Source organism: Herbaspirillum sp. BH-1 (genome assembly GCF_002870055.1).
GTDB lineage: Bacteria > Pseudomonadota > Gammaproteobacteria > Burkholderiales > Burkholderiaceae_D > Herbaspirillum > Herbaspirillum frisingense.
The window spans coordinates 1-56,733 of the sequence record NZ_PKOI01000004.1; the positions used below are offsets into that span (position 1 = coordinate 1).

The following is a 56,733-nucleotide window of genomic DNA, read 5'->3' on the forward strand; positions in this document are numbered from 1 at the left end:
CAACCAGTGTGAAAGTAGGTCATCGTCAGGCTTGTTACTCCCAAGAACCCTCGTTACGTAAGTAGCGAGGGTTTTTGCTTTGGGGCGGCAAAAACACGCACCCATCCCATCCGGCTGCATGCAATTCAACAGGCCCGCGCTGATTAGCATCGCCCTCCTGCTCTCAATAGGCTGACCTCAACTTGGGTTCAAGTGTCGCTTAAGTCTGTTGCCCACAGGATCGGCCCGGACAAAGCTCCCAGCCGATATACCCCCTTCAATTGGATATCTTGTCCACAGCCTGTCGCGCCCACAGACCGACGCATCGATTGCACGACATCAAGTTGAAAACTTAGTATTTGAGGAACAAGCAAGGCCCAAAGGAGCGTCCAGTACGGCCTCGATAATTCGTTAACTTAGTTTATGCACAGGGCAGCCTTCAAGTTTGTGCAGGACTTATCTTATCCACAGCGCCAAAACACTCCCTCGACGTCCATGGCTGATAGCTTGATCGAGCAACATCCGGCCGAGCTCCGCGTGACCTCACCCAGCCACCGAACCCTCTAAACCACAAGACAATAAAAAAGCCGGCAATGCCGGCTTTTTCAATGAAGCAGTCCTGATGCAGTATCAGAACTTGTAAGCGACACGTGCCACAGCGAAGTTCACGCCGCCGTTGGGCTGCTTGATGCCACCGTTGGAGAAGTGCTGCAGGCGGATGCCCAGGTCCAGGCCATTGCTGAACACATAGCCGGCACCGACGTGGTCGCCGAACTGGAAAGCGGTGGACAGCACCTTGTCGTTATTGCGATACAGCTTGGAGAACAGATGCACGCCGATACCTGCTTCGCCGTAGAAACCCTTGCCATCGTCACGCTGGAAGCGCAGCACCGGGGTCAGGCCCAGGTCGACCAGATTGCCGCTGTCGTTGGTGTTGTTGTAGTGGTTCATGCGCCAGTTGGCCAGCGACAGATCCCAGTAGCCACCGATATGGGTGCCGTTCGATTGCCAGAAATTCCAGTTCGGGCCCCAGTTGAACTGTGCGCCCAGGCGCACCAGTTGCGTGTTGTTGCCGGTACCGTATTCAACCGACACGCCGTCGATGGCGTAGCTCGGGGACTGGATGGCGAAAGCGGCGACGCCGGCAAATGCGATCTTGGCAACCAGGCTCTTCAGTTTAGTCATGGATATTCTTTCAGCGCGTAAATAGTTTTGAAGGATCTTTGCGAGGATTCAGCGCAGACCGTGCAGTCCGCGATAACGCGCTATTCTCTCATAATCATCACAAAAGCATACTCGCGTGTCTGTTTTTGGCGCCTCCACGCCACATCCGCGCGCGGCCTCAGGGGCGATAGCTGTATTCCAGTCGTCCCGGCACGGCCACCCGGATCGCCAGTACTTGGCCGGAGAAGGGGTATTGCGCCAACTCTGCCTCGCTACGCCCATTGCGCCCGGTGGTAATGAACAGCGTGCGCAGATCAGGGCCGCCCAGGGCCACCATGGTCGGGCAACGTGCGGGCAGGCGGATTTCCTGCAATATCTCGCCCTCCGGCGACAGCCTCAACACCCGTCCGCCTTCGAACATCGCGCACCAGTACGCTCCTTCGCTATCTACCGCAGCGCCATCCGGACGGCCGCCGTAATCGGGCGCAGTCTTGTCGCTGTCGAACTGGCGAAGCAGGCGGCAGTTGCTGGTCTGCCCGGTGGCCAGGTCGTAGTCGTAGACATTGATCCGATGCGCCGGCGTGTTGGAGTGATACATCAGGCGTTGGTCCGGACTGAAAGCCACGCCATTGGACGTCGTCACGGCATGATGGGCATCGCGCAGGGCGTTGCGTTCGAAACAGTAGAGCGTGCCAGCCTCGCGATCGCGGGGCTCGTAAATCGTCCCGCACCAGAAACGACCAGCTGCGTCACAGCGACCGTCGTTGAAGCGAATCCGACCGGTGTCATACGGGGCCGCCAGCATGGCCGACAAGGCGCCATTGCCGGTATTGAGATGAAACATGCCAGTACGCAGAGCCACCACCAGGCCGCCCTGGGCGTGCTTGACGATGCTCCCGGGTTCTTCCGGCATGTCCCAGCGCTGGTGTTGCTGGGTATCGAGCACCAGTCGGTGAACCGACTTGCCAGGGATATCGATCCAGTACAGCGCACCTTCCTCCGCATGCCACAAGGGCGACTCTCCCAGCAGCATGGGCTCGGGTGAAATCGCGGTAATGCTGTCGGCAGAGAAACTGAAGGGCAGTGGAGGCATGGGCGTACTGGTTCACAGGAATAAGGGAGGCCTCATTATGCCCCTGTGCTGCAGTTTGATAAACCTGATCAGCAAACCTCCTCTGTCACTCCCCCTGGAAAGCAGAACGGCATGCTTTACGCATGCCGCTATCCGTTCGCCGTCCGTTGCCCGCCAACGGCACCGAGAGCCTGAAGAACAGGTACTTCAGGCCCTCGGACTCATTTATCGCGAGTGAATCAGTTGGACCAGCCACCATCGATCATGTGGATCGAGCCGGTCGTGAAATTGGACTCATCCGAGGCCAGGTACAAGGCCAGCGCCGCCACTTCTTCCGCCTTGCCGATACGTCCCATGGGCTGACGTGCCACGAAGGCTGCGCGTACCTCGTCCTCGCTCTTGCCGGTCTCCTTGGCCTGCGTGCTGATACGCTGGTTCAGGGAGGGCGATTCGATGGTGCCCGGGCAGATCGCGTTGCAGCGCACGCCCTGCGCGACGAAGTCCGCTGCGACCGATTTCGTCAGACCGACGACCGCTGCCTTGGATGCACCATAGGCGAAGCGGTTGGCAACACCCTTCACGCTCGACGCCGCCGAGGCGATGTTGACGATCGAGCCTGCCTTCTTGGCCAGCATTCCCGGCAGCACCGCACGGATGGTGTGGAACATGGCCTTGGCATTGAGGTTGAAGGAAAAATCCCAGGCCTTGTCGTCGCATTCCAGGATATTGCCCGCTGCCACATAGCCGGCGCAGTTGAACAGTACGTCAATGGTGCCGACTTCGGCCACCAGTGCCTTGATGGCGGCATCATCGGTCACGTCCAGAATACGCGTCTCCACGCCGGCGATACCGTTGAGTGCATCGAGGTGCTGCTTGCTGATGTCGGTGGCAATCACGCGTGCACCCTCGCGGGCGAACAGCTCGGTGGAAGCGCGGCCGATGCCTTGCGCAGCGGCGGTGATGAGGACGGTCTTGCCGGCGAGGCGGCCAGTGGATGCGGACATGCTTGTTCCTTTGCGTTTAAATGAGTTTGCGATTGGCCAGGTTCTTGAACAGCGCCGTCAGGCCGAAGGTCCACGGTGCGGTCTGGTCGCTGAAGTTGACCGTGTTCACCAGCGCGCCCAACGTGGGGGTCGAGATCGTCACGATGTCGGCGACCTGGTGGGTAAAGCCCTGACCGGGACCGAATCGATCCTGGGTCGGCGCGAACATGGTCCCCAGGAACAGCACCAGGCCATCCGGATACTGGTGATTGGGGCCGATCGCATGTTCCACCAGCTGCAGCGGATCACGGCTGATCATGGACATCGAACTGCTACCCTTGAGCGTAAAGCCTTCGGTACCATCGACACGCATTGTAAGTTCGGCGCGACGCACATCGTCAATTGAAAAGTTTGCGTCGAACAGACGAATGAAAGGCCCCACCGCGCAGGACGCATTGTTGTCCTTGGCCTTGCCCAGCAGCAGGGCGCTGCGGCCTTCGAAATCGCGCAGGTTGACGTCGTTGCCCAGGGTCGCACCGACCACCTTGCCACGGCTGTTGATGGCCAGCACGATTTCCGGTTCCGGATTGTTCCAGGCCGATTTCGGGTGGATACCGACTTCGTCGCCCAGCCCCACCGACGACATCGGCTGGGCCTTGGTGAAGATCTCCGCATCCGGGCCGATGCCCACTTCCAGGTATTGCGACCACACGCCTTGCTCCAGCAGCACTTCCTTCAGGCGTGCTGCTTCGGGCGAGCCCGGTACGACGCTGGAGAGGTTGTCTCCGATCACCGCCGTGATGGCCTTGCGCACCGACTCTGCCTTGCCGGCGTCGCCGCGTGCCTGTTCCTCGATCACCCGCTCCAGCATGCTGGCCACGAAGGTCACGCCGCTGGCCTTGACGGCCTGCAGATCGATGGGCGCCAGCAACCACGGGCGCGAGGTATCGCGACGACCGGCATCGGCATTGTCCAGCAGTTCCTGCAAGCTGGCGATGCGGGTCATGTTGCTGGCGGCGCGCACGGCCGCAGCAGGATTGTCCAGCTCCAGCAGTTCGCTGGAGGTGGCCGCAATCAGGGTCAGGTCATAGGCGCCTTCGGCGTCGATCTTCACCAGCACCGGGCCTACGCCCGGTTGCCAGACGCGGCCGATCAGCGTGGCCTGGGCGTGGTCTTCAGGCAGGTGTGCCTGGAGCGAAAAGGTATGTGCCATGTTCTTGTTTCCTTATGTTGGAGGCTGGCCCGGACTACACGGGAAGCGGGTCTGCCGGGATGTCATGTACTGCAAGGGGGAGTAGACCAACCGCGCTCACTGCGTTCACCGCGGGCGAAGCATCCTCGCCATGAGCTGTCCCGGGGGGGAAAGGATGCTTGGCCTGCAGTCCGCCTCACCCTGTCCTGCTCGGGTGAGGCGGATAAGCCTAGTCCGGCCGGGGCCGGGCCAGGATGATCTGCATCAGGTATAGACGCCGATGTGCCAGGGCACGAACTCGTCCTGACCATAGCCATGCAGCTCGCTCTTGGTCTTCTTGCCGGACGCGGTATCGAGGATCATCTGGAAGAAGCGCTCCCCGATCTCCTGTGGCGTCACGTTGCCGTCGGCGATCTCGCCGCAGTTGATGTCCATGTCTTCTTCCTGGCGTTGCCACAGCGCCGTGTTGGTCGCCAGCTTCAGCGACGGCGAGGGTGCGCAGCCATAGGCCGAACCACGGCCGGTGGTGAAGCAGATCATGTTGGCACCGCCGGCGACCTGGCCGGTGGCCGAGATCGGGTCGTAGCCCGGGGTATCCATGAAGACGAAGCCCCTCGCCGTCACGGTCTCGGCGTACTTGTAGACATCCACCAGATTGGTGGTGCCACCCTTGGCCACCGCGCCCAGCGATTTTTCCAGGATGGTGGTCAAGCCGCCCGCCTTGTTGCCGGCCGAGGGATTATTGTTCATCTCGGCATCGTTCTTGGCGCAATATTCTTCCCACCAGGCGATGCGCGCCAGCAGCTTCTCGCCCACCTCGGAGGACACCGCGCGACGCGTGAGCAGGTGTTCGGCGCCATAGATTTCCGGTGTTTCCGAAAGGATGGCAGTACCGCCGTGTTTCACCAGCAGGTCAACCGCCGCGCCCAGCGCCGGATTGGCGGTGATGCCCGAGTAGCCATCCGAACCACCGCACTGCAGGCCCAGCGTCAGGTGCTTGGCCGGCACCGGCTCGCGCTTGATGTCATTGGCCTTGGGCAGCATCTTCTTGATCTTCTCGATCCCCAGCGCCACCGTCTTGGCGGTGCCGCCGGTGCCCTGGATGGTGAAGGTGTGGAAGTATTCCCCTTCCTTCAGGTTGTGGCTGTCCATCAGGCCGGAGATCTGGTTGGTCTCGCACCCCAGCCCCACCACCAGCACGGCGGCGAAGTTGGGATGGGTGGCGTAGCCCGCCAGGGTACGGCGCAGGATCTGCAGCGGTTCCCCTTGCGAATCCACCGCGCAGCCCAGGCCGTGCGTCAGGGCGACCACGCCGTCGATATTGGGATAGTCGGCCAGCACTTCAGGATGAATGTCACGGCGGAAGTAGTCGGCAATGGCGCGCGCGGCCGTGGCCGAGCAGTTCACCGAGGTCAGCACGCCGATGTAGTTGCGCGTGGCCACACGGCCGTCCGGGCGCACGATGCCCATGAAGGTGGCCGGCTGCGCCACGAAATCGACCGGCTTCACGTCTGCGCCGAAATGGTGTTCACGCGAGAACTCGGCCATGGCCAGGTTATGCGTGTGTACGTGCTGTCCCGGCGCGATGGCCTGGCTGGCCGTACCGATGATCTGGCCATAGCGTTTGACCGGCTCGCCTACGGCAATGGCGCGGGTGGCCATCTTGTGACCGGCGGGAATCAGACCCTGGACCTTGAGGCCGCCTTCTTCCTGCAACACGGTGCCGGAGATGAGCTGCTGGCGGGCAATGACGACATCATCGACGGGATTGAGTCGGATGACGGGAGAGGTAGCTTTCATGTTGATCTCGGTGAGAACGTGGATGCTGCGGGCTGGCCGCGGAAGCGGCGGGCGCATGCCCTGCTCCGGAGAACTGGGCATGCCGGAAATGCGGACTTACTTGGGCGCGAACTGTGCCAGGTCAGGCATGGGGCTGCCGACCCATTGCTGATAGATGGCGGGCAGCTTGCCGTTCTTCAGGTTGGCGGTGATCCATTCGTTGAGCCACTTTTCCAGTGCCGGCTCGCCCTTGCGCAGGCCGATGGCATAGGGGATGTCCTTGATGGCGAACTTGGTTTCCAGGTTCTTGGACGGATTCTGCTTGGCGATGGCCGAGGCCAGCGAGTTCGGCGTGCACAGGGCGTCGACCTGACCGGAGATGATGGCCGCGGTCACGGTGGCGTCGTCGTCAAAGCGCACGATGTTGGTTCCTTTGGGGGCGAGCGGGGTCAGCAGCGAATCCTGCATGTTGCCGCGTACCACGGCCACGCGCTTGCCGACCAGGTCGTTGAGGCTCTTGATGTTCTCACCCTTGGGCGCGGCCACCACGAACTGCGAGGCGCCGTACGGCTGGGTGAAGGCCACCACCTTCTGGCGTTCCGGCGTGATCGAGAAGGACGAGATCACCATGTCGGCCTTGCCGGTCATCAGGAAGGGGATGCGATTGGGGCCGGTGACCTGCACGATCTCCAGCTCCACGCCCATGTCCTTGGCCAGCAGGCGCGCGGTTTCCACGTCCGAGCCTTGCGGCTCCAGCTTGGCATTGGTCATCCCGAACGGCGGCGCGCCCAGGTCGATGGCGATCAGCACCTTCTTGCGTGCCTTGATATCGGCCAGCGCGTCGGCGTGGGCGGCCTGCGCGAAGCAGGCCAGACCCAGCACGACGGCGGCGGCCTTCTTGGTGAAATTGAGCAGATTCTTCATTGCGGTCTCCTGAGTGGTTTATTTGATACTGCCTGAGAAAAACAAATTCTGTGCGACAAAGTCTGTGCGCTCCGAAAACTCAGAGATCGCTGGACACGAACTTCTGCAACTCGGCCGTCTTCGGATTGCTGAACAGCTCATCCGGCGGGCCGACTTCCCACACCTGGCCCTGGTGCATGAAGACCAGCACGTCGGCCAGCTTGCGGGCAAAGGCCATCTCGTGCGTGACCAACACCATGGTCATGCCGCCACGGGCCAGGTCTTCCATCACCTTCAGCACTTCGGCCGTCAGTTCCGGGTCCAGCGCCGAGGTCACTTCATCGAAGAGCATCAGTTCCGGCGCCATCGCCAGCGAGCGTGCGATGGCCACGCGCTGCGCCTGGCCGCCGGAGAGCTGTTCGGGATAGGCTTCCTTCTTGTTTTCCAGTCCCACCAGCTGCAGCACCTTGTGGGCGATCTTCCTGGCTTCCTCGGTCGACATCTTCTTGATGGTGGTCAGCGCCAGCGTGATGTTGCGCTCCACCGTCAGATGCGGGAACAGGTTGTAGCTCTGGAAGACGATCCCGACCTGCTTGCGCAGTTCGCGCAGGTTGAGGCGGTCGGGATGATGGATGTCATGGCCACAGACATTGATGTCGCCGGCATCCACCTTTTCCAGTCCGTTCAGGCAGCGCAGCAGGGTACTCTTGCCCGATCCGCTCTTGCCGATGATGGCCACCATCTGTCCCTTTTGCACATCCAGCGAAACGCCGTTCAACACCTTGTTGGTACCGAAGCTCTTGTGCAGATCCTTGATCTTAACGATTGCTGACATTCAATTTCCTTTCAAAGTGCTTGGACAGCGCCGACAGCGGGAAGCACAGGCAAAAATAGATGAGCGCGACGCAGCCGAAGACGGTGAACGGCTGGAAGGTCGAGTTGTTGATGATCTGGCCGGCACGGGACAGATCGACGAAGCCGATCACCGAGGCCAGCGAGGTGTTCTTCACGATCTGCACCATGAATCCCACCGTGGGCGGCGTGGCGATCTTGATGGCCTGCGGCAGGATCACCTTGGTCAATTGCTCGTAGCGGTTGAAGCCCAGGCATTCCGAGGCTTCCCATTGGGTCTTGGGCACCGCCTGGATGCAGCCGCGCCAGATTTCGCCGAGGAAGGCCGCGCAGTAGATCGCAAAGGAGATGCCGGCTGCTACCAACGGCGTCAGCTTGAAGCCGGCGATGGCCAGTCCGAAATAGGCCACGAACAGGATCACCAGCAGCGGAATGCCTTGCACCACCTGGATATAGCCGCTGGCGATGTTGCGCAGCGGGCGGTTGGGCGAGACCCGCCACAGCGCGATCACGAACCCGGCCACACCGCCGAAGGCAAACGCCACCAGCGACAGCACCACGGTCCAGACGGCCGCCTGCAGCAGGTATTCGACGTGCAGGAAACTAAAGGAATTCATCGCCGCTCCTCACAGGTTGGTGCCAAGCTTGCGCTTGCGCACGAAGGCCAGCTGGCTGATCAGCCAGAAAGCGCCACGGAACAGGAAGGACAGCGCCAGGTAGGCCACTGCGATGACCGCATAGACCTCGAAGCTGCGGAAGGTCTCCGACTGCACCAGGTTGGCGGTCGCCGTCAGCTCTTCCGCCGAAATCTGCGAGGTGATGCTGGAGGCCAGCATCAGCAGGATGAACTGGCTGGTCAGCGAGGGATAGACACGCTCCACCGCCGGCAGCAACACCACATGCCAGTACACATGCAGACGCGACATGCCCAGGCATTCGGCCGCCTCGATCTGGCCGGGGTGGATGGAGTTGATGCCGGCGCGCATGATCTCGGTGGTGTAGGCACCGACGTTGACGGTGAGGGCGATCACGGCAGCGGTCTCGGCCGAGAGCTTCCAGCCGATGCTGGCCAGACCGAAGAACACCAGGAACACCTGCACCAGCAGCGGGGTGTTGCGGATGATCTCGACATAGGCATGGACCAGTCCACGCACCACGGCCAGACGGCTCTTGCCGGCGATCGCGCACAGCGTGCCGACCACGAATCCCAGCGCGATGGACAGCGCCGAGAGCTGTATCGTCAACCAGGCGCCCATGAGCAGGCGGTCCCAGTTGGCGAAGACGCTCATGAAATCGAAGGTGTAGTTCATTGACGCTCCGATATTCCTGGGCGGGGGATGGACATGGGCATGAGGGTGGTCTCCTTTGCAGTTTTCCTGGGGGCGGCCTCTTGTTGTGCGACTGTTGCCGCGGGCCTTGGCACGATTGCCGGGGTTGTCATGCGCCTTGCGGCGCGCCTGGGTAACGCGATCTGGACATGGCCGCTAGAGCGGCTTGACGCCTCCCGCGCGAAATACGGATGTCACGTGTGCAATACCGTTGACCAGCGGTGCGCCGAAGTCGGGAATGCTGATCTCGATGCTGTCACCATCTTCGGTACGCAGGCTGTAGGCGAAGGACAGGTTGGCCGCGCCCATGAAGTGCACGTGGACGTCACCCGCGTGCAGCAGGTGCGAATACTTGAAGTAGTGGTATTCCAGGTTCTCGATGCTGTGGCACATGTTGTCCTGGCCGGTCAGGAACTCCTGTTCCCAGATCACGCGGCCCTTGCGACGGATGCGGGTCATCCCCACCAGATGGGCCGGCGGCAGCCCCACCAGCAGCTCCGGTCCGAAGCTGCAGTGACGCAGCTTGGAATGCCCCTGGTAGAGGTAATTGCGACGCTCCATGACGTGGTCCGAAAACTCGTTGCCGATGGCAAAGCCCAGCCGGCGCGGGCAGCCCTGGTCATCGATCAGGTACAGGCCGACGATCTCCGGTTCCTCGCCGCCGTCGAGCGCGAAGTCCGGGCGCGGCAGCGGCTGGCCGGGCGCGACGACGCTGCTGCCGTCGCCCTTGTAGAACCACTCCGGCTGCACGCCCACTTCGCCCGGGGCGGGGCGGCCACCGGCGATGCCCCATTCGATCATCAGCTGGGTATCGGTCTTGTCGAGTTCATCACCTTCCAGGCGGCGATGCATCTTGTCGCGGGTGGTGGCGCTGCCCAGGTGGGTGGTGCCGGCACCGGACACGCGGCAATGCGCCGGATCGGGATGGTCCAGCGGTGCCAGGATGCGGGCTTCGGCCAGGATGGCGGCGTAGTCTTCGGACTGGTCGGTGTTGAGCAACTGGGCCTGGCGCTCCAGCCCGGTGCTGCGCTGCAGCGCCAGCAGGGCCAGTTCGCGCATGGTCGCCACCTGGTCCAGCGCCTGGATGTGGCTGCCGTTGACGATGCCGACGCGGCGCTCGTCCTTGCGGTCGCGGTATTGAATCAGCCTCACCGGGTCTCCTTGTCTGTCCGCAATGTCGGTTCTGGTCAGCCAGGCAGGCGCGGGGCGAGGACGATGAGCAATTGCAACTGCGATTGCATTCGCAGGCGGCAGGAATGCTGCGCGGCGTTTCATCGATCCTGCCAACGTCTCCTGAGCTTTTTTCACGCATCGCCTTGGCAGGCCGATAGATGCGCTAGCATTGTGGTTTTTTCCGGACCGACTATAAGAGGCGAGTACAACGATGTCCAATGAGCTTAATTCATCGGGTGATAACCAACTCGGAGATGGCGCCGGCGCGTTGCCTTCGGTGGGGTCCATCGTCAGCCGCCTGCGCTTTCGCCAGGTCGCGCTGCTGACGGCACTCGACGAGCAGGGCTCGCTGCACAAGGCGGCCGAGGTGATGCACATGACCCAGCCAGCCGCCACCAAGGCCCTGCATGAAATGGAGGACGCCCTGGGTGTGACCCTGTTCGACCGCTCGCCACGCGGCATCGAGGCCACCGAGCTGGGCCGTTGCGTGATCCGCTATGCGCGCCTGATCCAGAGCGACGTGGCCAATCTGCGCGAGGAATTGCAGAACATGATCAGCGGTCGCGGCGGCCGCCTGTCCATCGGCACCATCATGGGGGCCGCACCCTTCGTCACGCGTGCGCTCTCGCGCCTGCGCGAAATCCAGCCGGAAGTCTCCATCGAGATCAGCGAAGACACCAGCGCGCGCCAGTTGCTGTTGCTCGACCAGGGACGCATCGACCTGATGATCGGCCGTTCCTCGGTCAGTTCGCAACCCAATCTCTACAACTATGAAATGCTGCGCGGCGAGCCCATGTGCATCGTCTGCGGCATCGACCATCCATTGGCCACGGCCCAGAAGGTGCGCCTGCAGGAGCTGGCCGGCGCTTCCTGGATCCTGTATTCCAGCAACATGCCCATGCGTATCTGGATCGAGCACGAGTTCAAGCTGGAGGGGCTGAAGGTGCCGGGCAACGTGATCGAGACCGCCTCGCCCTTCGTGACCATCACGCTGCTGGCGCAATCGAACATGGTGGCAGTGATGCCACTGGATATCGCCCACTTCTTCGCGGCGCGGCAGATGCTGGGCATCCTGCCGGTGAACCTGAAGACGCGCATCGAGCACTACGGCATCGTCACCCGCAAGAACACCACCCTGTCGTCGCTGGCCAAGATGTTCATCCAGATCCTGCGCCAGCAAAACTGAGTGATAGATGGCGAGCCCAGCGGGCAGGACGGATGGGATGCGCCGCCACTCACCATTGAGGTTTTTTTACCCGCTAGGGTTTTTCCGGATGTCGTGCGGCCACGTTTTCCTGTTAGCCTTCGTCTGCGGTCGGGGTGACCGCATTCCCTTCTTCTCCGGTCGGCCTTCATGAATTTGCGTCTCACGCGTGCGCGCACGCGACTTGCTGCACAGCTTCCCGTTTCCTTCCAGGCTACTGCCGCGCGCAGCGTGCTGGCATCGCTCTGTCTTGGCGCCGCCTGGCTGCTGGCCGGATGTGCCGGCCAGCCGCCAGCCGCCCCTGATGCCGCCGCCAAGCAGGCCAGGCTGGACCAGGCGCTGGCGCTGTTCTCCGCCAATCCGCCCAAGGGGCTACCTGCTGGCTGGGAACCGCTGGTCTTCACCCGCAAGAAGATTCCCACCGAATACCGTCTGGTCGATGACAATGGCCGCAGCGTGCTGCATGCCTTTGCCGACCGTGCCTCGTCCGGTCTGCGTCATCCGGTCGACATCGACATCAACAAGAAGCCCTGGCTGTCCTGGAGCTGGAAGGCCAGTGGCCTGATCCCCACGGCCGATCTCACGCATCGCGAGACCGATGATTCGCCGGTGCGCATCGTGCTGGCCTTCGATGGCGACCATGACAAGCTTTCCTTGATGGATACCATCCTCTTCGATACCGCCAAGCTGCTGACCGGGCATGAGCTGCCCTATGCCACGCTGATGTATGTCTGGGATAGCAAGGTGCAGGTGGGGCAGGTGATCGCCAATGGTCGTACCGGCCGCATCCAGATGCTGGTCGCCGAGAGCGGTCCGGAGCACGTGGGCCAGTGGCGCAAGTACCAGCGCAATGTCGCCGAGGACTATGAACGCATCTTCGGTGAAAAGCCGGGGCGCCTGATCGGCGTGGGGGTGTTGACCGATACCGACAATACCGGCCAGAAGATGGAAGCGTGGTACGGCGATATCCGCCTCATGCGCGAGGCGGAAACGCTGCCCTGAAAGGGGAATGGCCTGAAATCAGCCGGGCCGGCCTAGACGCCGCGCCACCAGGCCGCGACGTGTCCCCAGAATCCCTTGGGGCCGTCTTCGAAGAGCCAGGGTTTCTCGCGTTTCAATTTGTCCATCATGTCCTGCTCGGCCTTTTCGGAGACATTGCCGAAGGCCCGTCCCAGCTTCAGCAGAGTGCGCATGGCCCCCAGCTTTTCGCGCGCCACCATGCCGGAGGCGTGTTCGATGGCGATGTGGGTTTCGCGCAATTCCTGCACCATGGCCGCCGCCAGCAGTGCGGCCGGCGTGCGCAGGCGCTCCTGCACCACCGAGATGCTGGTGGCCGAGGCCTTGATCTGCGCGGCCAGCACATCAATCTGGGTTTCGTCGCCCTTGGCCTGCTTGATGATGGCACTGGCCCAGGCGCGCGAGGCATTGACCAGGTCATCGGTGGTCCAGTCGTGGCGCACCGCGATCCAGAAGCCGTAATTCGCAGCCTGTTCGATCAGGATCTGCACCACATCCGGAAATTCCTTGTCCATCGCCCGTCTTGCCCAGGCGTACTGGCCCGACAGCATCAGGTGCTGTACCGCTTCTTCGGTGAGGAAATTGGTGTTCTCCGAAACCTTGGCCAACAGATAACTATCGAAGGACGGCTTGACGAAGCCCGAATCGATCTTGGTCGAGAGCCGCACGAAGTTGTGATAATCCCGCTCCAGCGAGTCGTAGATCTCGTCTTTGAGGATGAGTTTGATCTGTTTCATGCTGCTTCCCCTCGGACCGGGTCCGATGTTGTTATTCCGGCAAAATGAGCGCGATCGCTGCCGGAGTGAGAGTGATGGCAAGTGCCAACAATGATGCTGCCAGGAAAACTGTTATCGGCTCATCTACGCCGAAACTTTACCGTGCCTGCGTTATGTATTGGGGCTTCTTCCGCCGCCCCTAGTAACTGCGCAGGCCGTAGCGCTGCCGGGTCTCCGCATCCGGCAGCAATTGCTCGCGATAGAGCGCCCACGCCGGGTCTGCCTGGATCGTCGCGCTGCTTTTGCAAGCCTGGCATAGCCGGGCCTGCAGGCTGGTGGCAATGCTCTCCAGTCCGTTCGGATCGATCACATAGAAATACGATTGCTGCTGGCCCTGGCTGAACGTGGTGCCGGCGTAGAGGCTGCGGGTTTTCCTGGCGATGGCAGCGGCGATGTCATCCGACAGGGATTCCAGCCGGTCCTGGTCGGCCACGGCCGGCAGGCCATCGGCCGTGGCCTGGGCGTAGTTCACGCGGGTCACCAGCACATAGGGAAAACCGGAGAGCGGAAACGCCCGGCGCAGGCCCATGTCCAGCTTGATCGTGTAGGCCAGCCCGGCGCGCTGGGTCTGGTAGGTCCACCATTCGGCGTCCTGCTCCTGCGCCGTGGCTTGCCCTGCAAGCAGCGCGAGCAGACCCGGGACCAGCAAGGCGAAGACGCGTCGCAGCGGCAACATCAGCTCGCCAGCAGGGCCAGCAACGCCAGCAAGGCGGGCAGGCCCTGGATATAGAGGATAGAGCGCTTGGCGGTCAGGCCGCCGTAGATGCCGGCCACCAGCACGCAGATCACGAAGAAGAACTGTACGGGCCGCTCACCGGTCGCCAGGCTCCAGAACAGCCCGGCCGCGAGGAAGCCGTTATACAAGCCCTGGTTGGCCGCCAGCACGCGCGTCGCCTCGGCGGCCTGCTTCGATTGGCGGAAGGTCTTCAGTCCCAGCGGCTTGGTCCACAGGAACATCTCCAGGATCAGGATCCAGACATGCTCGATGGCGACCAGCAGCAGGAGGGCAGTGGCGAGGGTGTGCAAGGTTTCTCCCTTGTTATCGTTATCACAAATCAGGATTCAGGATGCGTGCCGAGGATCATGCCTCAAACCGTGCCGCCCGCCAATGCCGTCCGGCCTGCCGTCTTACTTCGCCTGCAGGAATTTCTCGGCCAGCCTCACCCAGTAGGTGGCGCCGATGGGCAGCAGGTCATCGTTGAAGTCATAGCTGGGGTTGTGCAGGTTGCACGGGCCCAGTCCATGACCATGATCGCGGTGACCGCCGTCGCCATTGCCCAGGAACACATAGCAGCCCGGCTTGTGCTGCAGCATGAAGGCGAAATCCTCGGCCCCCATGGTCGGTTCGGTATGGGCATCGACATGGTCGGCGCCGAACTGTTCGGTCAGCACCTCGACGGCGAACGCGGTCTCGGCGGCGTGGTTGATCAGCGGTGGATAGTTGCGGTTGAAGCGGAAATCGACGGTGGCATCGAAGGCCGCGGCGGTGTGCTCGGCGATCTCCTGCATGCGGCGTTCGATCAGGTCCAGCACGGGCAGGCTGAAGGTGCGCACGGTGCCGACCATCATCGCCTCGTCGGGGATGACGTTGGTGGCGCTGCCGGTATGGATCTGGGTGATGGAGACCACCGCCGGATCATTGGGGTTGATGTTGCGCGCCACGATGGTCTGCCAGGCCTGGGCGATCTGCACCGCCGTCATCACCGGATCGACCGCCTTGTGCGGTTGCGCCGCATGCGAGCCCTTGCCCTTGACGGTGACATGGAACTCGTTGCTGGAGGCCATCTGCGCACCCGGCGTCACACCGAAATGACCGGCCGGGATGCCGGGCCAGTTGTGCATGCCGAAGACGGCGTCCATCGGGTATTTCTCGAACAGGCCATCCTGGATCATGCGCTCGGCGCCGCGTCCGCCTTCTTCGGCGGGCTGGAAGATGACATACACCGTGCCATCGAAATTGCGATGTTGCGAGAGGTAGTAGGCCGCGCCCAGCAGCATGGCGGTATGGCCGTCGTGGCCGCAGGCGTGCATCTTGCCCTCGTGGCGGGAGGCGTGGGCGAAGGTATTGATCTCGGGCATGGGCAGGGCGTCCATGTCGGCGCGCAAACCGATGGCGCGCGGGCTGTCGCCGTTCTTGATGATGCCGACCACGCCGGTCACGCCCAGGCCTCGTACTACCGGGATGCCCCATTCGGTCAGCTTCTGCGCGACCACATCGGCGGTGCGGACCTCTTCATAGGCGAGTTCGGGGTGGGCGTGGATGTCGCGGCGGATCTTCTGCAGTTCGGCCTGGAACTGGACGATGGGGTCGATGAGTTTCATGGTCTGACTTGGTCTGGGACAGTGTGTGGAGGTGGTGCTGAAGCCGCCTATCTTACCGTGCCTTGCGTCGGGCCACCGTTCGCGCAATTTTGTTCAATACAGGAATCTTCGTCCTGCCTAGCATGCGCCTCTTTCAAGACCGCCCATTGCGGCGAGGAGGGGTACTCATGTTTTGGTCCGAATTCCTGTTGCTGGCCGGCGCACATCTGCTGGCCCTGGCCAGTCCCGGTCCGGATTTCCTGTTGCTGGCACGCAGCGGCCTGCGTCATGGACGCGCGTACGGGCTGGCCGTGAGCCTGGGCATCACGCTGGCCAATGGGCTCTATATCGCGCTGGCCATCGGCGGCTGGAGCGTGCTGCAGGACATTCCGGTACTGCTGGTCGCGTTGCAGTGGCTGGCCAGCGGCTACCTGGCCTGGCTGGGATGGATGTTCATACGCGCCAGCCGGGCGCCCACCGACTTGCCGGACATGGTGGCGATTGCGCATGCGCAGCGCGTATCACCCCTGCTCGGCATGGGCGCGGGCTTCCTGTCGGCACTATTGAATCCCAAGAATGGCCTGTTCTACTTCGGCCTTTTCACCGTGATCGTGGAGGCGCACACCGGACTGGGCCGCAAGCTGTTCTATGGGGTGTGGCTGGCGTGTGCGGTGCTGGCCTGGGATGCAGCGCTGGTCTGCCTGATCGCGCGGGAAAAGGTAGTGGTCGCGCTGGGCCGGGCGATGCCGTTGATCGAGCGCAGCGCCGGCCTGCTGCTGCTGGTGGCCGCCGTGGCCCTGGCGGCCGGGCGCCTGCGCTGATGTCCTCAGGGCCTAGCGTATTGCAGGGGCGTGACGGCCACACGGGATTTGAAGACGCGATGGAAATGGCTCTGGTCGGCAAAGCCGGTGTCGTAGGCGGCATCGGCCGCACTCGCCCCCTGACGCAGCAGCACGCGCGCCTGGCGGATCTTCATGTCCAGTTGCAGTGCATGGGGCGTCATGCCGAAGCGGCGGTTGAACTGGCGGATCAACTGGTACCGGCTGGTGCCGGCAATGGTGGCCAGGGTGTCGAGCGTGATGCGTTCACGGCAATGTGCCTGCAGGAAATCATGCGCGGCCTGCAGGCCGTCGCTGCCTTGCGTGGCCATCGTGAGGGGGCTGGCGCAGGTTTCTGCGCATAGCTGCATGAGTTCGTGCAGGCAGGTGATGATGTCGGCCTGCAGGTCGGCGTGCAGGTCGACTTGGTGGGCGTCCAGGGCCGCCGTCATGCGGTCGAGCAATTGGACCGCCGAGGCAGAGCGCAGCACCTGAGAATCCATCCTCTGGAGCAGCCCGCGGGTGCTCGGGGTTTCATCGAGCAGCCTGGCCAGCCAGTGCACGTCGAGGTGGAACATGCGATAGCTCCAGCGCTGCAGCTCGGCCGGATTGCAGCTATGCACATCACCGGCCCTGACCAGTACGACATCACCGGGGACGATGGCCATGCTCCGGCCCGCCACGGAAAAGACGCTCTGGCCGCCATCGACGATGCCGATGGAAAAGCTGTCATGCGTATGCGGGGCATAGCAGGACAGGCTACCGGTGGCGCGCCGGCCTTCGAGGAAGGGCAGTTCGGGCGTGTGCCAGAAGTGTTGGAGAGGCGTCATGACAGGGTTGGCGAGAGTCGCGGTGGGCCATTTTAAGATAAAGTATCCGCTTCGCCGTCCTGCCCGTTTTCCCGCGCCTTTGCTGCTGTCCTGCCGGTGTGCGGCGCATGGTACGTCTTCCATCCCGTTTTTCCGGTTTTCATCCCTGTTTCCTTGCTCCGCTTGCCATGACCACCTCGATCGTCCGCGCCGCTTGTCCTCATGATTGCCCCGATACCTGTGCCTTGCTGGTGACCGTCAAGGACGGCGTCGCCACCGAGGTGCGTGGCGACCCGGATCACCCGCCCACCTCCGGCGTGCTCTGCACCAAGGTTTCACGCTATACCGAGCGCACCTATCACCCCGACCGCCTGCTCTATCCCATGCGCCGGGTGGGCAAGAAGGGCGAGGGCCGGTTCGAGCGCATCAGCTGGGACGAGGCGATTGCGACCATCGCCCAACGCCTGGGGCAGATTGCCTTGCGCGATCCCCAGGCCATCCTGCCCTACAGCTATGCCGGTACGATGGGGCAGGTGCAGGGTGAATCGATGGCCGGGCGATTCTTCAATCGCCTGGGGGCTTCGCAACTGGAGCGCACCATCTGCGCCTCGGCCGGCGGCGCCGGTTATCGCTACACCATCGGAGCGCGCATCGGTACCGATCTGGAGCAGGTCGACAATGCCCGGCTGATCCTGATCTGGGGTGGCAATCCGATCGCCTCCAACCTGCATTTCTGGACCCGGGTGCAGGCCGCCAAGCGGAATGGTGCACGCCTGATCGCCATCGATCCCTATCGCTCGCTCACAGCCGAAAAGTGCCACCAGCATATTGCCCTGTTGCCGGGTACCGATGCGGCCCTGGCGCTGGGCATGATGCATGTGCTGATTGCCGAGGACCTGCTCGACCACGACTACATCACCCGTCACACGCTGGGCTTCGATCAGCTGAAAGAGCGCGTGGCGGAATGGACGCCGGCCCGTACCGCCGAGGTCTGCGGCATCAAGGCCGAAGAAGTGCTGGCGCTGGGGCGTGAGTACGGCCGCGTGGCGTTGGCCGGCGAAGGCGTTTTCATCCGCGCCAACTATGGCTTGCAGCGCGTGCGCGGCGGCGGCATGGCGGCACGCAACGTGGCCTGCCTGCCAGCTTTGGTGGGGGCCTGGCGTCACGCCGCCGGTGGCATCCAGCTGTCGGTGTCGGACAGCTTCCCCAAGGATGCGGTGGCGCTGAGTCGGCCCGACCTGGCCGCGCGTCATGGCGCTCCGGCCCGCGTCATCAACATGAGTACCATCGGCGATGATCTCCTGAAGCCGGCGTCGCCAGGGTTCGGGCCCCAGGTGGAGGCGGTGATCGTCTACAACTCCAACCCGGTGGCGGTGGCCCCGGAGTCGGCCAAGGTGGCGCAGGGCTTCGCCCGCGAGGACCTGTTTACCGTGGTGCTGGAGCACTTCCAGACCGATACCGCCGACTACGCCGATATCCTCTTGCCGGCCACCACCCAGCTGGAACACATCGACGTCCATGCCTCCTACGGGCACGTCTACATGCTGGCCAACAATGCGGCCATTGCGCCCATGGGCGAGGCCAAGCCCAATACCGAGATCTTCCGCCTGCTCGCTGCGGCCATGGGGTTCACCGAGCACTGCTTCCGTGACAGCGATGACCAGTTGGCGGCGGTGGCCTTCCGGCGCGATGACCCGCGCAGCGGCGGCTACGACTGGCAGGTGCTCAAGGAAAAGGGCTGGCAGCGTCTGGACATGCCGGTCGCGCCGTTTGCCGAAGGCGGGTTTGCCACGCCCTCGGGCAAGTGCGAATTCTATTCGGCGCAGATGAAGGCGGCCGGTCTCGATCCGCTGCCGGCCTACATCGCGCCCTACGAGTCGGTGGCCAGCAACCCGGAACTGGCTGCCCGCTATCCGCTGGCGATGATTTCGCCGCCGGCGCGCAATTTCCTCAACTCGTCCTTCGTCAACGTGCAGAGCCTGCGCGATACCGAGGGCGAGCCGCATCTGGACATGCACCCGCAGGACGCCGCTGCCCGTGGCATCACGCAAGGCGATACGGTGCGCGTGTTCAACGATCGCGGCAGCATGCAGGCGCGCGTGCGTGTGACGGAAAAGGCACGCCCGGGTCTGGTGGTGGGGCTGTCGATCTGGTGGAAGAAGTTTGCCGCCGATGGCAAGAACGCCAACGAGGTGACCAGCCAGCGCCTGACCGACATGGGTAACGCGCCCACCTTCTACGACGTGCTGGTGCAGGTGGAAAAACTGCAGCAGCCGGTTGTGGCGCACTGAGTCCTTGCATCATGCTGCGCAGGGGCATGCTGGTGCTGGCGCTGGGCGGATTGCTGGGCTTGGGCGCGTGTTCATCGGTGTCCTATTACGCCCAGGCCGCGCATGGCCAGTTCTCCCTGCTGGCGCAGGCCCGGCCGCTGGATGACTGGCTCGCCGATCCCGCCACCCAGCCGGTGCTCAAGGCCAAGCTGCAGACGGTGCAAGAGATTCGCCGCTTTGCGGTGGTCGAGCTGGGCTTGCCCGATAACGGCAGTTACCGCAGCTATGCCCAGCTGGACCGTCCTTTCGTGTTGTGGAACGTGGTGGCCGCGCCCGAACTCTCGCTCAAGGCCAGGCAGTGGTGCTTTCCCATTGCCGGTTGCGTGGACTATCGCGGCTATTACAGCCAGCAGGCGGCCCAGGACTACGCCGCCGCGCTGCAGCGGGAAGGCTATGACGTCCAGGTGGCGGGGGTGCCGGCCTATTCCACACTGGGCTGGTTCGATGATCCGGTCATCTCCACCTTCATCCAGTATCCCGACGGTGAACTGGCGCGGCTGATCTTCCATGAACTGGCGCACCAGACTGTCTACGCCCGCGACGATACGCCCTTCAATGAAGGTTTCGCGGTAGCGGTCGAGGAACTGGGGCTGGAACGCTGGCTGGCGGCGCGCCACGACTCTGCCCTGACCGAGGCGTATCAGCGCTATGCGCAGCGCAAGCGGGAATTCCTGGCGCTGCTGGACAAGTACCGCGCCCAACTGAAGGACAACTACGACAGCGATGCCAGCGACGCCGTGAAGCGCGAGCGCAAGGCCGCCATCTTCGCCGCCTTGCGCGCCGAATACGCGACGATCAAGAGCACACGCTGGAACGGCTATGCCGGCTACGACCGCTGGTTCGCCATGCCCTTGTCGAACGCGCATCTGGCCCTGGTCGGCGCTTATCACGACATGGTGCCGGCTTTCCGGCGGCTGTTCGAAAACAGTCGAGGTTTTCCTGATTTCTATGACAAGGTCCGGCGACTGGCGCGCATGGACAAGCCCGCCCGGCACGCCGCGCTGGGCGATGCGCCCTTGACCACGGGCAAGGCGGCGCCAGAAACATTTCCCACCGACACCATTGGGCAGCCCAAACGGAATGCGGGCGGGTATCATCCCGGGTGATTTGGCCGGTCCGCCCAGGCGCGGCCTTCATCATTACCCGGCGCGAAGTACCCCCGAACGGAGGGCATTTCACAAAAATTCACCTAATTCGGGCGCAAAGTGCTTGCCCCGCGGTCGAATGCTGGATAGCATCTGCGTTAAATAAAAAAACACTCGTGCTTTTTTGCTGTGCGCGCCAAGTGGTCGCAACATGACACCGCCCAGCCCCAGCGCACGTTATGACCGGAGACAGAGGACACACTATGGAAAGATTCTGGCTTGCATCCTATCCTGCAGGCGTTCCCGCGGACATCGACCCCGGCCGTTACGGCTCGTTGGTACAGATGATCGATGAAGCCTTCACCAGGCACGCCGACCGCAATGCCTACGTCTGCATGGGCAAGTACCTGCGTTACAGCGAACTGGATGCCATGTCGCGCGCACTGGGCGGCTGGCTGCAGGGACTGGGGCTGCAGAAGGGCGCCCGGGTGGCGATCATGATGCCCAATGTGCTGCAGTATCCGATTGCCATCGCGGCGATCCTGCGGGCCGGTTATACCGTGGTCAATGTCAATCCGCTCTATACCGCGCGCGAGCTGGAACATCAGTTGAAGGATTCGGGCGCCGAAGCCATCTTCGTACTGGAAAACTTTGCCTGCACGCTGCAGAAGGTGGTCGCCAATACCAGCATCAAGCATATCGTGGTGGCCAGCATGGGCGAGCTGCTGGGCACGCTCAAGGGTGCCATCGTCAACCTGGTGGTGCGCCATGTGAAGAAGCTGGTGCCGGCCTGGTCGCTGCCCAACGCCATCAGCTTCAGCCGTGCCTTGTCGCAAGCGCAGGGCAAGCAGCTGCGGCCGGTCAGCCTGACGCCTGACGACGTCGCCTTCCTGCAATACACCGGTGGCACCACCGGCGTGGCCAAGGGCGCCGTACTGACCCACCGCAATCTGGTGGCCAACGTGCTGCAGGCCGAGGAATGGCTGACCCCGGCGCTCAAGGCCGGCAAGCCCATCGACCAGTTGGTGTTCGTCTGTGCCTTGCCGCTGTATCACATCTTTGCGCTGACTGTCTGCAACATGCTTGGCACACGCGAAGGTGCGCTCAACCTGCTGATTCCCAACCCGCGTGATATCCCCGGCTTCGTCAAGGAGCTGGCCAAGTACAAGGTCAATACCTTCCCGGCCGTCAATACGCTCTACAACGCACTGCTCAACAATGCCGATTTCGCCAAGCTCGACTTTTCCGGTTACCGCTGCTGCGTGGGCGGCGGTATGGCCGTGCAGCAAAGCGTGGCCGACAAGTGGAAGAAGCTGACCGGCTGCCCCATCATCGAGGGCTACGGCCTGTCGGAGACCTCGCCGATTGCCAGCGCCAATCCCTGCACCATCGAAGAATACACCGGCACCATCGGTCTGCCGTTGCCTTCGACCGAGATCGCCATCCTCGACGACGATGGGAATCCTGTGCCGCTCGGCCAGCCGGGCGAGATCGCCATCCGGGGTCCGCAAGTGATGCCGGGTTACTGGCAGCGCCCCGACGAGACGGCCAAGGTCATGACGCCGGACGGTTTCTTCAAGACCGGCGATATCGGGATCATGGATGCCCTGGGCTACACCCGTATCGTCGACCGCAAGAAGGACATGATCCTGGTCTCCGGTTTCAACGTCTATCCCAACGAGATCGAAGGCGTGGTGGCGCAGCATCCGGGCGTGCTGGAATGCGCCTGCGTGGGCGTGCCGGACGAACATACCGGCGAGGCGGTCAAGCTCTTCGTGGTGCGCAAGGACAAGTCGCTCACCAGCGAGCAATTGATGGCCTACTGCAAGGAGCAGTTCACCGGCTACAAGAAGCCCAAGTACATCGAGTTCCGTGATGAGCTGCCCAAGACCAACGTCGGCAAGATCCTGCGTCGCGAGTTGCGCGACGAGCCGGCCAAGGCACAGCAGAAACGGGCTGCCTGAGCGGATGTAAATCGTAGCGCTCCAATGAAAAATCGCTGCCGGATCACGCCGGCAGCGATTTTTTTTTCGGGCGGGAAAGATCAGTCCGGCACGGGCGTGATCACCGGCTTGCCACTGAAATGCGCCTGCAGGTTGTTGAAGGCCAGATCGGCCATGGCGGTGCGTGTGACCAGTGTGCCGCTGGCCATGTGCGGTGTCAGCACCACGTTCTCCTGGGCGGCCAGTTCGGCAGGGATATTGGGCTCGTTCTCGAACACATCCAGACCGGCACCGGCGATGGTGCCGGCCTTGAGCGCGGCGATCAGAGCGGTTTCATCCACCACCGAGCCGCGTGCCACGTTGATCAGGAAACCCTTGGGACCGAGCGCTTCCAGCACGTCTGCATTGACCAGTGCACGGGTACCGGCGCCGCCGGGGGTGATCATCACCAGGAAATCGACCGCCGCCGCCAGCGACTTGATGTCGCCGAAGTAGGTGTAGGGAACGTCCTTGCGCGAGCGATTGTGATACGCGATCTCCATGTCGAAGCCGGCGGCGCGGCGGGCGATGGCTTCGCCGATGCGACCCAGCCCGACGATGCCCAGCCGGGCGCCGCTGACCTTGGTGGTGAAGGGGAAGGGGCCGTTCTTCCATTCGCCACTGCGGGCGAAGCGGTCGGCGCGCACCACGTTGCGTGCCACGGCCAGCATCAGTGCGATGGCCATGTCGGCCACGTCATCGGTCAGTACGTCGGGGGTGTGGGTGACATGGATGCCGCGCTCGCGGGCCGCCGGCACATCCACGCCGTCGTAGCCGACGCCGAACACCGAGACGATTTCCAGCGCCGGAAAGCGCGCCATGAATTCCCGCCCGACCTTGGCTTCGCCATTGGCGGCGATGCCGCGCACCTGCGGGGCGATGACGGCGAGCTGGTCGTCGCTGAGCTGGTCCAGCACGAGGTTGTGGCAAGTGAAATTGTTCTGCAGCAGATCCAGCAGATGCTGCGGCAGGCGGGCGACGATCAGAATGGTAGGGCGTTCGTTGGAAGTCATGGTCACTGGAGAGGAAGCGATGATGGAGTCGTTACGATACGGTCTATCGATACGTCACGGGCTGAAATCTTTTCAAGCCCGCAACGGAATCTGCGGCTACAGCGCCGGGCTGAGGCTGCCCTGGCCGGCCGGGTCCAGCGGCGGCAAGGGGCGCGGTTTGCGGCTCTCATCGGTGGCCACATAGGTCAGCGTGGCTTCGGTGACCTTGACGATCTCGGTCTGCAGCCGGTTGCGCTCGGCATAGACTTCGACATTGACGGTGATGGAGGTATTGCCGACCTTGACGATGTCGGCATAGAAGGACAGCAGGTCTCCCACGAAGACCGGATTCTTGAACAGGAAGGAATTGACCGCGATGGTCGCCACCCGGCCATTGGCACGGCGCGTGGCCGGCAGCGATCCGGCGATGTCCACCTGGGCCATGATCCAGCCACCGAAGACGTCGCCATAGACGTTGGCGTCGGACGGCATGGGCATGACCCGCAGTTGCGGCGCCTTGCCGGGCGGGAGTTGGGGGACGGTATGGGACATGATGACTCCTTGGAGAGGGGAAGCCCCGGCGCGCTCGCGGGATGGCTCTTATAATCGGGGTTTGCGGTGTTGCGGGTTTGTGTCGAAACCGACAAGGCTCCTAGTGTATCGGATGTCGGTCTTTTGTTGCGCCGCCTCCGAAGACGGCTCTGCGCCGCCTGCCGCCATCTCCCTATTTCCAGGTCCGTCCCCATGCGTCGTTATCCCAATTCTTCCACCTCACCTCAAGCACCGATCAAGCGCCAGCGTGGCGACTGGGATGTGGTCAAGACCCTGCTGCCCTACCTGTGGACCTACAAGTGGCGGGTGATGCTGGCGCTGGCCTTCCTGGTCGGCGCCAAGCTGGCCAACGTCGGCGTGCCGCTCGTGCTCAAGAAACTGGTCGATGCCATGACCATCACCGCCTCCCATCCGCAGGCGCTGCTGGTGTTGCCGCTGGGCCTGTTGGTGGCCTATGGCGCGCTGCGACTGGCGACGGCGCTCTTTACCGAACTGCGGGAGCTGATGTTCGCCCGCGTCACGCAACGGGCGGTGCGCACCATTGCATTGCAGGTCTTCCGTCACCTGCATGCCCTGTCGCTGCGCTTCCACCTCAATCGCCAGACTGGCGGCATGACGCGTGACATCGAGCGCGGTACCCGTGGCGTCTCCACGCTGGTGTCGTACACGCTCTTTTCCATCCTTCCCACCATCATCGAGATCGTGCTGGTGCTGGCCTACCTGGTCACCCATTACGACATCTGGTTCTCGCTCATCACGGCCGGTGCGCTGGTGCTCTATATTCTGTTCACCATCACCGTGACCGAGTGGCGCACGCACTTCCGCCGTACCATGAACGAACTCGATTCGAACGCCAATACGCGTGCCATCGATTCGCTGCTCAACTACGAGACGGTCAAGTATTTCGGCAACGAGGAATTCGAGGCGCGCCGCTACGATGAAGGCCTGCAGCGCTACGAGCGGGCCGCCGTGAAATCGCAGAGTTCGCTGTCGCTGCTCAATACCGGACAGTCGGCCATCATCGCCATCGCGGTGACACTGATCCTGTGGCGCGCCACCGCCGGCGTGATCGATGGCAGCATGACCCTGGGCGACATGGTGCTGGTCAATGCCTTCATGATCCAGCTCTACATCCCGCTGAACTTCCTGGGTGTGCTCTATCGCGAGATCAAGCAGAGCATGGCCGACATGGAGCGCCTGTTCTCGCTGCTGGAAGAAAATCGCGAAGTGGCTGACCGCCCCGGTGCACAGCCCCTGCGTACGCAGGGCGCGGAGCTACATTTCGAACACGTCGATTTCAGCTACGAGCGCAATCGCCAGATCCTTTTTGATGTCGATTTCAAGGTCCAGGCCGGTACCACCACCGCCGTGGTTGGCCACAGTGGTTCGGGCAAGTCGACCTTGTCGCGGCTGCTGTATCGCTTCTATGACGTCGACCATGGCGCCATCCGCATCGATGGGCAAGACCTGCGCAATGTCACGCAAGCCTCGCTGCGCCAGGCCATCGGCATCGTGCCGCAGGATACTGTGCTGTTCAACGACACCATCGAATACAACATCGCCTATGGCAAGCCCGGCGCCACGCGCGAGCAGATCGTGGCGGCGGCCAAGGCGGCCTATATCCACGACTTCATCGAGTCGCTGCCCGACGGTTATGCCAGCATGGTGGGCGAGCGCGGCCTGAAGCTGTCCGGCGGTGAGAAGCAGCGCGTGGCCATCGCCCGCACCCTGCTGAAAGATCCGGCCATCCTGATCTTCGATGAAGCGACGTCGGCCCTGGATTCGCGTGCCGAACAGGCGATCCAGCAACAGCTCGAAGAGATCGCACGCGAACGCACCACACTGGTCATCGCGCACCGGCTTTCCACCATCGTCAATGCGCAGCAGATCCTGGTGATGGACCATGGCCGCATCGTCGAGCGCGGTACCCATGCGGGCCTGCTGATGGCCGATGGTCTCTATGCGCAGATGTGGCTGCGCCAGCAGGCCGGTGGTGATGACGACAGTGCCTCGGTCGCACCGCCCGAGGACGACGACGCGGTGCTGATCGAGCCCGATGCCGAACCCAGCGTATTGAAGCCGGCCGAACAGCGCTAGTACAGGCGAATCGACGCTGCTTGCGCCGGCACGGGTGCAGCGGCACAATTCGCCATTCGACCTAGAACGGGAAGTGGGCGGGCAATGGAAAGCAAATGGCTTGAGGATTTCGTCTCCCTGGCGGAAACGCGCAGTTTCAGTCGCTCGGCCGAGTTGCGGCATGTGACGCAACCGGCTTTTTCGCGACGCATCCAGTCGCTGGAGGCCTGGCTGGGTACCGACCTGATCGACCGTACTTCCTATCCCACCCGCCTGACGCCGGCCGGTGAGGTGTTCTACGAGCAGGCCGTGGCCATGCTGGGCCAGATCAACAATACCCGGGCGCTGCTGCGCGGCAAGCGCCCCACCGCCCAGACCACCATCGACTTCGCCGTTCCGCATACGCTCTCGCTGACCTACATGCCGAAGTGGCTCAGCTCGCTGGAGTCCGGCTTCGGCTCCATCAATACCCGCCTGATCGCCCTGAATGTGCACGATGCCGTGATGACCATCGTCGAAGGCGGCTGTGACCTGCTGCTGTGCTATCACCATCCGCGCCAGCCGGTGCAGCTCGATGCCAGCCGCTACGACATGCTGACCATGGGGACCGAGACCATGCGGCCCTACTCGCGTTGTGACCGGCAGGGCCGGCCCGACTACCTCTTCCCCGGCAGCGCCAAGGCGCCGCTGCCGTTTCTTTCCTACACCAGCAACGCCTATCTGGGGCGCATGGTGGAACTGATGATGGCCGACACCAAGCGGCCGCTGCACCTGGCCAAGCACTACGAGACCGACATGTCGGAAAGCCTGAAGATGATGGCGCTGGAAGGCCATGGGGTGGCCTTCCTGCCGGAGTCCTCGGTGGTCCGGGAAGTGCGTAATCGGCAGCTGGCGCGTACCGATGGTCCGACCGGCGAGTGGGAGGTGGAGATGGAAATCCGCCTCTACCGCGAACGTCCTACCCCGCAACGCACCGGCAAGGCGCTGGTGGCGCGCCTGTGGGAGTATCTGGTCGACCTGGATGCGCAGCGGCAGGGAAAGCTGGAGCGCGATGAGCGCCAGAAGGTGGCAGCAGGCAAATCTGCGCGCGCCGCGGAAAAACGCGAATCCTGAGCCGGAAATGCCTGGGGTGATCGCCGCAATCGCGCTTTCATCAAGGGTTACAGAAGGTTATGCACGTCTTGCATAATTGCATGCTCACAAAGCATTAGCCTTGTTTTGGCCGGCTGGCTACGATGGCGGCGCTGAATCGGACCGGCACGAATTTCCAGTAGACGCAGGAGGCGTCGTGCTGGCAGGACGTGCTCCGTCCCGGCCCCTGCAGACGCCTGTGGCGCTGCTTGCAGGCTGGCGCCGACGGAGTAACATGCCCTGGCGAACTTCGGAATTCGGAAGCCTTTTGTCCTGACCCGCACGGAACTCAAAGGAGCGATTGCATCATGTCGAACGTACCTAATCACGAAGTGCCTTCCTATCTCGTCCCGCACGGCATCGGTCCGTGGGGCGTCTACCTCGAGCAGATCGACCGTGTCACGCCCTACCTGGGTTCGCTGGCACGCTGGGTGGAAACCCTGAAGCGCCCCAAGCGCATCTTGGTGGTGGACGTACCCATCGAGCGCGACGACGGCACCATCGCCCACTTCGAAGGTTATCGCGTGCAGCACAACACCTCGCGCGGCCCCGGCAAGGGCGGCGTGCGTTTCCACCAGGACGTGACGCTCTCCGAAGTGATGGCGCTGTCGGCCTGGATGACGGTCAAGAATGCCGCCGTGAACGTGCCTTATGGTGGTGCCAAGGGCGGTATCCGCGTCGATCCCAAGACCCTTTCCCGTGGTGAACTGCAGCGCGTCACGCGTCGCTACACCAGCGAGATCGGCATCATCATCGGCCCCAACAAGGACATCCCGGCGCCCGACGTCAACACCGATTCGCAGATCATGGCCTGGATGATGGATACCTATTCCATGAACCAGGGCAGCACCTCCTCGGGTGTGGTCACCGGCAAGCCGATCTCGCTGGGCGGCAGCCTGGGGCGCCATGAAGCGACCGGTCGCGGTGTGTTCGTGGTGGGTTGCGAAGCGGCTGCCAAGCGCGGCATGGACATCAAGGATGCCAAGGTCGCGGTGCAAGGTTTCGGTAACGTCGGCGGCATCGCTGCACGTCTGTTTGCCGAGGCCGGCTCCAAGGTGGTGGCCGTGCAGGATCACGTGACCACGGTGTTCAATGCCGGTGGCCTGGACGTCCCGGCGCTGCAGGCCTATGTCGCCAAGAACGGCAGCGTGAAGGGCTTCGAAGGTGCAGACGAGATTGCCGATCGCGCCCAATTCTGGTCGGTCGACTGCGACATTCTGGTGCCTGCTGCACTGGAACAGCAAATCACCGAGGCCAATGCCAATCACATCAAGGCCAAGATCATCCTGGAAGGCGCCAATGGCCCGACCACCCCGGCCGCCGATGACATCCTGCGCGACAAGGGCGTGCTGATCGTGCCGGACGTGATTGCCAACGCCGGTGGCGTGACCGTGAGTTACTTCGAATGGGTGCAGGACTTCTCCAGCTTCTTCTGGACCGAAGACGAGATCAACCTGCGCCTGACCCGCATCATGCGCGAAGCCTTTGCCGCGGTCTGGCAACTGGCCGAAGAAAAGAACGTGTCGCTGCGTACCGCGGCCTTCATCGTGGCATGTACTCGCGTTCTGCAGGCCCGTGAAATGCGTGGTCTGTACCCGTAATGCGATAAAAGAACAGTCCGGGAAACCGGACCTGGGCGGCCCAAGACGACGCATCGAAGATCGTCGGCCGCATGAGCTCAGCTCTAGGAGGAGACGTGGTGGCTGTGCGTACGCGCACCGCAGGCCAGCCAGCCTTGCGGCGCAGGATCATCATCGACCAACCCGGCATTTCCATGCCGGGCGCTGCTGCATGTGCGCTCCCGGTTTGCGCCTGCGATGTCAACCTGATTGCGGTGGCGTCGCATCGTTCGCATTGCTCTCCCGCCTCTGCCTCCCTCCCGCTTTTCCCCTCTCTCCCCGAACGACTTCATCGCCCTGCAAGGCGCTCCCGTACTGGTGTTGCGCCGGTCATGGGCAAACTGTGCCTGCGTGCTTCAGGGCTCGACGACCGCGTTCCCGCGCACCGTGCAGAGGCATTCACGGATCTTATTTCTGGCATGGATATTGCTGACAGGAACACTGTCGCTGCCGTGACGCCAAGCGCGCCATATTGCAGTTTCCGGCGCGTTCCCGGGGATGTCAGCGCAGCTGCTGGTCGAGAACTGCCTCATCAGGGATGTTGCGTATTGCCTGACCCGGTGGCATATGTCGTACAATGCGCCCGCCGCCTGTTGCGCACGGGTAATTTGTCTGCAGCGGGTCCACCGTGGGGGTGGTCTTCGAAAGAAGGCGCCAGGTGTGGATCAAACAATGCTGGCAAAGATCCTTGTTAGCACACAGAATAGGCAGCACGGCAGAGAACAATAACAGGCTCGTCAATACGGCCGGCCAGCCCGGTTCCGGGCGCCGCGCAAGCGGTTTCGGAATGGGGCTTTTGATACACTACGTAAAAAATTTTTCCAGGAGGTCACACAATGAAGTTATTGAAGCTAGCAGGGGTTTTGGTTGGGGCAAGCGTGCTGATGAGCTCGGTGCATGCCGAGGAATTCACTGGCCGTCTGAAGAAGATCAAGGACTCCGGCACCCTGACGCTGGGCGTGCGCGATTCGTCGATTCCTTTCTCGTATCTGGATGACAAACAGTCCTATCAAGGCTACTCGATCGACCTGTGCCTGAAGGCAGCCACCGCGATCCAGAAGAAGCTGGGTCTGACTTCGCTGAACATCAAGATGGTTCCGGTGACCTCGGCCACCCGTATCCCCCTGATCGCCAACGGCACCACCGACATCTCCTGCGACTCCGCGACCAACAACCAGGAACGCTGGAACCAGGTGGCCTTCTCGGTGACCGAGTTCGTGACCGCCAACAAGTTCCTGTCCAAGAAGTCGGCCAATCTGAAGACCCTGGATGATCTGAAGGGCAAGACCGTGGTCTCGACCTCCGGCACCTCCAACCTGAAGCAGATCACCGCGCTGAACGCCGAACGCAACCTGGGCATGAACATCCTGGCTGCCAAGGACCACGCCGAAGCCTTCCTGATGGTGGAAACCGGCCGTGCCGCCGCCTTCGTGATGGATGACATCCTGCTGTCCTCGCTGGCTGCCAACTCCAAGGCTCCTGCCGACTACCAGGTCTCTTCTGAAGCCCTGTCGGTCGAGCCGTATGGCCTGATCCTGCCGAAGGGTGACAACGACTTCAAGAAGGTCGTTGACGACGCCCTGACCGTGGTCTACAAGGGTGACGACATCAAGAAGATCTACGCGAAGTGGTTCCAGTCGCCGATCCCTCCCAAGGGTGTCAACCTGAACGTGCCGATGAGCCCGCAATTGCAGACCGTGCTGGCCAAGCCGACCGACTCCTACGATCCGGCCGCCTACGCTGTGGTGCCGGAAGCGCAGAAGAACCTGGGCAAGAAGAAGTAATCGGCGCATTTCCTGGTGCAATCTGACGAAACGGGGGCCTGTCCCCCGTTTTGTTTAGCCGGTGTCAAAGCGCTTGCCGCCGGGCAAGGGCTTTTTCCACGTCACCGGCCCTGACCCTACAAGATGCGGTGCGGCATTTGCCTGGTGACCGCGCCCGACAGATAAAACGACTCGACACAGACTCGAACCACAGACGAGGCCATTTATGCACTACAACTGGAACTGGGGAATCTTCTGGGAGATGTCTCCCGATGGCATCCCCTACATCGATACGCTGCTGGCCGGCCTGAAATGGACCCTGGCCACCGCTGCCTGCGCCTGGATCATGGCACTGGTCCTGGGCACCATCTTCGGTACCTTGCGTACCACCACCAAACCATGGGTCGTGCGCATCGCCAACGGCTATGTGGAACTGTTCCGCAACATTCCGCTGCTGGTACAGATGTTCCTGTGGTACTTCGTGATGCCGGAACTGCTGCCCGGTGCCCTCGGCGACTGGATCAAGAGCCTGCCGGACGCGTCCTTCGTGACCGCGACCCTGGCCCTGGGTTTCTTCACTTCCTCGCGTGTGGCTGTGCAGGTCACCACCGGTATCCAGGCATTGCCGCGCGGCCAGCGCATGGCAGGTGCGGCACTGGGCCTGACCCCGGTGCAGACCTATCGTTACGTGCTGCTGCCGATGGCCTTCCGCATCATCATCCCGGCGCTGACCAACGAGTTTGCCGCGATCATCAAGAACAGCTCGGTGGCGCTGACCATCGGCCTGGTCGAACTGACTGCCGCGACCTACTCGATGCGTGAGTTCACCTTCCAGACCTTCGAGGCCCTGACCGGTGCCACCATCATCTACCTGATCATTTCCGTCATCGCCCTGTTCATGGCGCGCCTGCTGGAAAAGGTCACCGCCGTCCCGGGTTACATCACCGGCGGCAGCACCAGCGCAGGAGGGCATTGATCCATGTTCAGCAATTTCGATTTCGACGTCATCCAGCGCTCCTGGGTCTATCTCTTTACGACCGGCCTGAAGTTCACCCTGATCCTGACCTTCTCGGCCATGCTGGGCGGCATCATCCTGGGTACGCTGCTGGCGATGATGCGCCTGTCGTCGAACAAGCCGCTGTCGTTCATCGCGACCACCTACGTCAACCTGATCCGCTCCATTCCGCTGGTGCTGGTGATCTTCTGGTTCTACTTCCTGGTGCCCTTCATCGGCGCCTGGATCATCGGTGCCTCCGAGCCTATCCAGGTCGGTGCGTTCCAGTCGGCCCTGATCACCTTCATCCTGTTCGAAGCGGCCTACTACTGCGAGATCATGCGTTCGGGCATCCAGTCCATTCCGCGTGGCCAGGTGTTCGCCGGTTACGCCATCGGCATGAACTACTGGCAGATGATGGGCAACGTGGTGCTGCCGCAGGCCTTCCGCAACATGACCCCGATCCTCCTGACCCAGACCATCGTGCTGTTCCAGGACGTGTCGCTGGTGTACGTGTTGGGTTCGGTGCCGGACTTCGTCACCAGCGCTTCCAAGATCGCCCAGCGTGACGGTCGTCTGGTGGAAATGTACCTGTTCGTGGCCGTGGTCTACTTCGTGCTCAGCTTCGGTCTGTCGACCCTGGTCAAGCGCTTCCAGAAGAAGATCGCCATCATCCGCTAAAGCCTATGACGGCCGCCGCCCAGGGAGGCTGGCGGCCCAGTGAATTCAGAAATCCAGGAGAATCAAATGATCGAACTCAACAATGTCAGCAAGTGGTACGGCAGCTTCCAGGTCCTGACCGACTGCTCGACCTCCGTCAAGAAGGGCGACGTGGTGGTGGTGTGCGGCCCGTCCGGTTCCGGCAAGTCCACGCTGATCAAGACCGTCAACGGCCTGGAGCCGTTCCAGAAAGGCACTATCACCGTCGACGGCGTCTCGGTGGGTGACCCCAAGACCAACCTGTCCAAGCTGCGTGCGCGCATCGGCATGGTGTTCCAGAACTTCGAACTGTTCCCGCATCTCTCGATCCGTGAGAACCTGACCATCGGCCAGATCAAGGTGCTGGGTCGTTCCAAGGAAGAGGCGACCGAGAAGGGCCTGAAGTACCTGGACCGCGTGGGCCTGCTGGCGCACAAGGACAAGTTCCCCGGCCAGCTTTCCGGTGGCCAGCAGCAGCGTGTGGCGATTGCCCGCGCCCTGTCGATGGATCCGATCGCCATGCTGTTCGACGAACCGACCTCGGCGCTGGACCCGGAAATGATCAATGAAGTGCTGGACGTCATGGTCGGCCTGGCCCAGGAAGGCATGACCATGATGGTCGTGACCCACGAAATGGGCTTCGCCCGCAAGGTCGCCAACCGTGTGGTCTTCATGGACAAGGGCCTGGTCGTGGAAGATTGCGCCAAGGACGAGTTCTTCGCGCAGCCGCGTTCCGAGCGCGCGCGTGACTTCCTGGCCAAGATCATCACGCACTGATCTTCAGCCCCTCAGCATCAGGTCAAGGGCCGCTCCGGCAACGGGGCGGCCCTTGTCGTTTGGGCTACATCAAAAGCGGGTGGCGGCAGGGCGCCCGGAGCGCTTGACGGCTACGGTAGAATGTCGCCCTTGAAGACATCGCGGCTGGCTCTCCACAGCCCGCATGGCCGGGATGCCTCGCCTTACTCCCACTCCAGACCGAAAGATCATTGCAATGAGCAACGTACTGACCATCACCCGCCCGGACGACTGGCACTTGCACCTGCGCGACGGCGCCACCATGCGCGACGTGCTGCCGCACACCGCGCGCCAGTTCGCGCGCGCCATCGTCATGCCTAACCTGAAGCCGCCGGTGACCACCACCGCGCAGGCTGGCGCCTATCGCGACCGTATCCTGGCGGCGCTGCCGCAAGGCATGGCCTTCGAGCCGTTGATGGTCCTGTACCTGACCGACAATACCCCGCCGGAGGAAATCCGCCGCGCCAAGGAGAGTGGCTTCGTCAAGGCCGTCAAGCTCTATCCGGCCGGTGCCACCACCAATTCGGATGCCGGCGTGACCGATCTTTCCAAGTGCTACAAGACCCTGGAAGTGCTGCAGGAAGTGGGCATGCCCTTCCTGGTCCACGGTGAGGTGACCAATCCCGAGATCGACCTGTTCGACCGCGAAGCAGTGTTCATCGACCGCATCATGAAGCCGCTGCGCCAGGCCATGCCGGAGCTGAAGGTGGTCTTCGAACACATCACCACCAAGGATGCGGCGGACTACGTGCTGGCCGGCGAAGGGCCGACCGCCGCCACCATCACTGCGCACCACCTGCTGTTCAACCGCAACGAGATGTTCAAGGGCGGCATTCGTCCGCATTACTACTGCCTGCCGGTATTGAAGCGCGAGACCCATCGCCAGGCCCTGGTGGCCGCCGCCACCTCCGGCAATGACAAGTTCTTCCTCGGTACCGACTCGGCTCCGCATGCCAAGGGCGCCAAGGAACATGCCTGCGGCTGTGCCGGCTGCTACACCGCGCTGCATGCGCTGGAACTGTATGCGCAAGCCTTCGATGCCGCCGGTGCGCTGGACAAGTTCGAGGCCTTCGCCAGCTTCAACGGCCCGGACTTCTACAATCTGCCGCGCAATACCGGCACCGTCACGCTCAAGCGCGAAAGCTGGTCCATCCCGGCCGAGCTGCCGATGGGCGAGGCCACGGTAGTGCCGCTGTCGGCCGGCGAACAGATCAACTGGAAGATGGTCTGACCCCCACAGGGAGGCAGCCCTGTTCCTTCGTCCCCGGTCATGGTCGCGTCAGATGATGGAGACCATCGCCGGGATGTCCTCAACAACGAGAGAAAGGCGAGCTGTATGCAATTCGTCGATGAACTGATTACCGATTTCGACAAGGCGCTGCGCGTGATCAATGGCGTGGTGTTCGAGAGCCGTCCCAACCCGGGGCGCGGCCTGCCGGACGGGGTCATGAACGAGGCCGAGAAGCGTCACGCGGCCGGCCTGATGCGGGTCAACAATGTGGGTGAGGTGTGCGCCCAGGCGCTGTACGACGCCCAGGGCCGCTTTGCACAGAAGCCAGAGATCAAGAATGCCTTCGCCCGCGCCGGCATCGAGGAAGAGGATCACCTGGCCTGGACCGCCGAGCGCCTGCGCGAACTGGGTTCGCACACCAGCCTGCTCAACCCCTTGTGGTACGGCGGTGCCTATGTGCTGGGCAGCATCGCCGCCAGGTTGGGAGATGCCCGTAACCTGGGCTTCGTTTCCGAGACCGAACGCCAGGTGGAGCACCACCTGATGGGCCACCTGGAAAAACTGCCGGTGCAGGACAACCGTTCCCGCGCCATCGTCGACCAGATGCGCATCGATGAGATCGAACACGGTCAGGCGGCGCGCGACCTGGGGGCGGCCGAAATGCCGGCGCCGGTCAGGGGCTTGATGAAGGCCATGGCCAAGGTGATGACCACGGTGGCCTACCGGATCTGATCGTTACCGAATGAACAGGAAAGAAAAAAGCGGCCTTGGCCGCTTTTCTCGTTGGTGCTGTCCGTGTTACTGCTGCTGGGCAGCCGCCGAGGAGATATCGGTCAGGTCGTCGATGATCTCGAAGGAGTGCGTCATCTCTGCGGTCTTCTCCAGCATGATCGAGGCGGAGCAATACTTGTCGTGGGATAGCTTGATGGCTCGTTCGACAACATTTGTCTTCAGATTGCGGCCGCGCACGGTGAAGTGGAAATGGATCTTGGTGAAGACCTTGGGATCGCTGTCAGCGCGCTCGGACTTCAAGGTCACGTCGCAGCCGCGCACATCCTGGCCGCTCTTGCGCAGGATCACCACCACATCGTAGGCGGTGCAGCCACCGGTGCCGGCCAGCACCACTTCCATCGGACGCGGTGCCAGGTTGCGGCCGCCGCCGTCGGGTGCGCCGTCCATCGTCAACAGGTGGCCCGAGCCCGTCTCGGCCGTAAAGGTCATGCCGGACAAGCCGGTCCAGCGCACTGTGCATTCCATCTGTATCGTCCAAATCGGTTGTGTGAGGCTGGCTATTGTAGCTTTTGCTGGCCCCGGCCGCAGCCTGGGCGGGTGGAGAAGAGAATGCTGCGCTGAAGATTTGTGATTATTGCGATGCGGAAAATTGTTGGAATATTATTCAGTTATCATCCAGCGGGTGCTTGTAGATGATCCTTGGAGTCAGCAGTGATGCTGCTTTCAGACGGTTACAAATAAATTTCGCAGTCGTTATTGCAATGCACAAACCGCTTTGCTATATTGAATTCAACGGAAGTTTTGCAGCACGTAACGATGTCTCCTCCACCCTCCTCATTGGTGTGGATTAAACCCGGAACCACAGTGTCCGGGTTTTTTTTGTCCTTTTTTCCTGCGGGGTGCGGCCGAAGTTGTCTGGTGGGCAATGAAATCCTGCTGGATCGCGCCGCTGCCTGATCTTCGCGCCACAAATCCCCGAAACCTTTTGACGCTAAGTCCTTGAAAAGGCTATACTTGCCGGCTTTCCCATGCGCTCGGGAAGATAAAAGGATGAGTCCGCGAAGCGAAACACCAAGGACAGCCTGCAACATTGGCTGACCCGCATGACCGGAACCGCCACTTTGAGCGTTTATACATTGATAGAGAAAGTCAAACATGAAGACCTTTTCCGCTAAAGCCCATGAGGTTCAGCGCGAGTGGTTCGTGATTGACGCGACGGACTTGGTCCTCGGACGTGTTGCCAGCGAAGTGGCACTCCGACTGCGCGGCAAGCACAAACCCGAATTCACTCCGCACGTCGATACCGGTGACTTCATCGTCGTCGTCAACGCAGGCAAGCTGCGCGTGACCGGCACCAAGGCCACTGAAAAGACCTATTTCCGCCACAGCGGTTATCCGGGCGGCATCTACGAAACCAACTTCCTGAAGATGCAACAGCGTTTCCCCGGCCGTGCGCTGGAGAAGGCCGTCAAGGGCATGCTGCCCAAGGGTCCGCTGGGCTACGCCATGATCAAGAAGCTGAAGGTTTATGCAGATGGCAACCATCCGCACTCCGCGCAGCAACCGAAACCCCTCGCCCTCTAAGGAACAGACATGATCGGTAACTACAATTACGGAACCGGCCGTCGCAAGAGTGCAGTGGCGCGTGTTTTCATCAAGGCAGGTTCGGGCAACATCATCGTCAATGGCAAGCCCGCAGCCGAGTACTTCTCCCGTGAAACCGGCCTGATGGTGATCCGTCAGCCGCTGGAACTGACCGGCAACGTCGAACGTTTCGACATCAAGGTGAACGTCCACGGTGGCGGCGAATCCGGCCAGGCCGGCGCTGTTCGCCACGGCATCACCCGCGCTCTGATCGACTACGACGCCGGCCTGAAGTCGGCTCTGTCGAACGCAGGCTTCGTCACCCGTGACGCGCGTGAAGTCGAACGTAAGAAGGTTGGTCTGCGCAAGGCACGTCGCGCAAAGCAATTCTCGAAGCGTTAATCGTTTCTTGCATCACAGAAAGCCGTCGGCATGCGTGCCGACGGCTTTTTGCTTTCTGTTCGTCGGCCATTGCAGAGCTTTTGAGTGGAAGTGCGTGGCCCATCGTTGGCGATTCGAGCTGCCTGGCCGGCAGGAAAAGACCTTGTTTCACGAAATAACTTCCTGACGGGAAATCAGCGGGAAATATTCTCCTGATAAAATGAAAAGCTTTCCAGCGCGTGTTGCACGTGCGTCCGGCGCTCGCTCGCCACGGCGATGTTTCTTCGCCTTTTTTCGCAAGGACCAGACATGATCAAGGTAGGTATCGTTGGCGGAACCGGTTATACCGGCGTCGAATTGCTGCGTATTTTCGCCACTCACCCGCAGGCAAAGGTGCAGGCAGTAACGTCGCGCAAGGAAGACGGGATGCCCGTGGCCGAGATGTATCCGTCCCTGCGTGGCCGTGTGGATGTGGCGTTTTCTTCACCTGACAAGGCCAAGCTGACCGACTGCGACGTCGTCTTCTTCGCCACCCCGCACGGCGTGGCCATGGCCCAGGCACCTGAACTGGTGGCTGCTGGTGTCAAGGTGATCGACCTGGCCGCTGACTTCCGCATGCAGGACGTGGCTGCCTTCGAGAAATGGTACAAGCTGCCGCACAGCTGCACCGACCTGCTGAAGGAAGCCGCCTACGGCCTGCCTGAACTGAATCGCGAAGCCATTCGCAAGGCCCGCGTGGTGGGTAATCCGGGTTGCTATCCGACCACCATGCAACTGGGCTTCGCGCCGCTGCTGAAGGCCGGTGTGATCGATGCCTCGCACCTGATCGCCGACTGCAAGTCCGGCGTCTCCGGCGCCGGTCGCAAGGCCGAGCTGAGCCTGCTGTTCTCGGAAGCCTCCGACAACTTCAAGGCCTACGGCGTGTCCGGTCACCGTCACTCCCCCGAAACCATCGAGCGCCTGTCGCACCTGACCAGCGACAAGGTCGGCCTGCTGTTCACGCCGCATCTGGTACCGATGATCCGCGGCATGCATTCCACGCTGTATGCGCGGCTGACCAAGGAAATCGACAACGCCGCCCTGCAGGCGCTGTTCGAGGCTGCCTACAAGGATGAGCCTTTCGTCGACGTGCTGCCCTTCGGTTCGCATCCCGAAACCCGCACCACGCGCGCTTCCAACATGCTGCGCCTGGCCGTGCACCGTCCGGACGGTGGTGACACCGTGGTGGTGCTGGTGGTCCAGGACAACCTGGTCAAGGGCGCGTCGGGCCAGGCGGTCCAGTGCATGAACCTGATGTTCGGTCTGGACGAAGCCACTGGCCTGCAGCAGGTCCCGGTCCTGCCGTGAAGTACCGCCTATGGCGTCAGCGCATGACGATTTCTGCGCCGAAGATGACCATCAAGCGGCATCTGCCTTGGCCCCTGATGGTCTTGCTGTGGGCAGCCGTGCTGGCGGTGGGTTCGTTGGCGGCGGTCTGGACCTACCAGCTCGGCCGCAACAATCTGCCGGGCTTGCATGGTGATACCGGCGAGCAGATCGAGCAGCTTAGCGAGCAGGTCAGGAAACTGACTGCGGAGAACGAGCGCTTGCAATCTGCCTCCAATGCGTCGCAGAATGAACTGAAGATTGCGCAGACCGCGCAGGCCACGCTGGCGACCCAGGTGAAGAACCTGGAAGCGGAAAACAACCGCCAGAAGGAAGACCTGGCCTTCTTCGACAGTCTGCTGCCGACCAATCTGGGCGCACCTGGCATCACGATCCAGCGCTTCAAGGCCGAGCAGGCGGCGCCGACCCAGCTGCGCTACCGCGTACTGGTGATGCAAGGTGGTGGGGGAACGCAACAGTTTGCAGGAAACCTACAGCTTAGTATCAATATTGTGCAGGGCGGCAAAAATGCTACACTCAATTTTCCTGAAGGCAATGCCGCCGACCAGGCGCGCTACCGGCTCGCATTCAAGTATTACCAGCGGGTCGAAGGCTTGCTGACTATCCCCGAGGGGGCCACCGTCAAATCGGTTGCCGTCCGTGTTCTCGACCGCGGCCAGGTTCGTGCCCAGCAGTCGGTAGATCTGTGAGGTGATTCCATGTTTACACGCAAGACCAAAAGCACGATCGACAGCCTGATCGGCATGTCCACCACCATCAAGGGCGATGTGGGCTTCAGGGGCGGCCTGCGCATCGATGGCAATATCAACGGCAACATCAACGCCGAGAGCGGCGAGCCCAGCGTGCTGGTGATCTCCGAGCATGCCAAGGTGGTCGGCGAGGTACGCGCGGCGCATCTGATCGTCAATGGCGAGATCGTGGGCGATGTCCATTCCTCCGAACTGCTGGAGCTGCAACCCAAGGCTCGCATTACCGGCAATGTCTTCTACAAGGCGCTGGAGATGCACGGCGGGGCGCTGGTTTCCGGCAAGCTCAGCCATGACCAGGCCGTGGATACCCCGGTGCTCAAGCTGGCTGCATCGTCGGAAGCATGAAAATCCGCAAGCGCTTATAATGGCTTTATCGATCTAGTGTATTGATCCGCCTCAAGCCCAGCAGGAGCCCGAAATGAATGCCGTAGCCGAACTGCAACACACCGATATCCCCGCCCCGATCAACTTCAGCGACAGCGCTGCCGCCAAGGTGGCCCAGCTGATCGAAGAAGAAGGCAACCCCGACCTGAAGCTGCGCGTGTTCGTGCAGGGTGGTGGTTGCTCGGGTTTCCAGTACGGTTTCACCTTCGATGAAATCGTCAACGAAGACGACACCACGATGAGCAAGAACGGCGTCCAGCTGTTGATCGATTCGATGAGCTACCAGTATCTGGTCGGCGCTGAGATCGACTACAAGGACGACCTGGAAGGCGCGCAATTCGTCATCAAGAACCCGAATGCCACGACCACTTGCGGTTGCGGCTCGTCGTTCTCGGTCTAAGCGCCACCAGTTCCCCCGGCCTCAGGGCGAGGGGCCGAAAAAAAGGACGCCGCGGCGTCCTTTTTTCGTTGCCTCTTTCGCGGATCGCGCCGTTGGCGATCCACCCGTGATTGCACCAGTATCCCCGCTCAACCCAGCTCTGCAAAGGCCTTGGCGGCTGCAGCGATGGTCTCCTCGATGATGGCATCGCTGTGTTGTGCTGAGACAAAGCCGGCTTCGAATGCCGAGGGCGCAAAGTAGATGCCGGCGTCCAGCATCTTGTGGAAGAAGCGGTTGAAGCGCTCCTTGTCACCCTGCATCACCTCGGCATAGCTGGCCGGCACCTTCGCATCGAAGTACAGGCCGAACATGCCGCCCACCGCGTCCGCCGAGAACGTCACCCCGGCCGCGCCGGCTGCTGCCACCAGGCCATCAGCGAGCTTGCGGGTCTGGATGGTCAGGTGCTTGTAGAAGTCCGGCTGCTGAATGATCTTCAGCGTCGCCATCCCTGCAGCCACGGTCACCGGATTACCTGACAATGTGCCGGCCTGGTAGACGCCGCCCAGCGGCGCCAGGTGTTTCATGACCTCGGCGCGACCGCCGAAGGCCGCAACCGGCAGACCACCGCCAATGACCTTGCCCAGTGCAGTGAGGTCGGGAACGATACCGTTCAACTCCTGGGCGCCACCGCGCGCCACGCGGAAGCCCGACATCACCTCGTCGAAGATCAGGATGGCACCGTACTGCGTGCACAGGCGGCGCATGGTCTGGAGGAATTCATCGCTGGCGCGCACCAGATTCATGTTGCCGGCCACCGGCTCCACGATCACGCAGGCGATGTCGTTGCCGGACGCCTTGAAGGCCTCTTCCAACTGGGCCGCGTTGTTGTAGTCCAGCACCAGCGTGTGCTTGGCGAAATCTTCCGGCACCCCGGCCGAGGTCGGATTGCCAAAGGTCAGCAGGCCGCTGCCAGCCTTGACCAGCAGCGAATCCGCATGGCCGTGGTAGCAGCCTTCGAACTTGATGATCTTGTCGCGCCCGGTCGCACCGCGGGCCAGGCGCAGCGCGCTCATGGTCGCCTCGGTGCCGGAGGACACCAGACGGATCTGTTCGATGGACGGCACCAGCTTGATGATTTCCTCGGCCATCTCGATTTCGGCCTCGGTGGGTGCACCGAAGGACAGTCCGCGCGCGGCCGCCTGCTGCACTGCCTTGACCACTTCCGGATGGGCGTGGCCGACGATGGCCGGTCCCCAGGAGCCGATGTAGTCGATGTAGCGCTTGCCTTCGGCGTCCCAGAACCACGGCCCTTCGGCCCGTTCGATGAAGCGCGGGGTGCCGCCTACCGAGCGGAAGGCGCGTACCGGGGAATTGACGCCGCCCGGCGTGCTTTGTTGGGCGCGGGCGAAGAGCGAGGCATTGGTCTTGGTCATGAGCGTGCTAAGGATGAAATCCAGGGATCAGTTCAGTTGATGGAGGGAGGCGCGTCCGGATCTTCAGATTCGCGCGCCCAGAAATAACGGTCCGGCATCAGTTTGCCCATGCCGATGCGCTGGGCATTGGCCAGTGCGGCCAGCGTGAATTCCTGCGCCTCGGAGGCCGCCAGTGGCACCTCCAGGCCATTGGCCAGCATCGCCGTCAGCGCTGCCGACAGGGTCGTGCCGGCGCCGACGAACGACCCCGGCAGGCGCGGCCAGGCGTCCTGGCGCACCAGACCGGATTCATCGAAGAGGGAGTTGGCCACCTCCTGCAGGTCGGTCTGGGTATTGGTCACCAGCAGGTACTCGCAACCCATCTCGATGATGCGCATGGCGTCCAGCATCAGGGCATCGCCGGTCACCGGCTCGCGCCAGGTCTCGGCCAGCCGGGTCAGTTCGCCGGCCGATGCCACCATCACGGTAGCTTGCGGGATCAGCAGTTCGCGGATGGCAATGAGGCGGTCGTCCTCGTCTTCCTGGTTGGCCAGGGCGCTGATGAACGGGTCCAGGATCAGAGGCACGTCGGGATAATCGGAGACGATTTCGGCGATCACCGAGATATTCTCGATGCTGCCCAGCGCGCCGACCTTGAAGGCCGCCACGGCCATGTCTTCCAGGATTACGCGAGCCTGGTCGGCGACCCAGTCGACATCGACCACCTGCACATCTTCGACACGGGCGGTGTCGCCGATCAGCAAGGCCGTCACGACGGACAAACCGTGGCAACCCATGGCGGCGTAGGTGGCGAGATCCGCCTGGACGCCGGTGGCGCCGACCGGATCGGTGGCGCCGAAGCTCAGGATGAGGGGGGGAGTTTGGTTTTGCACGTCGAGTAGATTAAGATAGCTGACTTAGCATTTTACTTGATTGATTTTAGGGATAGTCAGCCGTGACGAATAGCAGCCAAACCGAATTCAAAACCTGGATGTGCCTGATCTGTGGTTGGATCTACGACGAAGAAGCAGGCCTGCCGGAAGAAGGCATCGCCCCAGGCACCCGCTGGGACGATGTGCCCATCAACTGGACCTGCCCGGAATGCGGCGCCCGCAAGGAAGATTTCGAGATGGTCGCCATCTGATTGAAGTACGTGGCCGCACCTGGCGGCGCCGAGCTGCACCCATCCGCCTTTGACGCCGGATAGTACGTCCTCCAGAGCGCCCCCGCCTATCGCGGGGACGCCGCCTCCCCATCTTTTTTCTTGTTCTGCGGGATTTGATGTAGGTCAAATTCCCTGTCCGTGGTTTTTTTCCATCATTTTGTTGTGCTGTCTGGCTGAATAAGTTTGCTGCATGGAAATTCTTCGGGATTTTCTAGGTAAAATCGAGCCCTGTACCAGCACTGCCCCGCTTACCGGATGATGGGCGCCCAGACGCCCGCGCCGTTTGCACCAGGCACTCCCCAGAAAGGCTTGCACCTTGGGCTAGCCGCCAATGGCGATCGGCTCAGGCCATCCGGTGGCATCGGCACGCATCCGATGCACGGTGCATTTCTCTTATCGCTCCGAGAGGCTGGTATGCCACACACCAAGGATTTCGTCATCGACGCACAACATGCGTGTCCGCCGCAGGATCGGCAGGGTCGCGAGGGACTGGAGCAGTTCCAGGCCTCACTGCTGTCCCGCATGGCCGCCTCCAACCACGAAAGTCTGCATACGCGGCGACTGGCGGTGGCCATGGCGGGCCAGCGCTGCCTGGTACCGCTGAACCAGGCCGGTGAAATCGTTCCCCTGGTCGGGCATGCCATCACTCCGGTGCCGGCGACACGACCCTGGTTTCGCGGTCTGCTCAACATTCGCGGCAACCTGATCGGTCTGGCCGATCTGATGGGGTTGGCCGGCGCGCCGCTACAGCGGGTCGGCACGGCCAGTCATGCCTTGTTACTGGCTCCGGGGGTGGCGCCACAGTGCGGCTTGCTGGTGTCGGCCGTCCTGGGACTGAGAGACATATCAGAAATGGTGAGAATCTCGAAAAATGTCGATGAAGGAATTCGCATTCTTGGAGCAAACCAACGTTATAAAGACAGCAGCGGCCAACAATGGGACGAGCTGGACCTGGCGCAATTGAGTCAGGACAGCAGTTTCCTGGAGGTAGGGCGGTAGATCGCCCTCCTGACAAGACCCTGGGTCGGCCACGCCGGCCTTCAATTACCACCGCATCATCACAAGACCCACACAATAGGGGTAGGAACACCGGTCATGGAACCGACCTTGCCGTATCTGTCGAATAGAACCGCGCCGGTTGCGATCGCGTCCGAAACCGCAAGTCGGGCCGATCCGGGCATCCCCGTCAGTACGGCCGCTATCGGCCTTCGCCTGCCTTATCTGCACCGCTATACCCTGCGCACGCAGACGCGCATGTTGCTGGCCGTGCTGGCCTTGTCGCTGACAGCCTTATTTCTGTTCATGTGGCTGGGCGCGCGACTGTACGTGCTGGCGACCTTGCAGACCAACCTGGCATCCGACCTGGTGATGCATTCCCAGCGCATCGGCAAAGCCGTACCCAATGCCATCCAGGGTAATCCGCAGGCCTTCATCCAGTTGGCCCAGAGTCGCACCGAGTTCAATCGTGATCTGCTGCTGCTGAGCAGCGGCGGCAGCTTCCAGGGCCAGACCATCGGCCTGCCCGATGCCCGCATGAAGCCTGCACTGGAAAACGTGGCGCGCATGTGGCGACGTACCGATCAGGCCGCCGATACCATCCTGGGCATGGAAAAAGAGCTCACTGGATTCGGCACCACCCTCAAGCACCTCAACCAGCTGCTTCCGGTGATGCTGGACCTGAGCGAGCAGATCGCCATGCTGCAATCGGAAGGACGGCCTACCACCCGCGAGATGAATGCCGCCAGCCAACTGGTCATGCTGACGTTGCGCCTGGGTCGCAGTTCCAATGAATTCCTCACCTCCGACGGCGTCAATCCTGAAACCGCCTTCATGCTGGGCAAGGACATCACGGCCTTTGGCGATCTTTTGAAGAGTCTGCTGGAAGGCAGCGAAATGCTGCGCCTGCGGCCGGCCACCGACCCCGACCTGCGCGAGAAGCTGCAGGAACTGGCCAGGGTATTCGCCGACTACCAGCCGGAGATCGCCGGCATCCTCGGCAACCTGCAGAATTTCATCGCTGCCAAGCGTTCCGAGCAACTGGTTTTCGTCGAGAACGAGACCCTCAAGCGCCACCTCACCGAACTGCAGGACGCCTACCGCAACGCCTTGAAGGCGAGGTCCTGGACCTTCTGGGCGATCCTGGCGGCGATGATCGCTGCCTTGCTCAGCGCCGTGGGCATCGCCCTGGTACAGCTGCAGAGCAGCCGCAACAATGCCGCCGCCGCCGAGGCGCGACGCCAGGAGGCCGAGTTGCAGCGCCAGCTGGCCCAGCAGGAGGAAGAAAAGGCCATGCGTGCCAACCACCTGACCCAGGCCGCCATCCTGCGCCTGATGACCGAACTGCAAAAGGTCGCCGACGGCGATCTGACGGTACACACCACCGTCTCCGACGACGTCACCGGAGCCATCGCCGACTCCGTCAACTACACCGTGGAAGCCCTGCGCGGCCTGGTAGAACAGGTCACCCAGATGGCCGCCAAGGTGGCGCTCAGTTCCGAGCAGGTGCGTGGTACCACGACCGAACTGGGCGAGGCCGCCCGCGCCCAGGCGCGTCGTATCCAGCGCATTGCCCATGCCATGCTGGAGATGTCCAGGCAGATTGCCGGCATCTCGCTGTCGGCCGATGAATCGGCCGACGTGGCCCGGCATGCGGTGGTGGTGGCCGAGCGCGGTGCACGCGCGGTGGAAGACGCGGTCAAGGCCATGGATGGCATCCGCGAGCAGATCAGCGAGACCTCCGACCGCATCGCCCGCCTGGGGGCCTCCTCCCAGATGATCGGTGAAATCACCGACCTGATTTCCGACATCACCGAGCGCACCAATGTGCTGGCGCTGAATGCAGCCATCCAGGCGGCTTCGGCCGGCGAAGCCGGGCGCGGCTTCTCGGTGGTGGCCGAAGAGGTGCAGCACCTGGCCGAGCGTTCCAGTGCCGCCACCCGCGAGATCGGCTCGCTGGTGCGCATGATCCAGGCCGATACCCGCGACGTGGTGGTGGCCATGGAAAAATCCACCACCGGCGTCACCGAAGGTGCGGTGCTGTCCGACGCTGCCGGCAGCGCCCTGGCCGACATCCGCAGCGTTTCCAAGAAGCTGGCGGACCTGATCCAGGGCATGGCCGCGGCTACCCGGGAGCAGGCGGTCTCGGCCAATGGCGTGGCCCAGCAGATCCAGGGCATCCTGACCGAGAACGACGTCATCGAACAAAGCCGCGAACAGGTTTCCACCCTGTACGAAGAATTGTGGGACGCCGCCCGCAAGCTGGAAAACTCGGTCTCGCGCTTCCGCGTGACCGTCTCCTGAGCGGGCAGGGCGCTCATGCATCTCGATTCCGCATCCGCCGCCGCGCGCTCTGCGACTGAAGATTCCCTGGACCCGGTAGCTGGCCGCATCGATGCCTCGCTGCGCCAGACCCTGCTGCCGCTGCTGACGATCGTCCGACAGCGGGATGGCGTCTGGCGCAGCTGTCTCGGCAAAGGACATGCCGGTGCCGTACCGCCCTTGTATCGCCGCACCCTGCTGACCTTGCGCGACTGCGCACGCAGCATCGGCGCTGTGCCTCTGGCCGATATCGCCAGTCAGCTCATCATGCTGCTGGAACAGCACACAGCCGATTCGCCATTGGCGCCGCCCAGATTGCTTCTGCTCGAACAACGCCTGGACCAGCTGACGCGTCTGCTGGACGCCCCAGGTACGCCAGCAGTGCTTACTCTCCCAGGCAGCGAAGCGCCCGTACCGATCATCGCGAACGTCACGACGCCGCACGACGTGATCGATCCCGGTCTGCTGCCTGTCTTTCTGGAGGAGGCCCAGGAGCTCATGGCCAGCATCGGCGAGACCTTGCTGGCGCTGCCCCCTGGCCACAGCCATACCCCTGCCGACACCGACCTGCTGGCCGAACTGGCGCGTCCCCTGCATACCCTCAAGGGCAGCGCCCGCATGGTCGGCGCGATGCGGTTGAGCCAGTGCGTGCACGAGATGGAGAGTGCGCTGCAGTGCCTGCAGACTGGCGAGGCTGCCCAGAATGCCGAGGTATTGACCGCGTTGCTGGCACTCTACGACCAGACCATGGAGCACTTCAGCACCCTGGAGCAGGCCGCCGCATCGGTCCCGGCCGCAAGCCGATCGGGCGGCCTGCAGTCCCCTCTGCAACCTCATTTCCGGGCGGCGCCCCTGCTGCGCATCCGTACCACTGTGCTGGACCGCTTGCTCAATCAGGTTGGCGAAGTCTCGATCATGCGCGCCCGGCTGGACAATGAAGTGGCGGCCCTGCAGGACGATGTGCGCGTACTGGGCGATCAATTGCGCACCCTGGCCGATCAGGTCAGGCAATTGCAGCGGCACACCGGCCCCGGTCCGGGCGCAGCGCACGAGCTGCAGGCTGCGACCCATGCCATGGATACCGTGCTGGCGCAGGCATGGCGGCAGCAAAAGCGCCTGCACGATGGCGTTGGCCGGGCCTGCGAAGGGCTGCGCCAGCAGGGACGCTATGCCCGCGAACTGCAGCAGGACCTGATGCACGCGCGCATGATCAAGTTCAACAGCATGGAGTCGCGCCTGCAGCATCTGGCACGCCAGCTGGCTGCCGAGACCGGCAAGCCGCTGGTACTGGACCTGTCCGACTGTCGGCTGCAGATCGACCGCGCCATCCTGGAGCGCCTGATGGGTCCGCTGGAGCACCTGCTGCGCAATTGCGCCGTCCACGGCATCGAGGACACCCCAGCCCGCCGCGCAGCCGGCAAGCCGCCTTCCGGTCAACTGCGCGTGCAGGCCGGCCATGAAGGCAACGAAGCCGTCATCCGCGTGGGCGACGACGGGCGCGGCCTGGACCTGGTCGCCATTCGTGGCAAGGCCCGTCAGCGTGGTCTACCGGCTGCCCGGGACGCCAGTGATGCCGGGCTGGCCGAGCTGATCTTCGAGCCGGGTTTCAGTACCTCGGCGCAGGTGTCGGCGCTGGCCGGGCGCGGTATCGGCATGGATGTGGCGCGGGCCGAAGTGGCGGCCCTGGGCGGACGCATGACCGTGCATTCGCGACCCGGGCAGGGCGTGCTGTTCACGCTCTATCTGCCGCTGTCGCTGGCGGTGCAGCAGGTCTGCCTGCTGCAGCATGGCCGGCAGCAGTACGCCATTCCCTCCACCCTGATCGACAGCGTGTTGCAACTGCGCAGCGAACAGGCACACCAGGCCCTGGAGCAGCGTGTGCTGGAGGTCAATGGACGGCGCCTGGCCTTGTATCCCCTGCATCACCTGCTGCGGGAACAACTGGAGCCGGAGCAAGATGCCGACCTTGAGGTCAAGGCCGAGGCCGCCGATCAGGCCGATACCGATTCCGCCTTTGCGCTACTGATCAAGAGCGGCGACGAACTGATGGTGATCATGGCCGATCACGTCAACGGCAATCGTGAGGTGGTGGTCAAGCCGGTCGGCCCGCAACTGGCGACCCTGGCCGGCCTGGTGGGCGCTACCGTGCTGGGGGATGGGCAGATCGTCCTGATCCTCAACCCGTTGCTGCTGGCCGGCTCGCGCCGTGCCGATGGCAGCGTGGTCACGCCGGGCGTACAATAACGCGCTTTGGGCGGCCTGCCGGCGCGCCCTTGCACTTCGCCCGAGGCCCGTCATCGACCCCACACTCGTTTCCATTCTCCTGGCCACCACCCTGGCCGGCGTGGTCAGCATCACCGCTGCCGCGGTGTTCTCGTTTGCCTTGCTGTCGAAGATGGTGGAGCGCCTGGTCAGCCTGTCGGTGGGCATCATGCTCTCGACCTCGCTGTTGCATGCGTTGCCCGAAGCCTTTGAATCCCAGGCCGAACCGCATACCCTCTTCGCCGTGCTGCTGGGCGGCCTGCTGGCCTTCTTCCTGCTGGAAAAGACCGCCATCCTGCGCCACTCGCACCATCACGAGGATGACGGACACGGCCACCACCACGGTCACGACAAGAAGGAAGCCGGCAAGGCCGGCTGGATGATCCTGGTGGGCGACGGCCTGCACAACTTCACCGACGGCATCCTCATCGCCGCCGCCTTCCTGGCCGATCCGCACCTGGGCCTGGTGACCGGGCTGGCCATCATCGCCCACGAGATTCCGCAAGAGATCGGCGACTTCATCGTGCTGCTCAATGCCGGTTTCTCGCGTACCCGCGCCTATGTGTACAACCTCATCTGCAGCCTCATGGCAGTGGCCGGTGGCACGCTGGGCTATTTCATGCTGGAGCGGGGGATGGAGTGGATTCCCTTCGTGCTGGTGTTCGCCTCGTCGGGCTTCATCTACATCGCCGTTTCCGACCTGATGCCGCAGATGCAGCGCCGCGCCACGTTGCGCGAGACCATTCCGCAGGTGATCCTGATTGCCGCCGGGGTGCTGATCGTGCTGGCACTGACGCGGCACGCGCACGGTCACTGATCACATCCGGCGCCCGGCCGTGCTGGAGATAGTGCTCGCCATGATCGCCCCGGCTGCGTAGCACCCAGCGCAGGCCGATGCTGCAGACCAGTCCCAGCAGGCCGACGAACAACAGCAGGTCTTGGAGCATGATCCATCCTTCCATGGCAGTTGTGGACCCGGCTGGCGCTGCCTGCTTGGAGGCAGCTCGCCGGGGGCAGCGGATGGCTTCAATGTAGGTGTACAACGCGCACAGCGCCAATATCAAATCAGCCGGCGTGCCATCTCAATTTGATATGGCCGACCGTAGAGGGAGGAGAGGGCAGATGATTTCCATCCGGCAGTTGCGCTACTTCGTCGAGATCGTCGAGGCGCGAGGCTATACCCGGGCTTCCGAGCGCCTGTTCATCGCGCAATCGGCCCTGAGCCGGCAGATCAAGGAACTGGAAGCCGACCTCGACGTGGTCCTGCTCAAGCGCGATGCCAAGGCCTTCGAACTGACCCAGGCCGGCCAGGACTTCTATGCACGTAGCCGCAGGATACTGCTCGATCTGGACCGTGCCGTGGCCCAGGCCCGCACTATCGGCAAGGGCGAGCATGGCGCGCTGCGTCTGCTGCATTCCAGTTCGGTACCCTTGACCGCGCCCCTGGGGCCTACGCTCAATGATGTGCTGAAGGATTTCCCCGGGATTTCGCTGGAAATTTCCCAGACCCCGTCCGAATACCAGGCCCGCGAGATCGTCGAAGGCAGTGCCGATATCGGACTGGCGCGGCTGCCCATCTTGCGCGCCAATCCCGATCTGGAGAGTACCGTGCTGTACCGCGAGCGCCTGGTGGCAGCGGTGCCGGCCGGACATCGGCTGGCGCAGCGTGCCGAAGTAGAGATTGCAGAATTGCGGGATGAATTCTTCGTCACCGTCCCGCATCGGGACCGTGGCGGACTGAGCTATCTGGTGGCCGAGCGCTGCATCGCGCATGGCTTCTATCCCCGCGTGGCACGGGCGACCTCGCGCAAGAATTCCCTGCTCAGTCTGGTCAATGCCGGCTTCGGCATCGCCGTGGTACCGCAGAGCATGGCCAGCATTTCCTTGTCGGCCGGGGTCAGTTTCCCGGCCCTCAAGGACGCCGATTTTCACTCGGAAGTCGCCTTGCTGCGCCGACGCGATGCGCCGGTGATGGTGCAGCAATTCGTGGAGACCTTCATGTCCCGTCTGCAGCAGACGGGACTGGGGGGCTAGTGGGCCTGGCCGGACAGGCCGGACTGGCAGCGCCGGACCCGGCCTGAGCGGCCGGGCGGCAATTAGTTGCCGGTCGCGACCGGTCGCTGCGGATCGGAGCTCCATTCGCTCCACGAGCCGGGATAGAGGCTGGCTCCCGACAGACCTGCCACTTCCAGCGCCAGCAGGTTGTGGCAGGCGGTGACGCCTGAGCCGCACTGCATGACCGCGGCCTGCGGATCACCGATCACTGCCAGCCACTCTTCGCGCAATTGCGTGGCGCTCTTGAAGTGTCCATCGGCTTGCAGGTTGTCCTTGAAGAAGCGGTTCTTCGCGCCCGGGATATGTCCGCCGACGGCGTCCAGCGTTTCGTTCTCGCCACGGAAGCGGTCCGGCGCGCGCGCATCCACCACCTGCAAAGACGGATTGCGCAGGTTCTCCAGCAGCGCCTGGGCATCCACCGTCGGCACGAGCGACGACAGGTCCTGGATATTGCCCGCCGCAGTCGGCGGCGGCACTTCGGTGCTGAGGTTCTCGCCCAGCGCCTGCCACGCGGCCATGCCGCCATCGAGTACCGCTACGTCGCTGTGACCGATCCAGCGCAGCAGCCACCACAGGCGTGCGGCGAACATGCCGCCGTGGGCGTCGTAGGCCACCACTTGCGTATCGTTGCTGATGCCCAGATCACGCATGGCCTGCACGAACTGCTGGCGATCCGGCAGCGGATGGCGGCCATGGAAGCGGCCTGTCGCATCGGTCTTGGGACCGGACAGCAGCTCATCCAGATGCGCGAAGCGGGCCTGCGGGAGGTGACCGGCGGCGTAGGCCTGGCGGCCGAAATCCGGATTGGCGAGGTCATGGCGGCAATCGACGAGCACCAGGTTCAGGTATTGCGCACGCGCCTTCAGGTCGCTGGCGCTGATGAGGGTTTGGTAGGTCATGGCTTTCTCCTTTAATCGTAGGCGGCGGATGTGGCGATGCTCACACCTCGGTCGCGATCGGGTCCACCTTGGGCAGGTTCTTGGCGGCCGTCTGGCTCTTGCGCTGGTTGCGATAGGTCGCCAGCATGCCGCTGGCCAGGATGATGACCATGCCGACCCAGCCCATCCAGCCCGGTGCGTCGTTCCAGATCAGTACACCAAACAGGCTGGAGAACACGATGCCCGTGTACTGCAGGTTGGCCGTCACCAGCGTATTGCCGAGGCGGTAGGCGCGCGTCATGGCGATCTGCGCCAGCGTGGCCGTCAAGCCTATCATGACCACCAGCAGCACGCCGGTACCGGAATGGCTGTGCCATAGCGGCACACGACCGGTGACGACGCTGCCGACCAGTCCCGCCAGCACGCCCGTGGCAGAGAAGTAGAACACCACGCGGTACTCCGGTTCCCCCAGCAGCCCCAGCTTGCGCACCTGCAGGTAGACCAGCGCCGAGAGCACCCCCGAGACCAGCGAGATGACGCCGCCCAGCAACTGGTCGGCATTCAGGGAAGGGCGCATCAGCAGCGCCACGCCGACGAAGCTCAGCGCGACCGTGCCAGCCAGACCCCATTCGAACTTCTTGTTCCCCTGCCACCAGCCGGCCACGAACAGCATCACGGCGATCCAGATGGAGGACATGTAGTTCAGCGTGGTGGCTGTGGCAATCGGTAACAGGCTGAAGGAATAGAACCACATCCACAGCGAGATCACACCGATGCCGCCACGGATCAGGTGGTCACGCGGGAAGGGCGTGCGCAGGGTGCCGCCGCGCAGGCGGATCAGGCCGAAGATGAAGATCACCCCGATCAATCCGCGACAGAGCACGATCTCGGAGGTCGAGTAGTAGTTGCTGGCGAGCTTGACGCACACGCCCATGATGGCAAAGAGGAATGAAGCGACGAGCATCCAGAGCGATTGCATGACGGTGACGGATCAGTAGGAGAAGTGGAGGGGAGTGACTGAAACAGGAACAGGCGCACAACGACGGCCAGCAACAAAAACGGCAGCCCCGGAATGAACCGGGGCTGCCGTTGTGCTGGTGCCGATGACCGTCGTCATGCGGGAGAGGGGGATACCGCTGCAGATGCTGGTGCTTGAGCGCTGGCGACAATGACGGCGCAGACTGCGTCCATCGTGTGCTTGCCGCTTCCCTTGCATCTGCTTTTCCCCCTGCGCGGCCTGTGGCCGATGTTATGGTGTGCTGGTACCTTGCGGGACGTCCAGTTGCTGGCGATACCACTCATGGAAGTGCTGCATGCCATCTTCCATGGGCGACTGGTACGGACCGACTTCGCTGGTGCCGCGATCCATGAGTATACGACGACCTGCGTCCATGCGCTGGGCGATCTCGTCATCCTCGACGCAGGTCTCCATGTAGGCGGCCCGTTCGGCTTCCACCAGCTCGCGCTCGAACAGCGCGATTTCTTCCGGATAGTAGAACTCCACCACATTGGTGGTCTTCTGCGGACCGGTCGGCCAGAGCGTGGATACCACCAGCACGTGCGGATACCACTCCACCATGATGTTGGGGTAGAGCGTGAGCCAGATGGCGCCGAACTTGGGTGGCTTGCCGTTGGAGAACTGCAGCAGCTTCTCCTGCCACTTGGCGTAGGTCGGCGAGCCGGACTTGATCAGACCGTGGTTCACGCCCACGGTCTGGACGCTGTAGTCGCGGCCGAATTCCCACTTCAGGTCCGAGCAGCTGACGAAGTTGCCCAGGCCCGGATGGAAGGGCTCGACGTGGTAGTCCTCCAGATAGACCTCGATGAAGGTCTTCCAGTTGTAGTCGCACTCGTGGACTTCGGTGTGGTCGTACAGGTAACCGGAGAAATCCAGGTCGCGGGTCACGCCCAGGTTTTTCAGCTTGTCGTCGATGTCGACGCCGTTGGCCTCGAACAGCAGGCCGTTCCAGCTTTGCAGCGGCGTCTTGGACAGGTTCATGCACGGCGTCTCGCCGAAATGCGGCGCGCCGATCAGTTCACCCTTCAGATCATAGGTCCAGCGATGCAGGGGGCAGACGATGTTGTTGGCATGGCCACGGCCATCGAGCATCTTGGCCTGGCGATGGCGGCAGACATTGGATACCAGTTCGATGCCTTGCGCATTGCGCACCAGCATGCGGCCTTCGTTTTCCCAGGGCAGCGTGGAATAGTCACCGGCATTGGGCACCATCAGCTCATGGCCGACGTAACGGGGTCCCTGCTGGAAGAGTTGTTTCAGTTCCCGCTGATAGAGCGGTTCGTCGAAGTAGACGTGGACTGGAAGTTGCGCGTTTGAACGCGCCAATTTGGCAAAAGTAGCAAGATCGGACATTTCCGCCCCCAAATTAATTTGCACCAACCTAAGGAAGAAAATCCGCAAAAACCTATGTTCAAATAATATGAAGAGGAAATTTTGGACAGAACCGAGGATTATGCCACAAAACCCCCATAAGGGGCCGGGTTTTGTGTCCAAAATGCCAGCATTTTGGACGAACTTACGCGACGGCCTCCAAAACCTTCGACAAATCCACGCCCTTGATTGACTTGGTCATCGCCGGTTTGTTCTAAAATACCGGGTTAGTTTTCTGAATGGGTCGATATGCCTAGAACCTCTGCCGCCTCCGGCGCTGCCGCGACCGCCGCCTTGCCGGCCTCCTTCGAACAAGCCATGGAAGAGCTGGAGCAGCTGGTGGCGCGGATGGAAGCCGGCGAACTGCCGTTGGAAGCCTCGGTGGCCGCCTACAAGCGCGGCTCGGAACTGGTCAAGTTCTGCGCGGCCCAACTGGAGAAGGTGGACAGCCAGGTCAAGCTGCTCGAAGGCGACATGCTCAAGCCCTTCCAGGCGACCGACGCGGGCAACGAGGACGATTGATGAATGCACCTATCACCGCCGCTGGCGCGCAGATGTCGCTGGCCTCGATGGCATTCGCGGACTGGATGAACCAGGTCCAGGCCGGCATGGAACACGTGCTGGACCGTTTCCTGGCGCCGACCACGGTGGTGCCGGCGCGCCTGCACGAGGCCATGCGCTACACCGCCATGGATGGCGGCAAGCGCGTGCGGCCACTGCTGGTCTATGCCGCCGGTGATGTGTTCGATACGCCGCCAGCCCTGCTGGACCGGGCTGCGGCAGCGGTAGAGATGATTCACGTCTATTCGCTGGTGCATGACGACATGCCCTGCATGGATGACGACGCGCTGCGCCGTGGCAAGCCTACCGTGCATGTGAAATACGACGAAGCCACCGCGCTGCTGGTCGGCGACGCGTTGCAGGCGCAGGCCTTCGAAACCTTGTCGGCACCGCTGGAAGCTGAGTTGAAGACCGACGCCGACCTGCCGGCACGCCAGTTGCGCATGCTCAACCTGCTGGCCCAGGCCTCCGGCTCGGTGGGCATGTGTGGCGGCCAGGCCATCGACCTGGCCAGCGTGGGCATGACCCTGTCGCTGGCCGAGCTGGAACAGATGCACCGCCTCAAGACCGGTGCCCTCTTGCGTGCGGCGGTGATGCTGGGTGCGCTGGGTGGCAAGGCGCTGACCCGGGACGAAAGCGCGGCGCTGGATGACTATGCGCGCGCCATCGGCCTGGCCTTCCAGGTAGTGGACGACATCCTCGACGCCACCGCCGATTCGGCCACGCTGGGCAAGACCGCCGGCAAGGACGCCGCCGACAATAAGCCGACCTATGTGTCCATTCTGGGCCTGGCCGAGTCGCAGGCGCTGGCCGAAAGACTGCGCGGCGATGCCCACCGGGCGCTCGCTCCGTTCGGCGACAAGGCACGGCGCCTGCGCGAGCTGGCGGACCTGATCGTACACAGAAAGACCTGAGAGACGTAATCCAAGGCATGAAGACGGACCACGCGGCAACCTGCCAGGCGTGGCCTTCAGACCCCAACACGGTAACAACAGATGCTCCTGAACACCATCAACGACCCGGCTGACCTGCGCCGCCTGTCCCGTCATCAATTGAAGCCGCTGGCTGAAGAGTTGCGCGGATTCCTGCTGGATTCGGTGTCCAAGACCGGCGGCCACCTGTCGTCCAACCTGGGTACGGTCGAGCTGACCATCGCGCTGCATTACGTCTTCAACACTCCGCAAGACCGCATCGTCTGGGACGTCGGCCACCAGACCTATCCGCACAAGATCCTCACCGGACGTCGCGAACGCATGGGCAGCCTGCGCCAGCAGGAAGGTATCTCCGGCTTCCCGCGCCGCATCGAAAGCGAATACGACACCTTCGGCACCGCGCACTCCTCGACCTCCATTTCGGCCGCACTGGGCATGGCCCTGGCGGCCAAGACCCAGGGCTCGGACCGGCACGCCATTGCCGTCATCGGCGACGGCGCCATGACCGCCGGCATGGCCTTCGAAGCGCTCAACAATGCCGGCGTGCATGAAGACATCAACCTGCTGGTGATCCTCAACGACAACGACATGTCGATCTCGCCTCCGGTGGGCGCGCTGAACCGCTACCTGGCCCGGCTGATGTCCGGCAAGTTCTACGCCAAGGCCCGCGACGTGGGCAAGTCCATGCTGCCCGGTCCCGTGCTGGAACTGGCCAAGCGCCTGGAAGAACATGCCAAGGGCATGGTGGTGCCGGCGACCATGTTCGAGGAATTCGGCTTCAACTACATCGGCCCCATCGATGGCCACGACCTCGATTCGCTGGTCCCCACCCTGCAGAACCTGAAGCACCTCAAGGGGCCGCAGTTCCTGCACGTAGTGACCAAGAAGGGCCAGGGCTACAAGCTGGCCGAGGCCGACCCGGTGCTCTACCACGGCCCCGGCAAGTTCAACCCCAGCGAAGGCATCAAGCCCAGCGCCGGCGGCAAGCTGACCTATACCCAGGTGTTCGGCGAATGGCTGTGCGACATGGGTGCGGCCGACGACAAGCTGGTCGGCATCACCCCGGCCATGCGTGAAGGCTCGGGCATGGTCGCCTTCGAAAAGAAATTCCCGGAACGCTACTACGACGTCGGCATCGCCGAGCAGCACGCCGTCACCTTCGCCGCCGGCATGGCTTGCGAGGGGATGAAGCCGGTGGTGGCGATCTACTCGACCTTCCTGCAGCGCGCCTACGACCAGTTGATCCACGACGTCGCCCTGCAGAACCTGGACGTCACCTTCGCCCTGGACCGTGCCGGCCTGGTCGGTGCCGACGGCGCCACGCATGCAGGCAACTACGACCTGGCCTTCCTGCGCTGTATTCCGAACATGGTGGTCATGGCCGCGGCTGACGAAGACGAATGCCGCAAGATGCTCTCCACCGCCTACCAGTACCCCGGCCCGGCCGCGGTGCGTTACCCGCGTGGTGCCGGCGTCGGCGCCAGCGTACAGAAGACACTGGACACCCTGCCACTGGGCAAGGGCGAAATCCGCCGCCAGGGCAAGGACATCGCCATCCTCGCCTTCG

The 56,733-nt window shown here is 62.7% G+C and carries 54 protein-coding genes (1 of these 54 only partly in view); 30 read left to right on the plus strand and 24 right to left on the minus strand.

The window, feature by feature from the left end:
* Positions 1–609: 609 nt before the first annotated feature.
* From HBH1_RS06785 to araD1, 10 genes are all read right to left on the minus strand, one after another.
* Positions 610–1,164: an acyloxyacyl hydrolase gene (locus HBH1_RS06785; protein ID WP_006461930.1), complete on the minus strand. Its 555-nt coding sequence runs from the start codon at positions 1,162–1,164 to the stop codon at positions 610–612.
* A gap of 157 nt (positions 1,165–1,321) precedes the next feature.
* Positions 1,322–2,236: an SMP-30/gluconolactonase/LRE family protein gene (locus tag HBH1_RS06790; RefSeq protein ID WP_102662117.1), complete on the minus strand. Its 915-nt coding sequence runs from the start codon at positions 2,234–2,236 to the stop codon at positions 1,322–1,324.
* A 218-nt stretch (positions 2,237–2,454) separates the two neighbouring features.
* A complete protein-coding gene (locus HBH1_RS06795) occupies positions 2,455–3,219 on the minus strand; it encodes an SDR family oxidoreductase (RefSeq protein WP_006461932.1) in 765 nt (254 codons plus the stop codon).
* 16 nt (positions 3,220–3,235) lie between these two features.
* Positions 3,236–4,411 (minus strand): fumarylacetoacetate hydrolase family protein, encoded by a 1,176-nt coding sequence (locus HBH1_RS06800; RefSeq protein WP_102662118.1) that lies wholly within the window; start codon positions 4,409–4,411, stop codon positions 3,236–3,238.
* Between the two features lie 243 nt (positions 4,412–4,654).
* The gene (locus HBH1_RS06805; RefSeq protein ID WP_102662334.1) at positions 4,655–6,190 is read right to left on the minus strand and encodes a UxaA family hydrolase; all 1,536 of its coding nucleotides are present in this window, start codon (positions 6,188–6,190) and stop codon (positions 4,655–4,657) included.
* A 96-nt stretch (positions 6,191–6,286) separates the two neighbouring features.
* On the minus strand, positions 6,287–7,093 hold the full coding sequence (locus HBH1_RS06810; protein ID WP_006461935.1) for a transporter substrate-binding domain-containing protein: 807 nt from the start codon (positions 7,091–7,093) through the stop codon (positions 6,287–6,289).
* A 79-nt stretch (positions 7,094–7,172) separates the two neighbouring features.
* Complete coding sequence (locus HBH1_RS06815; protein WP_006461936.1) at positions 7,173–7,907, minus strand: amino acid ABC transporter ATP-binding protein; 735 nt, start codon at positions 7,905–7,907, stop codon at positions 7,173–7,175.
* The gene (locus HBH1_RS06820) at positions 7,891–8,541 is read right to left on the minus strand and encodes an amino acid ABC transporter permease (RefSeq protein WP_102662119.1); all 651 of its coding nucleotides are present in this window, start codon (positions 8,539–8,541) and stop codon (positions 7,891–7,893) included. The genes HBH1_RS06815 and HBH1_RS06820 overlap by 17 nt, the downstream gene beginning before the upstream one ends.
* A gap of 9 nt (positions 8,542–8,550) precedes the next feature.
* Complete coding sequence (locus HBH1_RS06825; RefSeq protein ID WP_102662120.1) at positions 8,551–9,234, minus strand: amino acid ABC transporter permease; 684 nt, start codon at positions 9,232–9,234, stop codon at positions 8,551–8,553.
* Between the two features lie 174 nt (positions 9,235–9,408).
* Complete coding sequence (araD1, locus tag HBH1_RS06830; RefSeq protein ID WP_102662121.1) at positions 9,409–10,404, minus strand: AraD1 family protein; 996 nt, start codon at positions 10,402–10,404, stop codon at positions 9,409–9,411.
* A gap of 232 nt (positions 10,405–10,636) precedes the next feature.
* Between araD1 and HBH1_RS06835 the strand changes: the two genes are divergently transcribed.
* Complete coding sequence (locus tag HBH1_RS06835; RefSeq protein ID WP_006461940.1) at positions 10,637–11,611, plus strand: LysR family transcriptional regulator; 975 nt, start codon at positions 10,637–10,639, stop codon at positions 11,609–11,611.
* Positions 11,612–11,860: 249 nt separating this feature from the next.
* Positions 11,861–12,631: a DUF3047 domain-containing protein gene (locus HBH1_RS06840; RefSeq protein WP_102662122.1), complete on the plus strand. Its 771-nt coding sequence runs from the start codon at positions 11,861–11,863 to the stop codon at positions 12,629–12,631.
* A 32-nt stretch (positions 12,632–12,663) separates the two neighbouring features.
* Here the strand turns inward: HBH1_RS06840 and HBH1_RS06845 are convergent, their stop codons facing one another.
* The 4 genes from HBH1_RS06845 to HBH1_RS06860 form a co-directional block, all read right to left on the minus strand.
* On the minus strand, positions 12,664–13,383 hold the full coding sequence (locus tag HBH1_RS06845; protein WP_006461942.1) for a DUF4088 family protein: 720 nt from the start codon (positions 13,381–13,383) through the stop codon (positions 12,664–12,666).
* Between the two features lie 178 nt (positions 13,384–13,561).
* Positions 13,562–14,098 carry a DUF695 domain-containing protein gene (locus HBH1_RS06850; protein WP_102662123.1) on the minus strand — a complete coding sequence of 179 codons (537 nt, stop codon included), beginning with the start codon at positions 14,096–14,098 and terminating at the stop codon, positions 13,562–13,564.
* Positions 14,098–14,448, minus strand: a complete 351-nt coding sequence (locus HBH1_RS06855) for a DUF1304 domain-containing protein (protein WP_006461944.1) — start codon at positions 14,446–14,448, stop codon at positions 14,098–14,100. Before HBH1_RS06855 ends, HBH1_RS06850 begins: the two co-directional genes overlap by 1 nt.
* 102 nt (positions 14,449–14,550) lie before the next feature.
* On the minus strand, positions 14,551–15,744 hold the full coding sequence (locus HBH1_RS06860) for a M20 aminoacylase family protein (protein ID WP_102662124.1): 1,194 nt from the start codon (positions 15,742–15,744) through the stop codon (positions 14,551–14,553).
* Between the two features lie 167 nt (positions 15,745–15,911).
* Between HBH1_RS06860 and HBH1_RS06865 the strand changes: the two genes are divergently transcribed.
* A complete protein-coding gene (locus HBH1_RS06865; RefSeq protein WP_102662125.1) occupies positions 15,912–16,544 on the plus strand; it encodes a LysE family translocator in 633 nt (210 codons plus the stop codon).
* Positions 16,545–16,549: 5 nt separating this feature from the next.
* Here the strand turns inward: HBH1_RS06865 and HBH1_RS06870 are convergent, their stop codons facing one another.
* Positions 16,550–17,371, minus strand: a complete 822-nt coding sequence (locus tag HBH1_RS06870) for an AraC family transcriptional regulator (protein ID WP_102662126.1) — start codon at positions 17,369–17,371, stop codon at positions 16,550–16,552.
* A gap of 167 nt (positions 17,372–17,538) precedes the next feature.
* Between HBH1_RS06870 and HBH1_RS06875 the strand changes: the two genes are divergently transcribed.
* From HBH1_RS06875 to HBH1_RS06885, 3 genes are all read left to right on the plus strand, one after another.
* A complete protein-coding gene (locus tag HBH1_RS06875) occupies positions 17,539–19,641 on the plus strand; it encodes a molybdopterin-containing oxidoreductase family protein (protein ID WP_102662127.1) in 2,103 nt (700 codons plus the stop codon).
* An 11-nt stretch (positions 19,642–19,652) separates the two neighbouring features.
* Positions 19,653–20,786 carry an aminopeptidase gene (locus HBH1_RS06880; protein ID WP_102662128.1) on the plus strand — a complete coding sequence of 378 codons (1,134 nt, stop codon included), beginning with the start codon at positions 19,653–19,655 and terminating at the stop codon, positions 20,784–20,786.
* Between the two features lie 242 nt (positions 20,787–21,028).
* Entirely contained in the window at positions 21,029–22,729 is a 1,701-nt protein-coding gene (locus tag HBH1_RS06885) for a long-chain-fatty-acid--CoA ligase (RefSeq protein WP_102662129.1), read from the plus strand.
* An 80-nt stretch (positions 22,730–22,809) separates the two neighbouring features.
* On the opposite strand, the gene HBH1_RS06890 is transcribed toward HBH1_RS06885, so the two are convergent.
* Entirely contained in the window at positions 22,810–23,760 is a 951-nt protein-coding gene (locus HBH1_RS06890) for a 2-hydroxyacid dehydrogenase (RefSeq protein WP_102662130.1), read from the minus strand.
* Between the two features lie 96 nt (positions 23,761–23,856).
* Positions 23,857–24,291, minus strand: a complete 435-nt coding sequence (locus HBH1_RS06895) for an acyl-CoA thioesterase (RefSeq protein WP_006461956.1) — start codon at positions 24,289–24,291, stop codon at positions 23,857–23,859.
* 192 nt (positions 24,292–24,483) lie between these two features.
* Between HBH1_RS06895 and HBH1_RS06900 the strand changes: the two genes are divergently transcribed.
* From HBH1_RS06900 to coq7, 9 genes are all read left to right on the plus strand, one after another.
* Positions 24,484–26,388 carry an ABCB family ABC transporter ATP-binding protein/permease gene (locus tag HBH1_RS06900; protein WP_102662131.1) on the plus strand — a complete coding sequence of 635 codons (1,905 nt, stop codon included), beginning with the start codon at positions 24,484–24,486 and terminating at the stop codon, positions 26,386–26,388.
* An 84-nt stretch (positions 26,389–26,472) separates the two neighbouring features.
* Positions 26,473–27,480: a LysR family transcriptional regulator gene (locus HBH1_RS06905; protein ID WP_102662132.1), complete on the plus strand. Its 1,008-nt coding sequence runs from the start codon at positions 26,473–26,475 to the stop codon at positions 27,478–27,480.
* Between the two features lie 326 nt (positions 27,481–27,806).
* Positions 27,807–29,099 (plus strand): Glu/Leu/Phe/Val family dehydrogenase, encoded by a 1,293-nt coding sequence (locus HBH1_RS06910; protein WP_006461959.1) that lies wholly within the window; start codon positions 27,807–27,809, stop codon positions 29,097–29,099.
* An 854-nt stretch (positions 29,100–29,953) separates the two neighbouring features.
* Positions 29,954–30,901, plus strand: coding sequence for an amino acid ABC transporter substrate-binding protein (locus HBH1_RS06915; protein ID WP_102662133.1), 948 nt, complete (start codon positions 29,954–29,956; stop codon positions 30,899–30,901).
* 205 nt (positions 30,902–31,106) lie between these two features.
* Positions 31,107–31,856: an amino acid ABC transporter permease gene (locus HBH1_RS06920; protein WP_102662134.1), complete on the plus strand. Its 750-nt coding sequence runs from the start codon at positions 31,107–31,109 to the stop codon at positions 31,854–31,856.
* A 3-nt stretch (positions 31,857–31,859) separates the two neighbouring features.
* Complete coding sequence (locus HBH1_RS06925) at positions 31,860–32,555, plus strand: amino acid ABC transporter permease (RefSeq protein WP_006461962.1); 696 nt, start codon at positions 31,860–31,862, stop codon at positions 32,553–32,555.
* 66 nt (positions 32,556–32,621) lie between these two features.
* The gene (locus tag HBH1_RS06930; protein ID WP_006461963.1) at positions 32,622–33,350 is read left to right on the plus strand and encodes an amino acid ABC transporter ATP-binding protein; all 729 of its coding nucleotides are present in this window, start codon (positions 32,622–32,624) and stop codon (positions 33,348–33,350) included.
* A gap of 214 nt (positions 33,351–33,564) precedes the next feature.
* Positions 33,565–34,599 (plus strand): dihydroorotase, encoded by a 1,035-nt coding sequence (pyrC, locus tag HBH1_RS06935; protein ID WP_102662135.1) that lies wholly within the window; start codon positions 33,565–33,567, stop codon positions 34,597–34,599.
* A 105-nt stretch (positions 34,600–34,704) separates the two neighbouring features.
* Positions 34,705–35,331, plus strand: coding sequence for a 2-polyprenyl-3-methyl-6-methoxy-1,4-benzoquinone monooxygenase (coq7, locus tag HBH1_RS06940; protein WP_102662136.1), 627 nt, complete (start codon positions 34,705–34,707; stop codon positions 35,329–35,331).
* Between the two features lie 66 nt (positions 35,332–35,397).
* Here coq7 and HBH1_RS06945 read toward each other — a convergent pair whose 3' ends face one another.
* Together HBH1_RS06945 and HBH1_RS24855 are read right to left on the minus strand one after the other, a co-directional pair.
* Positions 35,398–35,856, minus strand: coding sequence for an OsmC family protein (locus tag HBH1_RS06945; RefSeq protein ID WP_102662137.1), 459 nt, complete (start codon positions 35,854–35,856; stop codon positions 35,398–35,400).
* 206 nt (positions 35,857–36,062) lie between these two features.
* Positions 36,063–36,488, minus strand: coding sequence for a hypothetical protein (locus HBH1_RS24855; protein ID WP_146012826.1), 426 nt, complete (start codon positions 36,486–36,488; stop codon positions 36,063–36,065).
* Here HBH1_RS24855 and rplM point away from each other — a divergent pair.
* From rplM to erpA, 6 genes are all read left to right on the plus strand, one after another.
* Positions 36,487–36,915 carry a 50S ribosomal protein L13 gene (gene rplM, locus HBH1_RS06950; RefSeq protein ID WP_006461967.1) on the plus strand — a complete coding sequence of 143 codons (429 nt, stop codon included), beginning with the start codon at positions 36,487–36,489 and terminating at the stop codon, positions 36,913–36,915. The two genes, HBH1_RS24855 and rplM, sit on opposite strands and share 2 nt — an antisense overlap.
* A 9-nt stretch (positions 36,916–36,924) precedes the next feature.
* Positions 36,925–37,317 (plus strand): 30S ribosomal protein S9, encoded by a 393-nt coding sequence (gene rpsI / locus HBH1_RS06955; protein ID WP_006461968.1) that lies wholly within the window; start codon positions 36,925–36,927, stop codon positions 37,315–37,317.
* Between the two features lie 288 nt (positions 37,318–37,605).
* A complete protein-coding gene (argC, locus tag HBH1_RS06960; RefSeq protein WP_006461969.1) occupies positions 37,606–38,643 on the plus strand; it encodes an N-acetyl-gamma-glutamyl-phosphate reductase in 1,038 nt (345 codons plus the stop codon).
* Between the two features lie 23 nt (positions 38,644–38,666).
* The gene (locus HBH1_RS06965; RefSeq protein ID WP_102662138.1) at positions 38,667–39,371 is read left to right on the plus strand and encodes a DUF6776 family protein; all 705 of its coding nucleotides are present in this window, start codon (positions 38,667–38,669) and stop codon (positions 39,369–39,371) included.
* Positions 39,372–39,380: 9 nt separating this feature from the next.
* The gene (locus HBH1_RS06970; protein WP_006461971.1) at positions 39,381–39,776 is read left to right on the plus strand and encodes a bactofilin family protein; all 396 of its coding nucleotides are present in this window, start codon (positions 39,381–39,383) and stop codon (positions 39,774–39,776) included.
* Positions 39,777–39,849: 73 nt separating this feature from the next.
* Complete coding sequence (gene erpA, locus HBH1_RS06975; RefSeq protein ID WP_006461972.1) at positions 39,850–40,215, plus strand: iron-sulfur cluster insertion protein ErpA; 366 nt, start codon at positions 39,850–39,852, stop codon at positions 40,213–40,215.
* A 128-nt stretch (positions 40,216–40,343) separates the two neighbouring features.
* On the opposite strand, the gene hemL is transcribed toward erpA, so the two are convergent.
* On the minus strand, positions 40,344–41,627 hold the full coding sequence (hemL, locus tag HBH1_RS06980; RefSeq protein WP_077234787.1) for a glutamate-1-semialdehyde 2,1-aminomutase: 1,284 nt from the start codon (positions 41,625–41,627) through the stop codon (positions 40,344–40,346).
* 32 nt (positions 41,628–41,659) lie between these two features.
* The gene (locus HBH1_RS06985) at positions 41,660–42,499 is read right to left on the minus strand and encodes a bifunctional hydroxymethylpyrimidine kinase/phosphomethylpyrimidine kinase (protein ID WP_102662139.1); all 840 of its coding nucleotides are present in this window, start codon (positions 42,497–42,499) and stop codon (positions 41,660–41,662) included.
* A gap of 98 nt (positions 42,500–42,597) precedes the next feature.
* Between HBH1_RS06985 and HBH1_RS06990 the strand changes: the two genes are divergently transcribed.
* The 6 genes from HBH1_RS06990 to HBH1_RS07015 all read left to right on the plus strand — a co-directional run bounded on the left by HBH1_RS06990 (position 42,598) and on the right by HBH1_RS07015 (position 50,385).
* Positions 42,598–42,750 (plus strand): rubredoxin, encoded by a 153-nt coding sequence (locus HBH1_RS06990; RefSeq protein ID WP_006461975.1) that lies wholly within the window; start codon positions 42,598–42,600, stop codon positions 42,748–42,750.
* 435 nt (positions 42,751–43,185) lie between these two features.
* On the plus strand, positions 43,186–43,770 hold the full coding sequence (locus HBH1_RS06995) for a chemotaxis protein CheW (protein WP_102662140.1): 585 nt from the start codon (positions 43,186–43,188) through the stop codon (positions 43,768–43,770).
* Between the two features lie 96 nt (positions 43,771–43,866).
* Positions 43,867–46,071 (plus strand): methyl-accepting chemotaxis protein, encoded by a 2,205-nt coding sequence (locus tag HBH1_RS07000; protein WP_102662141.1) that lies wholly within the window; start codon positions 43,867–43,869, stop codon positions 46,069–46,071.
* A gap of 15 nt (positions 46,072–46,086) precedes the next feature.
* Positions 46,087–48,333 (plus strand): chemotaxis protein CheA, encoded by a 2,247-nt coding sequence (locus HBH1_RS07005; protein ID WP_102662142.1) that lies wholly within the window; start codon positions 46,087–46,089, stop codon positions 48,331–48,333.
* Positions 48,302–49,168 carry a ZIP family metal transporter gene (locus HBH1_RS07010; protein ID WP_369878604.1) on the plus strand — a complete coding sequence of 289 codons (867 nt, stop codon included), beginning with the start codon at positions 48,302–48,304 and terminating at the stop codon, positions 49,166–49,168. Before HBH1_RS07005 ends, HBH1_RS07010 begins: the two co-directional genes overlap by 32 nt.
* 305 nt (positions 49,169–49,473) lie before the next feature.
* The gene (locus HBH1_RS07015; protein WP_006461980.1) at positions 49,474–50,385 is read left to right on the plus strand and encodes a LysR family transcriptional regulator; all 912 of its coding nucleotides are present in this window, start codon (positions 49,474–49,476) and stop codon (positions 50,383–50,385) included.
* 62 nt (positions 50,386–50,447) lie between these two features.
* Here the strand turns inward: HBH1_RS07015 and HBH1_RS07020 are convergent, their stop codons facing one another.
* The 3 genes from HBH1_RS07020 to HBH1_RS07030 all read right to left on the minus strand — a co-directional run bounded on the left by HBH1_RS07020 (position 50,448) and on the right by HBH1_RS07030 (position 53,655).
* Positions 50,448–51,305 carry a sulfurtransferase gene (locus tag HBH1_RS07020; RefSeq protein ID WP_102662143.1) on the minus strand — a complete coding sequence of 286 codons (858 nt, stop codon included), beginning with the start codon at positions 51,303–51,305 and terminating at the stop codon, positions 50,448–50,450.
* A gap of 40 nt (positions 51,306–51,345) precedes the next feature.
* Positions 51,346–52,263 carry a DMT family transporter gene (locus HBH1_RS07025; protein ID WP_102662144.1) on the minus strand — a complete coding sequence of 306 codons (918 nt, stop codon included), beginning with the start codon at positions 52,261–52,263 and terminating at the stop codon, positions 51,346–51,348.
* Between the two features lie 270 nt (positions 52,264–52,533).
* Entirely contained in the window at positions 52,534–53,655 is a 1,122-nt protein-coding gene (locus tag HBH1_RS07030) for an aromatic ring-hydroxylating oxygenase subunit alpha (RefSeq protein ID WP_102662145.1), read from the minus strand.
* Positions 53,656–53,922: 267 nt separating this feature from the next.
* Between HBH1_RS07030 and HBH1_RS07035 the strand changes: the two genes are divergently transcribed.
* The 3 genes from HBH1_RS07035 to dxs form a co-directional block, all read left to right on the plus strand.
* The gene (locus HBH1_RS07035) at positions 53,923–54,195 is read left to right on the plus strand and encodes an exodeoxyribonuclease VII small subunit (RefSeq protein ID WP_077234781.1); all 273 of its coding nucleotides are present in this window, start codon (positions 53,923–53,925) and stop codon (positions 54,193–54,195) included.
* The gene (locus HBH1_RS07040; RefSeq protein ID WP_102662146.1) at positions 54,195–55,148 is read left to right on the plus strand and encodes a polyprenyl synthetase family protein; all 954 of its coding nucleotides are present in this window, start codon (positions 54,195–54,197) and stop codon (positions 55,146–55,148) included. The genes HBH1_RS07035 and HBH1_RS07040 overlap by 1 nt, the downstream gene beginning before the upstream one ends.
* An 81-nt stretch (positions 55,149–55,229) precedes the next feature.
* A protein-coding gene (gene dxs / locus HBH1_RS07045) for a 1-deoxy-D-xylulose-5-phosphate synthase (RefSeq protein WP_102662147.1) crosses the window boundary here: on the plus strand, positions 55,230–56,733 show its 5' portion. 362 nt of this gene lie beyond the right edge of the window; the window shows 1,504 of its 1,866 coding nt (coding positions 1–1,504); the start codon lies at positions 55,230–55,232; its stop codon lies off the right edge, out of view.

Bases quoted from the DNA above. Each gene is read 5' to 3' on its own strand.
- HBH1_RS06930 (WP_006461963.1), top strand. From the start codon at position 32,622: ATGATCGAACTCAACAATGTCAGCAAGTGGTACGGCAGCTTCCAGGTC.
- HBH1_RS06820 (WP_102662119.1), bottom strand. From the start codon at position 8,541: ATGAATTCCTTTAGTTTCCTGCACGTCGAATACCTGCTGCAGGCGGCC.
- hemL (WP_077234787.1), bottom strand. From the start codon at position 41,627: ATGACCAAGACCAATGCCTCGCTCTTCGCCCGCGCCCAACAAAGCACG.
- HBH1_RS06920 (WP_102662134.1), top strand. From the start codon at position 31,107: ATGCACTACAACTGGAACTGGGGAATCTTCTGGGAGATGTCTCCCGAT.
- HBH1_RS24855 (WP_146012826.1), bottom strand. From the start codon at position 36,488: ATGTTTGACTTTCTCTATCAATGTATAAACGCTCAAAGTGGCGGTTCC.
- HBH1_RS06995 (WP_102662140.1), top strand. From the start codon at position 43,186: ATGCCACACACCAAGGATTTCGTCATCGACGCACAACATGCGTGTCCG.
- coq7 (WP_102662136.1), top strand. From the start codon at position 34,705: ATGCAATTCGTCGATGAACTGATTACCGATTTCGACAAGGCGCTGCGC.
- HBH1_RS07000 (WP_102662141.1), top strand. From the start codon at position 43,867: ATGGAACCGACCTTGCCGTATCTGTCGAATAGAACCGCGCCGGTTGCG.
- HBH1_RS07030 (WP_102662145.1), bottom strand. From the start codon at position 53,655: ATGTCCGATCTTGCTACTTTTGCCAAATTGGCGCGTTCAAACGCGCAA.
- HBH1_RS06845 (WP_006461942.1), bottom strand. From the start codon at position 13,383: ATGAAACAGATCAAACTCATCCTCAAAGACGAGATCTACGACTCGCTG.
- HBH1_RS06850 (WP_102662123.1), bottom strand. From the start codon at position 14,098: ATGTTGCCGCTGCGACGCGTCTTCGCCTTGCTGGTCCCGGGTCTGCTC.
- HBH1_RS07035 (WP_077234781.1), top strand. From the start codon at position 53,923: ATGCCTAGAACCTCTGCCGCCTCCGGCGCTGCCGCGACCGCCGCCTTG.
- HBH1_RS06800 (WP_102662118.1), bottom strand. From the start codon at position 4,411: ATGGCACATACCTTTTCGCTCCAGGCACACCTGCCTGAAGACCACGCC.
- HBH1_RS07020 (WP_102662143.1), bottom strand. From the start codon at position 51,305: ATGACCTACCAAACCCTCATCAGCGCCAGCGACCTGAAGGCGCGTGCG.
- HBH1_RS06835 (WP_006461940.1), top strand. From the start codon at position 10,637: ATGTCCAATGAGCTTAATTCATCGGGTGATAACCAACTCGGAGATGGC.
- HBH1_RS07005 (WP_102662142.1), top strand. From the start codon at position 46,087: ATGCATCTCGATTCCGCATCCGCCGCCGCGCGCTCTGCGACTGAAGAT.
- HBH1_RS06890 (WP_102662130.1), bottom strand. From the start codon at position 23,760: ATGACTTCCAACGAACGCCCTACCATTCTGATCGTCGCCCGCCTGCCG.
- HBH1_RS06895 (WP_006461956.1), bottom strand. From the start codon at position 24,291: ATGTCCCATACCGTCCCCCAACTCCCGCCCGGCAAGGCGCCGCAACTG.
- HBH1_RS07040 (WP_102662146.1), top strand. From the start codon at position 54,195: ATGAATGCACCTATCACCGCCGCTGGCGCGCAGATGTCGCTGGCCTCG.
- rpsI (WP_006461968.1), top strand. From the start codon at position 36,925: ATGATCGGTAACTACAATTACGGAACCGGCCGTCGCAAGAGTGCAGTG.
- HBH1_RS07025 (WP_102662144.1), bottom strand. From the start codon at position 52,263: ATGCAATCGCTCTGGATGCTCGTCGCTTCATTCCTCTTTGCCATCATG.
- HBH1_RS06870 (WP_102662126.1), bottom strand. From the start codon at position 17,371: ATGACGCCTCTCCAACACTTCTGGCACACGCCCGAACTGCCCTTCCTC.
- HBH1_RS06965 (WP_102662138.1), top strand. From the start codon at position 38,667: ATGACGATTTCTGCGCCGAAGATGACCATCAAGCGGCATCTGCCTTGG.
- HBH1_RS06860 (WP_102662124.1), bottom strand. From the start codon at position 15,744: ATGAAACTCATCGACCCCATCGTCCAGTTCCAGGCCGAACTGCAGAAG.
- argC (WP_006461969.1), top strand. From the start codon at position 37,606: ATGATCAAGGTAGGTATCGTTGGCGGAACCGGTTATACCGGCGTCGAA.
- pyrC (WP_102662135.1), top strand. From the start codon at position 33,565: ATGAGCAACGTACTGACCATCACCCGCCCGGACGACTGGCACTTGCAC.
- HBH1_RS06815 (WP_006461936.1), bottom strand. From the start codon at position 7,907: ATGTCAGCAATCGTTAAGATCAAGGATCTGCACAAGAGCTTCGGTACC.
- HBH1_RS07010 (WP_369878604.1), top strand. From the start codon at position 48,302: ATGGCAGCGTGGTCACGCCGGGCGTACAATAACGCGCTTTGGGCGGCC.
- HBH1_RS06925 (WP_006461962.1), top strand. From the start codon at position 31,860: ATGTTCAGCAATTTCGATTTCGACGTCATCCAGCGCTCCTGGGTCTAT.
- HBH1_RS06915 (WP_102662133.1), top strand. From the start codon at position 29,954: ATGAAGTTATTGAAGCTAGCAGGGGTTTTGGTTGGGGCAAGCGTGCTG.
- rplM (WP_006461967.1), top strand. From the start codon at position 36,487: ATGAAGACCTTTTCCGCTAAAGCCCATGAGGTTCAGCGCGAGTGGTTC.
- HBH1_RS06905 (WP_102662132.1), top strand. From the start codon at position 26,473: ATGGAAAGCAAATGGCTTGAGGATTTCGTCTCCCTGGCGGAAACGCGC.
- HBH1_RS06990 (WP_006461975.1), top strand. From the start codon at position 42,598: ATGTGCCTGATCTGTGGTTGGATCTACGACGAAGAAGCAGGCCTGCCG.
- HBH1_RS06875 (WP_102662127.1), top strand. From the start codon at position 17,539: ATGACCACCTCGATCGTCCGCGCCGCTTGTCCTCATGATTGCCCCGAT.
- HBH1_RS07015 (WP_006461980.1), top strand. From the start codon at position 49,474: ATGATTTCCATCCGGCAGTTGCGCTACTTCGTCGAGATCGTCGAGGCG.
- HBH1_RS06885 (WP_102662129.1), top strand. From the start codon at position 21,029: ATGGAAAGATTCTGGCTTGCATCCTATCCTGCAGGCGTTCCCGCGGAC.
- HBH1_RS06795 (WP_006461932.1), bottom strand. From the start codon at position 3,219: ATGTCCGCATCCACTGGCCGCCTCGCCGGCAAGACCGTCCTCATCACC.
- HBH1_RS06790 (WP_102662117.1), bottom strand. From the start codon at position 2,236: ATGCCTCCACTGCCCTTCAGTTTCTCTGCCGACAGCATTACCGCGATT.
- HBH1_RS06910 (WP_006461959.1), top strand. From the start codon at position 27,807: ATGTCGAACGTACCTAATCACGAAGTGCCTTCCTATCTCGTCCCGCAC.
- HBH1_RS06805 (WP_102662334.1), bottom strand. From the start codon at position 6,190: ATGAAAGCTACCTCTCCCGTCATCCGACTCAATCCCGTCGATGATGTC.
- erpA (WP_006461972.1), top strand. From the start codon at position 39,850: ATGAATGCCGTAGCCGAACTGCAACACACCGATATCCCCGCCCCGATC.
- HBH1_RS06825 (WP_102662120.1), bottom strand. From the start codon at position 9,234: ATGAACTACACCTTCGATTTCATGAGCGTCTTCGCCAACTGGGACCGC.
- HBH1_RS06785 (WP_006461930.1), bottom strand. From the start codon at position 1,164: ATGACTAAACTGAAGAGCCTGGTTGCCAAGATCGCATTTGCCGGCGTC.
- HBH1_RS06945 (WP_102662137.1), bottom strand. From the start codon at position 35,856: ATGGAATGCACAGTGCGCTGGACCGGCTTGTCCGGCATGACCTTTACG.
- HBH1_RS06900 (WP_102662131.1), top strand. From the start codon at position 24,484: ATGCGTCGTTATCCCAATTCTTCCACCTCACCTCAAGCACCGATCAAG.
- HBH1_RS06970 (WP_006461971.1), top strand. From the start codon at position 39,381: ATGTTTACACGCAAGACCAAAAGCACGATCGACAGCCTGATCGGCATG.
- HBH1_RS06880 (WP_102662128.1), top strand. From the start codon at position 19,653: ATGCTGCGCAGGGGCATGCTGGTGCTGGCGCTGGGCGGATTGCTGGGC.
- HBH1_RS06810 (WP_006461935.1), bottom strand. From the start codon at position 7,093: ATGAAGAATCTGCTCAATTTCACCAAGAAGGCCGCCGCCGTCGTGCTG.
- HBH1_RS06865 (WP_102662125.1), top strand. From the start codon at position 15,912: ATGTTTTGGTCCGAATTCCTGTTGCTGGCCGGCGCACATCTGCTGGCC.